Genomic DNA, 50401 nt, shown 5'->3' with positions numbered 1-50401 from the left:
TCCGGTCAGCACGCGCTCATCAAGAGCGGCCGAGGGACAGGCCCGTTGACGCCGCGGCAACCAGTTGCGATCCACCCGGACCGTAGCCAGGTGCCAATGCCTGACGATGAGCAGCCGAAGAGCGGTTCCTCCGCTCGAGGCGCTCGAAGAGCGCGTCGAGAAGGTGGCCTCGGCCACCGGAGAGGGAGGAACCATGGCCTTCGTCCACGCCCTGCGATGTCGTGAGTGCGGCCGCGCCTACGACGTCTCGCCCCGCTACGCCTGCGAGTGGTGCTTCGGCCCGCTCGAGGTCGCCTACGACGAGGACGCCGTCGCCGGCGCGGTGACCCGGGCCTCGATCGCCGCCGGGCCGCCCACCATCTGGCGGTACGCCGGCCTCCTGCCGGTCGACGAGCCCCCCGGCGGGATCCCCGTCGGCTGCACGCCGCTGCTGCGGGCCGACCGGCTCGCCGCCGAGCTCGGGCTCGGCGAGGTGTGGGTGAAGGACGACACGCGCAACCCCACCAACTCGTTCAAGGACCGGGTCGTGGCCGTCGCGGTGGCGAAGGCGCTCGAGTTCGGGTTGAAGACGATCGCCTGCGCCTCGACTGGCAACCTCGCCAACGCGGTGGCGTCGGCCGCGGCCCGGGTCGGCCTGCCGAGCTACGTGTTCGTTCCCGCCGACCTCGAGCCGGCGAAGATCGTCACCACCGCCGTGTACGGCACGAACCTCGTCGCGGTCGACGGCAGCTACGACGACGTGAACCGCCTCTGCGCCGAGCTCGCGGCCGAGCAGCCGTGGGCGTTCGTGAACGTCAACGTCCGCCCCTTCTACGCCGAGGGGTCGCGGACGCTCGCCTTCGAGACCGCCGAGCAGCTCGGCTGGCAGGCGCCCGACCACGTCGTGGTCCCGGTGGCCAGCGGCTCGCTGCTCACGAAGGTGCACCGCGGGTTCGAGGACCTGGTCCGGGTGGGGCTGCTCGAGGAGGCCGCGGTGCGGATCTCGGGAGCGCAGGCGGCCGGCTGCTCGCCCGTCGCCACCGCCTTCGCCGAGGGCAGCGACGCCATCCGCCCGCAGAAGCCGAACACCATCGCCAAGTCGCTCGCCATCGGCGACCCGGCCGACGGGTACTACGCCCTCGACACCGTGCGCCGCACCGGCGGCGCGCTGACGGCGGTCAGCGACGACGAGGTTCGGGCCGGGATCCGCCTCCTCGCCCGCACGGAGGGGATCTTCGGCGAGACGGCCGCGGGCGTGACCATCGCCTCGCTGCGGCGCCTCGCCGACGACGGCGTGGTGCGGCGCGACGAGCGGGTTGTCGTCTACGTGACCGGGCACGGCCTCAAGACGCTCGATGCGGTGAGCGGCGAGGTCGGCCCCGCGGCGACGATCGAGCCCACCCTCGCGGCCTTCCGGGCCGCCTTCCCGGGCGCCGCCGCGGAGGCCTGAGCGTGCCGGTGACAGTCCGGGTCCCCACCCAGCTGCGGTCCCTGACCGGCGGTGCCTCGGAGGTCGCCGTGGCCGGCGCCACCGTCGGCGCCGTCCTCCAGGCCCTCGACGCCGCCCACCCCGGCTTCGAGGAGCGCCTCTTCGACGACGGTGGTGGCCTGCGCCGGTTCGTGAACGTGTTCGTCGCCGACGAGGACATCCGCTTCCTCGACGGCGTCGCCACCCCGGTGCCGGAGGGGACCGTGGTGAGCATCGTGCCCGCCGTCGCCGGCGGTTGACCCGCCCTCACCACCGTAGGTAAGGTTGCCCTTACCTCCGAGGGCGGCCCGTTCGCCGCCAGCGGCAACGGAGCGGGGCCATGTCCACCGGCGAGATCACCCTCCTCGGCGCCCTAGCCGGCGTCACGATCTTCCTCGGGCTGCCGGTCGGCCGGGTCCGGGCCCTGCCGCCCATGCTCCGGGCCCTCCTCAACGCCGGCGCGGCCGGCGTGCTCGTGTTCCTCCTCGTCGAGACCGTGCACAACGGATTCGACCCGGTCCAGACCGCGGTGCGAGACGGCGCGTGGGGCGACGTCGTCCTCCGGTCGGCCCTGTTCGTCGCCGCCTTCGGGCTCGGGCTGCTCGGCCTCGTCTACTACGAGCGGCGCCTGAGCCGTCGCCGGGTGGTCCCGCCCCCGGGGCCCGGCGCCGCCAGGCTCGACGCCGTCGCCGCGCCGGTCGGCTCGCCGGCCGACCCCCGGTCGGCGACCCGGCGGCTCGTCGTGTTCATCGCGGCGGGGATCGGCCTGCACAACCTCGCCGAGGGCCTCGCCATCGGGCAGTCGGCGGCGGCCAACAAGGTCAGCCTGGCCGTCCTGCTCGTCATCGGCTTCGGGCTCCACAACGCCACCGAGGGCTTCGGCATCGTCGCGCCGCTGGCGGCCGAGGCGGACCGGCCGAGCTGGGGGTTCCTCGGGTGGCTGGGCCTGCTCGGCGGTGGGCCCACCTTCGTCGGCACCCTGATCGGCCAGAGCGTGACGAGCACCGAGCTCGAGGTCGCCTTCCTGGCCCTGGCGGCCGGGTCCATCCTCTACGTGATCGTCCAGCTGCTGAGCGTCGCCTTCCGGCTCGAGCACGACCCCCGACACGTCATGTGGGGCCTGTTCGTCGGCCTGGCGCTCGGGCTGTTCACGGACCTCGTGCTCGTCGCCGCCGGCGTCTGACCTACTCGAGGGGGACGACGAAGGTCAGGCGGGCCACGTCGGCCGGGACCGTCGCCTCGCCGGCGTCGCTGCGGACCCGGGTCCCCTCGGCGCCGCTCCCGAGCACCGACGCCTGGGACCCCGGCACGAGCCGCGCCGCCGCGAGCAGCCGCAGGGCCCGGTCGTCGAGCTCGATCTTCTCGCTGATCCGCGCCACCAGCACCGGCCCGGCCGGCGCCAGCGCCAGCGGCACCGTGGGGCCGGTGTCGACCCGATGCGCCGAGCCGGGGATCGGGTTGCCGTGCGGGCACGTGGCGGGGTCGCCGAGCAGCTCGACCAGCTTCTGCTCCACGTCGGCCGAGATGGCGTGCTCCCACCGGTCGGCCTCCCGGTGGACCTTCTCCCACTCGAGGCCGATCACGTCCACGAGGAGCCGCTCGGCCAGCCGGTGCCGCCGCACGATCGAGGTCGCGAGGGCCCGGCCCCGGGCCGTGAGCCGCAGGCTGCGGTCGTCGAGGAGCTCGGCGTAGCCGTGCTCGACGAGCCGGTTCACCTGCTCGGACACCGCGGCGGCGGACAGGCCGAGGCGCTCGACGATCCGGGCCCGGATCGGGGTGACCCCCTCCTCCTCGATCTCGAGGATGGTCTCGAGGTACTCCTCGGTGGCGTCGTGCATCTCGGCCACGGGCGCAGCGTAGGGCGCCCCGCCCGGGCCAGGGCCGGGCCCGGCATTTGCACTCTCGGGCGCTGAGTGCCAGAATTCTGTTAGCACTCGCACACGCCGAGTGCCAACGTTCGAAACTCGACCCCGACCCGCAAGGGGAAGCCAGATGCCCAAGCAAATCGCCTACGCCGAGAATGCCCGCCGTGCGCTCGAGGCCGGGATGAACAAGCTCGCCGACGCCGTCCGGGTCACCCTGGGGCCGAAGGGGCGCAACGTCGTCCTGGAGAAGAAGTGGGGCGCCCCGACGATCACCAACGACGGTGTCTCCATCGCCAAGGAGATCGAGCTCGAGGACCCGTACGAGAAGATCGGGGCCGAGCTGGTGAAGGAAGTGGCCAAGAAGACCGACGACGTGGCCGGCGACGGCACGACGACCGCGACGGTCCTGGCCTGGGCGCTGGTGCGGGAGGGGCTGCGCAACGTGGCCGCCGGCGCCAACCCGATGGTCCTCAAGCGGGGCATCGAGTCGGCGGTGGGTACCGCGGTGGACGCCATCGCGTCGTCGTCCCAGAAGGTGGAGACCGACAAGGCCCAGATCGCCAACGTCGCCGCCATCTCGGCCGCCGACGCCGAGATCGGCTCGATGATCGCCGAGGCCCTCGAGAAGGTCGGCACCGACGGCGTGATCACCGTCGAGGAGTCGCAGACCTTCGGGATGGAGCTGGACCTCGTCGAGGGCATGCGCTTCGACAAGGGCTACATCTCCCCGTACTTCGTGACCGACCCCGAGCGCATGGAGGCTGTCCTCGACGACGCCTACCTGCTCCTGGTCTCCTCGAAGATCTCGGCGGTGAAGGACCTGCTGCCCGTCCTCGAGAAGGTCATGCAGGGCGGCAAGCCGCTGGCCATCGTCGCCGAGGACGTCGAGGGCGAGGCCCTCGCCACCCTGGTCGTGAACAAGATCCGGGGCACGTTCAAGTCGGTGGCGGTGAAGGCCCCCGGCTTCGGTGAGCGCCGCAAGGCCATGCTCCAGGACATGGCGATCCTCACCGGCGGTCAGGTGGTCTCCGAGGAGGTCGGCCTGAAGCTCGAGAACATCGGCGTCGACCTGCTCGGCAAGGCCCGCAAGATCGTCGTCACCAAGGACGAGACCACGATCGTCGAGGGCGGCGGCAGCAAGGCCGACGTGCAGGGCCGCATCAACCAGATCAAGCAGGAGATCGAGAACACCGACTCCGACTACGACCGCGAGAAGCTCCAGGAGCGGCTCGCCAAGCTGTCGGGCGGGGTCGCGATCATCAAGGTCGGCGCAGCCACCGAGGTCGAGCTCAAGGAGAAGAAGCACCGCATCGAGGACGCGGTCCAGACCACGAAGGCCGCCGTCGAGGAGGGCGTCGTGGCCGGCGGCGGGGTGGCGCTGCTGCGGGCCCAGACCAAGGTGCTCGAGGCGGCCAAGAAGCTCGACGGTGACGAGGCCACGGGCGCCCGCGAGGTGGCCCGGGCCCTCGAGGAGCCGCTCAAGCAGATCGCCGTCAACGCCGGGTTCGAGGGCGGCGTCGTGGTCGAGAAGGTGAAGAACCTCACCGGTGACAACGGGCTCAACGCCGCCACCGGCGAGTACGAGGACTTGCGGAAGGCCGGCGTCATCGACGCCGCGAAGGTCACCCGCTCGGCGCTACAGAACGCGGCGTCGATCGCGGCCCTGTTCCTCACCACCGAGGCCGTCGTCGCCGACAAGCCCGAGGACAAGCCCGCGGCCCCGGCCATGCCCGGCGGCGGCATGGGGGACATGGACTTCTAATCTTCTGCCGAACAGGCGAGCACGACGACCGGGGCGCCCCGCACGGGGCGCCCCGATCGCGTCCGGCCCGGGTGTCACCGCTCCGACCGTCTCGGGTGCACACTGGGGTCGTGGAGGAAGGCCGCATCCGCTCGATCGTCCTGGCCAAGTGGTCGCCGTACGAGGCCGCGCTGCCCGACGTCCAGGTCCAGTTCCTCGATCGGGAGCCGTACCTCGACGCGGCCCGCCGCGACCAGCGGGTGCGCGAGGAGGTGGCCGCCGGCTGGTTCGGCGACTTCGACGAGGAGTTCCGCGACCCGGTGCTCGCCGACCCGGTCGCGGAGCGCGTGCTCGTGTGCCCGCCGATCATGCGCGACGTGGTCGCGCCCGAGCCGCCCCGCATCCAGCGGGCCTTCGTCGAGGGCGCCTTCTTGCGCCGCCTCTTCCGGCTGCTCGTCGACGGCGAGGGCTGGGAGGCCGACGCCCAGGTGCGCGCCGTGATGGCGCGTCACTTCCCGTTCCAGCTCGTCGCCGTCGAGGCCGTGGAGGGTCAGCCTCGAGGCGCCGCGTAGCATCGCGGCATGGCGCAGCACCCGACGACGGGGCCATGAGCGGCGAGCCGGTCGAGGCGTCGTCGGGCTGGGGCGTCCTCCACCTCTTCTACCGGGTCGACGCCCGCCGCGCCGAGGACGAGCCGAGCGGCGCCAAGCACGTCCTCGACGCGCTGGACCGCCTCACCGCCGACGGCACCCACCAGGCGCTGACCTTCGTCGTGCTCGGGCACAAGGCCGACCTCGGGGTCATGGCGCTCGGCCCCGACATGGCCCGTCTCGCCGCCTTCGAGCACGACCTGCAGCGGGCGCCCCTCACCCCGAGCTGGTCGTACGTCTCGCTCACCGAGCTGTCCGAGTACTCGGCCACCGAGGAGGACGAGCGGGCCCGGCTCGCCGCCGAGGAGGGCCTGACCGACCCGACCGCGGTCGAGGAGGGGCTGGCGGCCTGGCGGGAGCGCATCCACCACTACCGCGAGCAGCGGCTCCACCCCCGGCTCCCGGCCAAGCGGATGCTCTGCTTCTACCCGATGTCGAAGCGGCGGGACGGCGCCGACAACTGGTACCGGCTCGACTTCGCCGACCGCAAGCGCCTGATGGGCGGTCACGCCCGAGTCGGGCGCAGCTACGCCGGTCGGGTGCTCCAGCTCATCACCGGCTCCACCGGGATCGACGACTGGGAGTGGGGCGTCACGCTGCTCGCCGACGACCCCGCCGCGCTGAAGGAGATCGTGTACGAGATGCGCTTCGACGAGGTGTCGGCTCGCTACGCCGACTTCGGGCCCTTCGTCACCGGGCTGATCCTCGAGCCGGCGGAGGCGCTGCGGCGCGTGGGGCTCGAGGCCTGACCGACGACCGCGCCGCCGCCCTCGCCCGGCTGCGCGCCGCGGGGGCGGCGATCACCGCCGGGGTCGAGGCGCGGCTCGGCCCGTACCTGGTCGCACGCGCGGCGCGGATCCTCGACGCCTGGGGCTCGATGGCCGGGCCCGAGCGGTCCCGGGTCGACGAGCAGCTCGTGGCGGCGGCCGACGCAGCGACGCGTCGTGTCGTCCGTGAGCTCGGCACGCTGCTGGCCACCGACCCCGCGTCGCAGCGGGCCACGCCGCTCGAGGTCGTCCGGGGCGCCGCTCGTGAGCCCACCGCCGTGCTCGCCGCCATCGGCGTTCCCGCGGTGGTGCGCGACGAGTTCGAGGAACGCGCGCTCCCGGAGGACCGCTACGGCCTCGCCCCGCACGCGTTCGCCGATCTCGGCGACGAGGGGCTCGGGCCGCTCCAGCTCGCCTGGGGCCTGGCGAAGGCCTCGGCGCTGCGGGACGCGGCGACCGGAGCCGAGCCGTAGCGCCGGCTGGCGCCCGATCGCACCTCGCTAGGGTGCGCGTGTGAGCGACCCCGACGCGGTCTCGTCGGTGGACCTGCTCCGCTGGGCCGAGACCCTGTCGGGGATCGCGCGCACCGGCCTCGGGTTCACGCAGAGCCTCTACGAGCGCGAGCGCTTCCAGGAGGTGCTGAAGGTGGCGGCGGACATCCGCGCCGCGGCGCGCCAGGAGGCCGCGGCCGATGCCCTCTACGAGGAGTGGCTGGCGAGCGTCGGCGAGGGCGTCGCCGGGTACGTCACCCCGAAGGTGGCGGTGGCGGCCGTGGTCGGCAACGACGCCGGCGAGATCCTCCTTACCCAACGCGCCGACTCCGGGGTGTGGCTGTACCCCGTCGGATGGGCGGACGTCGGCTACTCCCCCTCGGAGGTCGCGGTGAAGGAGGTGTACGAGGAGACCGGCATCGAGGTGGAGCCGGCGTCGCTCATCGCCGTGTTCGACGGGCTCCGCCTCGGGTTCGCTCGCCTGCCGCTCTACTCGCTCGTCTTCCACTGCCGGATGGTTGGAGGCACGCTGCGCGCCCATCCCCTCGAGACCCAGGCGGTCGGGTTCTTCGGACGCGACAACCTGCCGTGGCCGCTGGCCGGCGGCGCCCGATGGCTCGACACCGCGTTCGCCGCCCTCGCCGGCGAGGTGCGGCCGGCCGACTTCGACCCGCCCCGCACTCCGCCGTGGCGGACCGACTGAGTCAGCCCTGCGCCGCCTCCAGCTCGCTCATGGTGAAGAGCGGACGGCCCTCCACCCCGATGGCCGCCAGCGCCGCCGCCCCACCCGCTTCCCGGTCGATGACGCAGAGCGCGTGCTCGACGACCGCGCCCCGGTCCCGCAGGTCGAAGCACGACCGCACCACCTGGCCGCCCGAGGTCACCACGTCCTCGACGACCGTCAGGCGCCGACCCACCACCTCGCCCCCCTCTGCGAGCCGGCAGGTCCCGTAGGTCTTCGCCTCCTTGCGGACGAAGAGGGCCGGGAGGCCCGTGACCTGAGACAGCTGCACCGCCAGCGGCACGCCGCCGAGCTCGAGGCCCGCGAGCGCGTCGGTGTCGTGCGGCACGAGGGGCGCGAGCGCCTCGGCGACGGCGGCCAGCAGCGGCGGGTCGCTCTCGAAGCGGTACTTGTCGAAGTACTGGTCGCTGGTCGCGCCCGACCGCAGCGTGAACTGACCGGTCAGGTGCGACACCGCGTAGATCGCGCGCGCGAGGTCGTCCCGGTCCATCACGGCCCCCGGCCCAGCTCCTCGAGCAGCATCCCGACCAGCGACGTGGCCCGACGCGATCGCTCCCACTCGTCGCCGATGCGCTCGTGGTCGACCAGCCCCGCCGACGCCGGCGCGGTGCCGAGGCGGTCGCGCGCCGCTGCCGCGAGCACCGCCGGCTCGATCTCCTCGCCGTCGGCGGGGAAGCACTCGAGACCGTCCCACAATGACGACAGGGCCCGACCTGTCCCGCCGAGCGGCAGCGCGTCGGCGGGGGAGCCGGCGCGCAGCGCGGTCACCGCCACGTCCCACAGGTCGTAGTGCGACACGTGCCGGGGCGGCTCGTAGCCGGCCACCGGGTGCAGCCGCCACTCCAGGCGGGCGCCGCCGGGGCCGTCGTCGGTCAGCCAGGTCTGCGTCCCGTTCACGTAGCCGTCGATCGGCGGACCGAGCCGGTCGTCGAGGGCGAGGACCAGCGACGCCGAGATCGGCCAGACTGCCGCCGGCGAACGCGGGCTCACGCGGCCGCGGCGGCAGCGCGCTCGATCGGCCCGTAGCGCGTGAGCGGCTCGAAGAGGTCGACGACGGTCCGGTCGTCGTCGAGGATGCCGCGCGCCCGCGGCGGCGCCAGACGGGCCCGGGCGAAGCACCGCGCCACGACCGCCTTGCGCGCGTCGTCGCGGGCCAGCGACCACGTCGCCTCGTCGAGGAGCAGCGCGCCCTCCGCCAGGTCGGCGAGGAGGTGGGTGAGGCGGCGGCAGTGGAGCAGCTGGAGGTCGTTCGGCGCGCTCATCACGTGCGCGACCGCCTCGCGCGCCTCGACCAGCGTGCCCGCCACCGCGTCGACCGCGGGCGCGAGGACCGGCGCGGGATCGGCGCCGAGCAGCGCCCGATCGACCCGGGCCAGGAGCGCCTCGTGGGCGCCGTCGGTGCCCATCGCCCGGCGAACGTCGAGGCAGCAGATGTTCTCGGTCCCCTCCCAGATGGTGTGGCACTGGGCGTCGCGCAGCTGGCGGGCCATCGGCCAGTCCTCCATGTACCCGTTGCCGCCGAACACCTCGAGCGCCTGGCTGGCGGCACCGATCGCCTCGCGGGTGGCGCGGACCTTGGCCAGCGGCACCAGGATGCGGCGCAGCCGTCGCCCCTCGTCCTCCCCGACGGGCCCGCGCGTCGCCGCCGCGCACTCGTAGGTCAGGGCCGCCGCCGCCTCGAGGCCCACCAGCAGGTCGACCAGCGTCTCCCGGACCAGTGGGTACCGGTCGATCCGCTGGCCCCACTGCTCGCGCCGCGACGCGTAGATCGCCGCCTCCAGAAAGCTGCGCCGGTGGATGCCGAGTCCCATCACGGCGACGCCGAAGCGGCTGCCGTTGACCATCTCCATCATCGTGCTGAGCCCGCGAGTCGACGCCTCGCCGCCGTCGGTCCGAGCCGTCGGCGGGCGCGCCATCCAGGCCTGCGCCCCCTCGAGGGTCACCTCGGCGGTCGGCACCCCCGTGGTCCCGAGCTTCGGCTTCAGCCGCTTGATCCGGAACCCGTTCGCGGTGCCGTCGGGTCGCAGCCTCGGCACGATGAAGGTGGCGAGCCCTCTCGCGCCCGCCGGGGCGCCGTCCGGTCGGGCCAGCACGATGAACACCTCGGCGTCGACGTTCGAGCAGAAGTGCTTCTCGCCGTGCAGCCGCCACTCGCCGCCGTCGGGCACGGCCCGGGTCGTGTTGGCGCCCACGTCGCTGCCGCCCTGACGCTCGGTGAGGAACATGCCGCCCTCCCAGGCCGTCGCGGGGTCGACGCTCGTCAGGCGGGTCACCAGCTCGTCGCGCACGTCGTCCGGCGCGAAGCGCTCCACGATGTCTGCCGCGCCGGCCGTCATCCCCAGCCCGCAGTAGATGGCGGTCTCCGCCTGGCACACGAGGTAGGCCAGCGACGCCGTGAGCACCGCGGGGACCGGACGACCGGCGTGGGCCGCCAGGCCGGTGAACCCCGCGCGCACGAGGTCCTCCTTGCTCGCCAGCCACGTCGGATGATGCTCGACCGTGTCGACTTCCTGACCCCAGCGGTCGTAGCGGCGGAGCACCGGACCGTGCTTGTCGGTCACCTCGGCGCGCCGGGCCAGTTCGCCGCCGCACAGGACGCCGTACCGCGCCACGTGCTCCTCGGCGAACGCCCGGTCGTCGGCGTCGGGTAGCAGGCGGTCGAGCAGCGAGGCCAGGTTCGGGTCCAGCGCGTACCAGTCGAGACCGATCGCGCTCTCGTAGTTCGCGTAGTCGGGAAGCACGACCCGAGGGTACCGTGCCCCGCATCCGAGGATCGGAGGAGCGGTTGCGAAGGAGCGCGGCAGCCGGGGCCGTGGCGGTCCTCCTCGCAGCCTGCGGTGGCGGTGGACCCGGCAAGGCGCTGAGCCAGTCCCAGCTGATCGCCAAGGTCAACGCTGAGTGTCAGCACCTCCAACGGGCGAGCACCGACCTGGTGAACGCCCAAGACCCGACCGCGAAGGGCGCGCGCGTGGCGCGCTACCTGCACGCGGCGGCGTCCGAGCTGCGTGGCCGCGCCCAGGCCATCGGCGCGCTGAACCCGCCCGCCTCTCGCGTCGGCGAGATCCAGCGGTTCGCGTCGCTGCTCGGCCGCTACGCCGACCAGCTCGACGCGCTCGCCGACCGCACCCGGTCCGGCGAGGGCTACAACGACCTGCTCACCCGCAGCACCGGCCAGGTCAACGTGCTCAACGGCCTCTCCGACCAGGCCAACAGCATCGCCGCCGCCCTCGGCTTCACGGCCTGCGCCACCTGAGCGCGAGGTCACGGCGTGGCCGCGCCCGTGTCCCGGTGACGTCCCCAGAAGCCATCACCCGACGCCTGGAAGCGGCCAAACGCGACATCACGACGTCCCCGCGAAGGCGCGGACCGCCGGGATCGGACCCAGCTCGCGTGCACGGCTGGGGCCCCTGTGGTTCCTGGGACCGGTCACAGCCCGGGGCGAGCCCGACGCCAGCCGGGCGGCGGCAACGACGGGAGGTGCGACGACGCGACACCGCTGATCAAGCACACGACGGCGCACCGCGACGAGATGACCCTTGCGCTCGCGGCGAACCTCCACGAAGATGCTTTCGGCATGGCGACCGCCCGGCACGGTCGCCCTCGGTCGCCCGGGCCGGCTCCCGCGCCGAGCGGTCACTGCCCAGCCCCACCGCCGCGGGAACGGCCGGGCTAATGGGGCGCCCCGTTGAGCCGGACGTTGCCCAGCCGACTCCGGGGCGCCCCGCTTCCGCTTCGCGTGACGCGCTGGCCGGGCCGGGGTCCGACCCATAGCCTGCGTCCGTGCCTCACGAGCGGCTGAGCGCGCTCGACGCCAGCTTCCTCCACCTCGAGACGCTCGAGACGCCGATGCACCACGGCGCCCTCGCGGTCTTCGAAGGCGAGCCGTTCTTCGGGCCCGAGGGCCGCTTCCGGCTGGCCCGCGCGCGCGACCACGTCGCGGCGCGGCTCGAACGGATCCCGCGGTTCCGCCAGCGAGTGCAGACCGTGCCCCTCGGCGCCGGGCAGCCCATCTGGGTCGACGACGATCGCTTCGACATCTCCTACCACGTCCGGCTCACGGCGCTGCCGGCTCCGGGCGAGCGGACGCAGCTGCTCACCCTCTTCGAGCGGCTCCAAGCCCAGCTGCTGGACCGGAGCCGCCCCCTGTGGGAGCTGTGGTTCGTCGAGGGGCTCGACGGCGGCAACGTCGCCCTGGTCCAGAAGACCCATCACGCCCTCGTCGACGGGGTCTCCGGCGTCGACGTCGCCACCGTGCTCCTCGACGTCCACCGCGACGCCGCCGGCCCGGTGAGGCTGGCGCCGTGGCAACCAGAGCCCGCCCCCCGGCCGGCGCGACTCCTCCTCGACACCGTCCGCGAGCAGGTCGACCAGCTCGGCGAGCTCGCACGCGGCGCCCAGCAGGCCGCCGAAGACCCCAAGCCGCGAGCCGAGCGGGTGGCGCGGCTCGCCCGCGCCGTCGCCACGCTCGCCGACCACGGTCTCGTCGCCCCGCGCACCTCGCTGAACCGCGTCGTCGGGCGCGGCCGCCGCTTCGGCTCGGTGCGCCTGCCGCTCGACGAAGTCAAGGCGGTGCGGGCGGTCGAGGGCGGCACCGTGAACGACGTCATCCTCGCCGGCGTCGCCGGCGGGCTCGGGCGGCTCCTGGAATCCCGCGGCGAGCTCACCCCCGAGCTGACCCTCAAGGCCTTCTGCCCCGTGTCGGTGCGCGACGACGACGACCACCTCCGCCTCGGCAACCGGCTGTCGGCCATGTTCGTGCCGCTGGCGGTCGCCGAGCGCGACCCGCGGCGTCGCCTGGCCCAGGTCCGCGCCGTCACCGAGGACCTCAAGGCTCGCGAGCAAGCCGTCGGCGCGGCGGCGCTGTTCCACGTCACCGAGTACCTCGCCCCGACGCTGCTGGGGCTCGGCGCCCGCCTCGCCGAGCACCAGCCGTTCTGCAACCTGGTGTGCACGAACGTGCCCGGGCCCCAGGTCCCCCTCTACGCGATGGGCGCCCGCATGCTCGAGGCCTACCCGATGGTGCCGCTGGCCAAGAACCTCAACCTCGGCGTCGCCATCCTCTCGTACTGCGGGCACCTCCACATCGGCCTCCTCGCCGACCGCGACCTGTGGCCCGACCTCGAGGTCCTCGAGGCCGGCCTCGAGGAGGCCTTCGCCGAGCTCCACAAGGCGGTGACCGAGCGATGAGCCTGATGGGCCGGGACGCGTGGGAGCTGGCCGACGAGGTCCGGGCCGGCGCGCTGGCCGCCACCGAGCTGCTCGACGGCTGCCTCGCGGCCATCGCGGCGCGCAACCCCGCCCTGAACGCGGTGTGGTTCCTCGACGCCGACGGCGCGCGGGCCCAAGCCGACGCCGTCGACGCGTCGGTCCGCTCGGGCGGCGACCCCGGACCCCTCGCCGGCGTGCCGATGGGGGTCAAGGAGCTGGCGAGCGTGGCCGGCTGGCCCGAGACGCACGCCACCCTCGCGTACCGCGACGCCGTCGCCGGCGCCGACAGCACCGAGGTCGCCCGCCTGCGCGGCGCCGGTGCCGTGCTCGTCGGGCTCACCACCGCGTCGGAGTTCGGCGCCGTGAGCTTCACGAACACCCCGATCCACGGCGTCACCCGCAACCCGTGGAACCCGGAGCGCACCCCCGGCGGATCGTCGGGTGGCTCGGCGGCGGCGGTGGCGGCCGGGATCTTCCCCGCCTGCACCGGCAGCGACGGCGGCGGCTCCATCCGCATCCCCGCGTCGTACTGCGGCCTCCCCGGGATGAAGACCACCTACGGACGAACCGGGGCGGGGCCCGGCCCCTACTCGTTCTCCATGACGTCGGTGCCCGGCCCCATCGTGCGCTCGGTTCGCGACGCCGCCCGGTACCTCGACGTCATCGCGGGGCCGACCGTCACCGACCCGACGTCGCTGGCACGACCGCCGGGCTCGCTCGAGGACGCGGTGACGAGCGGCGACGCGCTGGCCGCGCTGCGCGGTCGGCGCGTCGGCTGGTCGTCGACCCTCGGGTACGCCAGCGCCGAGCCGGCCGTCGAGGCGGTCGCTCACGACGCCGCCGCGGTGCTCATCGAGGAGGCGGGCCTCGAGCTCGTCGACGTGCCGGCGGTGTTCCCGAAGCCGGGGACGTCCTGGACCGTGCTCTCCATGCTCGACGACCTCGCCACGCACTACGAGGTGATGCGCGACCACGCCGACGAGCTCACCGACGTCATGCGCGCCGCGCTCCTCTCCTACGAGCGGCTCCGCCCCGAGGTGGTCCTGAAGGCGATCCGCGGTCGGCGAGCGGCCGTCGCCGCCGCCGCCCGGGTCTTCGAGGCCGTGGACCTGCTCCTCACCCCGACGACGCCGACGCCCGCGTTCGAGGCCGAGGGTCGCCTGTACGGGACGGTGAACGGCAAGGAGGTGTCGCTGGCCGGGCTCTCGGCCGCGTTCACGATGCCCTTCAACCTGAGCGGCCAGCCCGCGTGCAGCATCCCCGCGGGGACGGTCGACGGCATGCCGGTCGGGCTCCAGGTCGTGGCCCGCCGACACGAGGACGAGCACTGCCTGGTGGCGGCGGCGCTCCTCGAACGCGTCCGGCCGTGGCCGAGGCACGCACCCACCGCCGCCGCGTCCTGACCGCGCCGGTCCGCACGGCGCACGCGTGACACGCCTCGCGGTGCCCTGGTCGTGGCCGCCCCGGCCAGCGTGGCGACGGGGTTCAGTAGAATGAGCGGGTGACCGACGTCGCGCGTCGGCCGGGCGACTCGCCGACGCGAGCGTCCAGGCCGCGCAAGCAGGAGCAGGAGCCGGCCTCCGAGGAGATCACCGAGGTCGCACCGGGGATCATCCGGATGCAGCTCCCGATCTGGATGCCTGGCCTCGGCCACGTCAACACCTACGGGCTGCTCGACGACCGCGGCCTCGCCGTCGTCGACCCCGGCCTGCCCGGCCCGACGTCCTGGCGGGCCCTGAAGGCCCGGCTCAAGGCGGCCGGCTTCCGCCTGCGCGACGTCCACACCGTGATCGTCACCCACTCCCACCCGGACCACTTCGGCGGGGCCGGTCGCCTCAAGCGGGAGGCCGGCGCCGAGCTGATCGCCCACCGGGCCTTCACCACCTGGTCGCTGGACGAGAGCCGGCGGCGTCGGCACCTGCCCAGCGAGGAGGCGGCGCGGGAAGCGGAGCGCGTCGCCGCCGCCGCGGCCCAAGCCTTGGACCTCGGCGAGGAGATCCCGACCGTCGCCGACCACGACGACGACTACGCCGGCGACCCGCTCCGCGACAACCCGACCGAGCAGACCCAGGCCCAGTCGGTCCCGTGGGGCGGGGAGACGCCCTGGGGTGGGAGCCGCCACACCGGGCCGCCGCTCCGGCGCCGCCTCGTCATCCGCGCCCTGCGCTGGCTGTTCGCGCCCCCGGCGCCGACGCGGCGGGTCGTCCACGGCCAGCGGCTCGAGCTGGCCGGGCGGGAGTGGGTGTCGATCCACACGCCCGGCCACACCATCGACCACCTCTGCCTGTACGACCCCGAGCACGGCGTGCTGATCAGCGGCGACCACGTGCTGCCCACCATCACGCCCCACATCTCCGGCGTGGGGAACGGCGCCGACGCGCTGAAGTCGTACATCCAGACCCTCGACCTCGTCGCCGCCCTCGACGGGGTCACGCTCGGGCTGCCGGCCCACGGCCATCCGTTCGACGACGTACCCGGTCGCGTCGACGCCATCAAGCGCCACCACGACGAGCGGATGCGCCTCTTGCGCGACGCCTCCAAGCAGCTCGGAGCCGCGACCGTCGTTGAGCTCTCCCACGAGATCTTCCCGCGCAAGCACTGGGGCGTGATGGCCGAGAGCGAGACGTTCGCCCACCTCGAGCACATGGTCCTCGAGGGCGGCGTCGAGCGTTGGCGAGACGAGGGGCGGCTGCTCTACCGGGCGTCGTAGACGGCGACGCGCACCACGGGTACCGTGCCGTCGTGACCGCCATCGACCCCACCCTCACCTGGCGGGTCGTCGAGGCCCGCCTCGCCGCCGAGACCGACGCCCGGCGCCGGGCCCTCCTCACCAACCTGCTCGCCCACATGCACGCCGAGGCGGCGGGCGACCTCGACGCGCTGCTCGCCACCCTCGCCCCCGACCCGCAGTACCACCAGTGGGGCGCGGTGCCCACCGACGCCGGGCCGAAGGGGCGCGCCGCCGTGACGTCGTTCTACCGCGACTACATCGCGTCCGGCGCCACGAACCTCGAGTACGACGTCGAGCGGCTCGTCGTCGACGACGACTGCATCGCCACCGACGGCGTGATGCGGATCGTGTACCCGGGTCGGGCCCTGCAGGCCGCCGGTCGCCCCGTCGACGACCCCGACGCGCACTACCTCTACGAGACGCGGATGGGCGTCTTCTACCCCTACGACAGCGAGGGTCGCATGCTCGGCGAGGACACCTACGTCGGCCGGGACGGCTTCGCGACCCTGCGTCGCCTCGACCCCGACGAGCTGCCGGCCGCGCTCCGCCCCGCGCCGACCGGGTAGCCCCCCTCGCGCGGTCGTGGTCCCGGCCCGAGATCGGCCGGCGAGGCGGTCACCGCGGACGTCGCCCGTCGCGGCCGTCACCGTGCTCGTCGCGCTGGTCGGCTGGGGTGCCGTGTCGTCGCCGGTGCCCGGCGCCGCGCCGGCCCGCCCGGCCCCGAAGCCGGTGACCGTGGCGAGCACCCAGACCCTCGTCGACGCCGCCCGGCAGCGCACCCTCGTCACCACCTTCACCTTCGTGCGAGCCGCGCACCGCGCCGGCCCGCTGCCGCTGCTCGTGTTCCTGCACGGCTACGACCAGACCCCCGCCGACTACCACGCCCTTCTCACCGCGTGGGCCTCGGCCGGGTACCTGGTGGCGGCGCCGACCTTCCCGCGCACCAGCCACGACGCCGCCGCGGGGCTCGACGCCTCCGACTACGCCAACGAGCCCGCCGACGTCCGCTTCGTGATCGACGAGACGCTCGCCGAGAGCGCGGCGCCGACCGGCACCCTCGCCGGCCGCGTCGACGCGACCCGCGTCGGGGTGGCCGGCCACTCGCTCGGCGCCGAGGTCGTCCTCGGACTCCTGAACCGTTGCTGTCGCGACCCCCGCCTGCGCGCCGCGGTGTCGCTCGCGGGCTCGGAGCAGTTCAACCCGGGTGTCCCGGCGTTCCCGCTCGGCGGCTACTTCGTCGACGGGCACGTCCCGCTGCTGCTCGTCCACGGCGACGCCGACACCGAGAACCCGTACGACCGCAGCGTCACCGCGTTTGCGGGCGCGACGCCACCCAAGTTCTTCGAGAGCCTCCACGGCGCCGGTCACCGTACGCCGTACCAGGCGTCACCCGCTGACGACGCCACCGCGCGCGTCGTCACGCGCACCACGGTCGACTTCCTCGACGTCTACCTCAAGGGCGACCCGCGGGCGCTCCCTCGCCTCGCCCGGGACGGCAGCGTCCGGGACGTCGCGTCGCTCCAAGCGGTCCCGAGCTGACGCGTCCGAGCCCGTCCCCTCGGGGCCGCTCGGACCGTCCGGGTACCCTGGCCTGCCGTGAGCGCCGACCGGGCGGACACCACGGCCGAGACCACCGACCTCCTGCAGGTCCTGATCCGGAACGCGTGCGTGAACGACGGGCGTGTCGAATCGGGGGCCGAGTTCCGCAGCGTGGACGCGCTCGAGGCCTACCTCGGCACCGCCGGGCTCGAGGTCGAGCGCTACGAGCCCCAGCCCGGACGGACCAGTCTCGTGACGCGCATCGAGGGCAGCGACCCCAAGGCGCCGAGCCTCCTGCTGATGGGCCACACCGACGTCGTGCCGGTGAACCCCGACGGCTGGAGCCGGGACCCGTTCGCGGCCGAGCTCGTCGACGGGTTCGTGTGGGGCCGCGGGGCCGTCGACATGCTGAACATCACCACGTCCCAGGCCGTGGCCGTGCGCCACCTGGCCCAGTCCGGGTTCACGCCGCGCGGGACCCTCATCTACCTGGCGGTGGCCGACGAGGAGGCGCTCGGCACCTGGGGCGCCAAGTGGCTGGTCGAGCACCAGCGCGACGTGGTCTACGCCGACTACGTGCTCACCGAATCCGGCGGCTACCAGATGCCCGCGGGCGACTCGGTGCGACTGCCGGTGCTCACGTCCGAGAAGGGGACCCTCTGGTCGAAGCTCCGGGTCCGGGGGACGCCCGGGCACGGCTCGCAGCCGTTCCGCACCGACAACGCCCTCGTCACCGCGGCCGAGGTCGTGCGGCGCCTCGCGGCCTACCAGCCCGAGGCGCACTTCGACGACGTGTGGCGTCGCTTCGTCGAGGGCATGGAGTACCCGCCCGAGCTGCGCCGGGCGCTCCTCGACCCCGCCGAGCTGCCCGGGGTCCTGTCCGAGCTGCCCCTCGGCATGTCCCGGATCGTGCACGCCTGCACCCACACCACGTTCGCGCCCACGGTGGCGCGGGGCGGAACGAAGACCAACGTCATCCCGGACCTCGTCGAGCTCGAGGTCGACATCCGAACCCTGCCCGGCCAGACCGGGGAAGAGGCGCTGGCCGAGCTGCGCGAGGCGCTCGGAGACCTCGCCGACCGGGTCGAAGTCGAATCGAACGACGACCCGTCGACGGCCTCGCCGATCGACACGCCGCTCTGGGACTCGCTCGCCCGCGTCACGGGCCGACTGGTGCCCGGGTCGGGGCTGGTGCCGTTCCTGATGGTCGGCGGCACCGACAACCGGTTCTTCCGCCGCGCCGGCTCGGTCGGGTACGGGTTCGCGCTGTTCTCGCGGCGGCTGTCGTTCGAGGATTACGCCACCATGTTCCACGGCAACGACGAGCGGGTCGACGTCCAGTCGCTCGGGCTGTCCGAGGCGCTGTGGGAGGCCGTGGCCCGCGACCTGCTCGACTGAATCCGGGCCGCTCGAGCGCAGCTCGCGCGACGGGCACGGCGGGCCGCCGGCCACCCGCCGCCGCGCCGTCGACGGGAGCGCCGCTGGTCAGCCGTCGTCGCGCTGCTCGCGGAGGAACCGCTCCACCTCGCGAGCCAGCTCGTCACCACTGGGCAGACGACCCCACGATTTGTCGGACACCCCGCCGTCGGCGGTCGCCTCGGAATCGAAGCGCTCCTCGAGCGTGGAGACGTAGTTGCGGACGTCGTCGTCACCCGACGCGACCTCGTCGACCTTCTCCCGCCAGGCCCGAGCCGTGCCCTCGAGGCGGGCCAGGTCGACCTGCAGGCCGGCCAGGCCGGCGAAGCGCTCGAGGAGGGCGAGCGTCGCCGGTGGGTTCGGGGGCGCCGCCAGGTAGTGCGGGACGGGGGCCCAGAGCGAGACCGACGGCAGCCCCTCCGACCGGCAGTAGTCGTTGAGCACCCCGACGATGCCCGTGGGGCCCTCGTACCGCGACTGGGCCAGGCCGAGGCGCGTGATGAGGTCGGTGTCGGTGGCGGTCCCGGTGACGCGCGCCGCGCGCGTGTGCGGCACGTCGGCCAGCAGGGCCCCGAACGTGACCACCATCTCGCAGCCGGTCTCCTGGGCGATCGTCGCGACCGCCCGACAGAACGAGCGCCATCGATAGCTCGGCTCGATCCCTCGCAGCACCACCAGGTCGCGCTCCTCGTACCCGACCGCGAAGAACAGGTTCTCGGGCCAGGTGATCTGGCGGGTGACGCCCTCGACCAGCGACACCTGCGGCCGCCGCGACTGGAAGTCGAAGTGCTCCTCGGGGTCGATCGAGGCGAACCGGGTGGCCCGGCCGTGCTGGGTGAGCCAGCCGGCAGCGCTCGAGGCCGCGTCGGCGGCGTCGTTCCATCCCTCGAACCCGGCCACGAGGAGCGGGCGCCGCAGCGCGCGCTCGGGCTGCTGCTCCCAGGTCAGGCCGTCCGCCATCCGGTCACGTTAGGTCGCCGCCGGCGGGCTCACGCGACCGCCCCCGCCTGGCGCAGCGTCAGGATGTCGTCGGCGTCGTAGCCGAGCTCGCCGAGGACCTCGTCGGTGTGCTCGCCCGTCCCGGGCGCGGGCCGGCGGATCTCGGTCATCTCGTCGTCGAACTGCATCGGCGCGCACGCCAGCCGCACCCCGGCGCGGGTCGGGTGCGACGCCAGGTAGCCGTTGGCGAGCACCTGCGGGTCGTCGACGACCTCGACCGGGGACGCCAACGCCGAGAAGATGGTGTCCTCGCCCTCCAGCCGGGTCCGCAGCTCGGCCAGGGGGAGCGAGCCGATCCGCTCGGCCAGGCGCTCGTGCAGCGCCACCCGGTTGGCCGCCCGGGCCGCGGTGTCGGCGAACCGCGGGTCGTCGACGAGGCCCTCCAGGCCGAGGCCGCGACACGTCGGCGCCCAGTGGCGGGTGTCGTCGAGCATGTTGAGCAGGAGCCACCGTCCGTCGCCGGTGCGGTACGGGCCGACGAGCGGGTTCGGCAGCACCCCCGAGCCTCCGAACGGCTCGGGGTTCGTCCCGCGGATGGCGGTGGCGGTGAGATCCACGCTGAGCTGCCACACCGCCGTGTTCAGCAAGGCGACGTCAACGACCATGCCCCGGCCCGAGCGCTCGCGCCGGAACAGCGCCGCGGCGACCGCCCCGGCCAGCATCGCGCCGCTCGGCGCGTCGCCCATCGCACCGCGCTGCATCACGAGCGGCCCGCCGGGCGGGGTCAGCACGTGACCGAGCCCACCCCGGGCCCAGAACGAGACCGCGTCGAAGCCACCGTGGTCGGCGTCCGGCCCCCGCTGCCCCTGACCGTGGCCGCGGGCGTAGATGAGCCGCGGGTTCACGGCCCAGCAGTCCTCGGGCTGGACCCGCAGCTTCACGCGCGCCGACGGCAGGAAGTTCGTGAGCAGCACGTCGGCGTCGGCGAGCAGCCGGTCGAACACGGCGCGTCCCTCGGGGACACGCAGGTCCACCGCCACGCCCCGCTTGTTGCGGTTGTACAGCTCCCACAGGAAGTTCACGTCGCCGGTGTCGGCCACGAGGCCCGCGCCCATGATGGCGCGCAGCGGGTCGCCGCTCGGACGCTCGATCTTCACGACCTCCGCGCCCCAGTCCCCGAGCACGGCGCCGCACGACGGCACGAAGCCGTGCTCGGCCAGCTCCACCACCCGCACCCCGTCGAGCACGCCCACCGGGCCTCCCCTCCGCGACGATCGCCGGCCGCCATGCTGGCAGGTGGCCTGCGACGCGGCGATGGAGCTCGTCGAAACCGCCCGGCTGGTGACCGTGCCGGGCTGATGGGTCCTGACCGGACCCGGCGACGCGGGGAAGGCCCTGATGCGAGGCGAGCTCCGTCCGAAGCACGGCCTCGACACCCCGGGGCGAGACGTGCCGCCCGCCGACCCGGCGACGCCGGTGTCGACGGCACACCTGGGGGTCGGCGTCACCGGCGCGGCCCGTGGCTCGACGTGCTGATGGCGGTGGCGGTCGGCGGCGGGGCTGGGGGCGCTCGGCCGCTACGAAGCTCTCCGTCGCGATGCCCGCCCGCGCGGGCGCCTTCCCGTGGGCCGTGTTCATCGTCAACGTGGTTGGCGCCTCGGACTCGGGCTCGTCACCACGTTGGCGCCCGAGCGCTGGGCGCCGACGCGCTGGGTCCGGTCGCGGCTGAGCGTCGGGGTGTGCGGCGGCCTCACCACGTTCTCGACGTGGATGGTGGACGCCGTCCGTCTCGCCGATCGAGGGCGGGTCGCGACCGACCGTGGAGCCGCGGCCGGAAACGCGAGCGTCCGGGTGGCGGGCGTCTGCGACACTGGCGGGATGTCCGAGTCCGAGGCCGTCCTCTCCGCGCGCGGCCTCGTCAAGCAGTTCCGACGGGTACGTGCCGTCGACGGCGTCGACCTCCGGGTCGGCGGCGGTGAGCGGGTCGCGCTCCTCGGGCCCAACGGGGCGGGGAAGACCACGACGCTGCTGATGGTGCTCGGGGTGATCACGCCGGACGCGGGCGAGGTGGAGGTCGTGGGCCGACGGCTGCCCGGCCAGCGGAGCGCGGCGATGGAGCAGGTCGGCTTCGCCGCCGGCTACCTGCCCCTGCCGGAGCGGCTGCGGGTCCGCGAGTTCCTCGAGCTGTTCGCCGACCTCTACGGCATCGTCGACGGGCGGCAGGCGGTGGCGCGGGGCCTCGAGCGGTTCCGGGTCGCGTCGCTCGGGACCGTCATGGGCAACGAGCTGTCGTCCGGGCAGCGGACCCTGATCGGGATCGTGAAGGCGACGCTCCACCAGCCCCGGCTGCTCGTGCTCGACGAGCCGACGGCGTCCCTCGACCCCGACGTCGCGCACCGGGTCCGCAGCGGGCTCGAGCGGCTCTGCGCCGAGGACGGCACCGCGCTGCTCGTCACGAGCCACAACATGCAGGAGGTCGAGCGCCTCTGCACGCGCGTCGTGTTCGTCGCCGGCGGCCGGGTGGTGGCCGACGGACCGCCGGACGCGGTCGCGGCCCGGTTCGGGCGCACCGACCTCGAAGGCGTGTTCCTGCACCTCGCCGAGGGCGGGACCGAGCCGATCAGCGACGCCCGGGCGGTGTCGTGATGCGAGCCCAGCGGGTCCGTGCCATCGCCCGTCGCCAGAGCTTCGTGCTGCGGCGCGCCCCGCAACGCTGGTTCGACGTCATCGTGTGGCCGGTCGTCGACGCCATCCTCTTCGGCGCCATCGGCGTGTACTTCGGGCGGCAGCACGGGACCGCCGCCGCCAGCGCCGCGTTCCTGCTCGCGGGGATCGTGCTCTTCCACGTGGTGTTTCAGGCCGAGATCAGCCTCGCCACCGGCTTCCTCGAGGAGACCTGGTCGCGCAACCTGCTGAACCTCATGGTGACGCCGCTGACGGAGCTCGAGTACGGGGCCGGCGTGGTCCTGTTCGGGCTGGCGCGCCTCGCGATCGGGGTCACGGTCGTCGCGCTGGTGGCGCTGGCCCTCTTCGCCTTCGACATCACGACGCTGGGCCTCGCGCTCGTCCCACTCGTGGTGATCCTGCTCGCCGTCGGCTGGTCGGTGGCGCTCGTGGTGATCGGGCTCATCCTGCGCGTCGGGCAGGGGGCCGAGATCCTCACCTGGGGCTTCATCGCCTTCCTGCTGCCGATGTCCGGCATCTTCTACCCCGTGAGCGCGCTCCCGGGTGCCCTGCAGCCCGTGGCGCAGGCCCTGCCTACAACCCACGTGTTCGCGGCCGCGCGGGCCGTCGTCGTCGGGCACCCGCTGCCGTGGGACCAGGTCGGCCTCGGCGCGGTCGGCGCGGTCGCGGTCGGCGTCGCCTCGGTGTGGTTCCTCACCCGGATGCTCGCCACGTTCCGGCGCCGCGGGTTCATCAGCCGCCACGTCTGATGGCCCGCGCCTCGGTCACCGAGTACCAGGTGGCGGCGTGCGACTCACCCTCCTAGCGCGGCGTCGTCGGAGGCGTCGGCGAGGGCCAGGCCCTGCTCGGCGAGGTTCGTGACGGTGGCGCCCATGTCGGCGAACCCGTCGCCGAGCGTCTTGCCCATCAGGAACCGGGCCTGGATCCCCTCCACGATGATCGCCAGCTTGTACATGGCGAAGACCACGTAGAACGTGAGGTGCTCGACGTCGCGTCCCGAGCGCTCGGCGTACCGGGTGACGATCTCGTCGCGGGAGAGGAAGCCGGGGATGTCCCCGACCCCCTGGGCCGACAGCGTGGCCAGGTGCTCGTCGCCGCCCCAGTACACGAGGAGGAGCCCCACGTCGGTGAGCGGGTCGCCGAGCGTCGACATCTCCCAGTCGAGCACCGCCGCGATCCGCCCCGGGTCGCCTTGGGCGAGCATCGTGTTGTCGAGCCGGTAGTCGCCGTGCACGACGGCCGGGGGACCGGAGCCGGGCAGCGCGGCGTCGAGCCGGCGACCGAGCTCGTCGAGCGCCGGCAGCTCGCGCGTCTTGTTGGCCTGCCACTGCTTGCCCCATCGCGCCACGTTGCGGGCCAAGAACCCGTCGGGCCGTCCGAAGTCGGCCAGGCCCACGGCCTCGTAGTCCACCGAGTGCAGCGCCGCCAGCACGTCGACCAGGGCCTCGGAGCAGGCGCGCGCCTCGGCGGGATCGAGGGTCGCCATCTCCTCCTTGGTCCGCAGGATGCGGCCCTCGACGCGCTCCATCACGTAGAAGGGCGCCCCGATCAGCGCGGCGTCGTCACCGAAGGCGAGGACCTGGGGGACCGGCACCTCGGTGCCGGCCAGGGCTGACAGCACCCGGAACTCGCGGCGCATGTCGTGCGCGGTCTCGACCACGTGCCCGAGCGGCGGCCGGCGGAGCACCCAGGAGCGGGCGCTGTCGCTGATCACGTAGGTGAGATTCGAGCGCCCCCCGGCGATGAGCTCGGCCTCGAGGGGCGCGCCGCTCGCGCCCTCGACGTGCGCGGCGAACCAGGGTCGGAGCGCGGCCACGTCGACACCCTCGGGCGGCACGCCGGGCGAGGTTAGTGATGACGGGCCCGCACGGGCGGCGGGGCGCGCCCGCGCTCAGGCGACGCGCGACTCGCGGGGCTTCACCGGCTGGCCGTCGCCCTTCGGGTAGCGGGCGACGCGCCCGACCGGCATGTCGACCCGGTACCCGGCCGCGGCGCGCTCCTCCTCGGACTCGCCGCCCCAGTAGCCGTACTCGCGGTGCTCGCGGGCCCACTCGCGGCACGGCCCGAGGGCCGGGCAGGCCTCGCAGACCGCACGCGCCCGCTGCTCGCGCAGCACCCGGGTCTCGGGGCGCTCGCCGGCCGGGGCGAAGAAGAGGTTCGTCTGGCCGGTGCAGGCAGCCTCGGCGGTCCACGTCAGCGGGCCGGTGAAGATGAGGTTCGACACCGTGTCGAGGGCCAAGGCCGTCCTTTGCCAGGGGGCAGGCGCAGTGCCGGGGAGCCGACCCGGGGGGAGGTCGGCTCCCAGCGGCGTCTGCCCCTTCATCGTGCCCGAGGCCCGGCAATCTGTCCAACAGTCTCTACTGATCATTACCATCGAGTACAGCGATGCTACGGTGGCGGCGTGGAGCTCCGGCACCTCGACACCGTCCTCGCCATCGCCGAGCAGGGGTCCTTCACCGCCGCCGCCGACGCCCTGGCCACCGTCCAGTCGAACGTCTCGGAGCAGGTCCGCCAGCTCGAGGCCGAGCTCGGTGCCCAGCTGCTGACCCGCGGCCGCCGCGGCGCCACCCCGACCGAGTGCGGCGAGCGCGTCATCGACCGCGCCCGCCGGGTCCGGCGCGAGCTCGAGGCGCTTCGGGCCGACCTCTCGATGCTGCAGGGCCTCGAGGCCGGCCACGCCAGCTTCGGCACCGTCGGCACCGCGAGCCGCTGGATCGTGCCCCGCCTCGTCACCGAGCTCCGGGCCCGGGCCCCCGGCGTCCGCCTGCGCGTGAACGAGGGCGCGTCCGAGCGCCTCGTCACCGAGGTGCTCGCCGGCGAGCTGGCCCAGGCCGTCGTCACCGAGCCGGTCCACGAGCGCCGCCTGGTCGCCGAGACGCTCCTCGAGGAGGCCCTGGTCGGGGTGGTCCCGGTCGACGCGCCGCTCCCCTCGGGCCCCGTCCTCCTCGACGCCCTCGCCACCTACGGGCTCGTCCTGCCGCCGCGCGTCAACCCGCTGCGGGACGAGGTCGAGCACGCCGCGGCCGCGCGCGGCCTGACGCTGCCGGTCACGGTCGAGGTCGAGGGCATCCGGCTCATCGCCGACCTCGTCGCGGCCGGCGCCGGCGCCTCGGTGCTCCCCGAGACGGCGGTCCCGACCGAGCTGATCGGCGTGCGCACGGTGCCGCTCGCCGACGTGCCGCCGCGTCGCCTGGCTCTCGTCAGCGCGCGCGACTCGGCGCTCTCGCTCGCCGACCGGGCCGTGCGCGACTGCGTCCGAGGGCTCGTCGCGGCGAGCCCCGTCCACATCCGCTCCATGGTGGTCGGGGCCCCGCCGCTCGTCGGGACCGCTCGGTAACATCCCCGCGACGACGGGAGCGGTGATGGCCGAGCAGCGGGACGATGAGTACTGGGCCGCCGCCGGGCGCGGCGAACCGCCGTGGCGGCCCAGCGCCCGCGAGGTCGTCGCCATCGTCATCCTCGTCCTCGTGCTCGTGTTCGCGCTCGTGAACACCGAGACGACCAGCATCGACTTCGTCTTCGCCCAGGTGACCACCCCGGTCTTCTTCGTCATCGCCTTCCCCGCGCTGCTCGGGTTCATCGCCGGCCTCATCGTGCAGCGCCGTCGCCTCCGGCAGCGTCGGAGCTGACGCCTTCACGACCCGACGACCCGGGTGCCGGCGACCGTGCGGGCCGGCGCCGCCCCGACCAGCTCGAGCCGATCGATCCCGGGCCGCCCACCGCCGTCCTCGAGGAGGAGGCGGGCGCCGCCCGGCCAGGCGAGCTCGGTCGCGCCGTCCGTCGCGCCGACCTCACGGCCGCCGAGCAGGCGGCCGAAGAAGGCCAGGGCCTCACGCCGGGACGGGGTGCGCAGCACCACGCGCCGCAGCAGCGCCGGCACGACGGCGCGCGGTGGCGGGGCCGGCCACCAGGCCGGGTCGGCGAGGGGCCCGTCGCGGGCCACGAGCGCGAAGCGGGCCGCGAAGTCGCCCGGCTCGGCCGCCTGGGCCAGCTGCACCACCGTGCCGAACGCCTCCGCCGGCACCACGAAGGCCTCGAGCCACGTCGGATCGGAGCGGTCGACGCCGACCGGGCTGCGGCCGCTCGCGCGGAGCGCCCCGAGCGCCTCGTCGAGGTCGTCCACCTTGAACGTCAGGTGATGGGGTCCGTCGCCGTGGCGGGCGAGGAACCGGGCCAGGAAGTCCCGGCCGGCGACGTCCCACGGCTCGAGCAGCTCGACCGTCATCCCCCGGTCGGCGTCGCCCACCCGGAGCTGCACGGGGCGGAACCCGGGGAACTGGCCGCCGGACAGCACCGTGGCGCCGAGCTCGCCGACCAGGGTGGCGATCGCAGCCGACGCATCGACGGTGGCGAGCGCGACGTGGTCGAGGTCCACGCCCGGTCAGGGCGGCCCGGCGGCAGCGGCGGCCTGGGGTCGGCGGCCGGCGCGCGTCGTCGCGCGGGCGACCACGTACCCGATGCCGAAGACGGCGAAGCCGGCCAGGGCGTCGACGAAGTAGTGGTTGGCGGTGAGGACGATGGCGGTCACGGTGACGACCGGGTAGACGGCGGCCAGGACCTGGGCCCAGCGGCGGCGCAGCCGGGGGACCAGCGCGCAGGCGCACCACAGCGCCCAGGCGCAGTGGACGCTCGGCATCGCCGCGAACTGGTTCGACACCTTGTTCACGGCGCCGGAGCTGAACGACCAGAACGCGGGGTCCTTCTCCAGGGTGTCGACGAACCCGTAGTGCTCCGGGAGCAGCCGCGGCGGCATGAGCGGGTAGAAGATGAACCCGATCAGGGCCAGGCCGGTCGCGACCGCGAGGGTGTTCCGCCAGAGCGGGTAGTCGTCCCGCCACCGGTGGAACAGGTAGATCAGCACGCCGGCGGTGACCACGAAGTGCAGCGACCCGTAGAAGTAGTTGCACATGATGATGAGGGGACGGAACCCGAGGGCCCAGTGCTGGAGCTGGTGCTCGGCGTTGATCCCGACCGCGCGCTGGAAGCCGATGATCTGCAGGGCGTGGTGGCGGGCCGTGGCCGTGGTGCCCTCGTTGAGGTTCCGGATGGCCGAGTACACGGCGTAGTAGACGGCGACGAACGCCACCTCCGCCCACCAGTACAGGACGGCGCCGTTGGCGAGGACCCGGGCGCCGGGGAGCCGCCGGTGGAGCCGCCGCGGGCGGCCCGCCGCGGCCGACCGCGTCGCTCGGGTGGCGGGCCGGGCGACGGTCACGCCTTCCCTCCGACCGGGACGTGCCGTCGCTGGCCGATGGCGAACGCGGGGGCGCCGCCGAGGCTGGCGATGAGGTTCATGGCGTACCAGAGCAGCCCGACCGTGACCGCCGCGCCCGTCTCGGCGCCGAGCGGGTGGAACAGCAGCGCCAGCATGCCCTCCCGCAGCCCGAAGCCGCCCACCGAGATCGGCAGCACCTGGGCCATGGCGACCGCGGGCACGTACGCGAGGACGGCCGCGTTCGGGATCGTCAGCCCGACGGTGTGCACCGCGCAGTAGACCGCGGCCACGACCGCCACCTGGTGGGCGACGGCGGCGACGAGCACCTCCGTCGCCCGGCGGGGGGTGCGGCGGAGCCGGTCGACGCCCACGTGGACCATGCCCACGTACCGCATCCAGTTCTCGTGGTTCGTGAACCGGCCGGCCAGGTTCGGATGGCCGGCGAGCACGAGGATCAGGCCGAGGACGCCGATCGTGCCGGCCCCGCACGTCAGCGCGATCCAGGCGTTCGGCTCCCCGACCAGGTCGGGGCGGGCGAGGAACCCGAGGAGGATCAGCAGGGGCAACGACACGAAACCGGTCAGCCGCTCGATCACCACCGACGCCAGGGCCGTGTCCCGGGCGCCGACGTCGCCGGCGACGCGGCTCACGCGCAGCACGTCACCGCCGATCGTGGACGGCAGCACGTTGCCGACGAACTGGCCCGCGAAGTAGTGGGAGGTGAGTCGGCGCAGCGGCACGAAGGCGTCGAACGCCTCGAGGACCTTCTGCCAGCGCCAGGCCGCCAAGACGATGCTGGCCGCCATCAGCAGGATCCCGGCCACCAGGAACGCCACCGCGCCGGGCAGGCTCCGGTGGCCCGGGACGAGGTCCTCGAAGTCGATCTTGCTCACCAGCACGGCCAGGAGCGCAGCGCTCACGACCAGCCGCAGCGCCCGCATCCAGCCCGCACGGGGGCGCGGCGGAGCGGCGTCGGGGAGCGCCATCCCCGTACATTACGAGGAGGCGGCTGGTCGGCTCCGAAGCGTCGGGAGGCGGGGATGCGCATCGAGATGGACGACGGCGTCGGGCTGGCCGTCGAGGTCGCCGGCGACGGGGCCCCGCTCCTGCTGGTCCACGGCTTCGGTGGCGCCAAGGAGGACTTCGCCGACCAGGTGCCGGGCCTCGCCGAGCACGCCACCGCGGTCGTCTTCGACCACCGCGGCCACGGCGAGAGCGACCATCCGCACGGGGAGGCCGCCTACTCGCTCGACCGCCTGGTCGCCGACACCGCCGCCGTCGCCGACGCGCTCGGTCTGCGCCGCTTCCGCCTGCTCGGGCACTCGATGGGGGGCATGGTCGCCCGGCGCCTCGCCCTCGCCGACCCCGGACGCGTCGACGCCCTCGTGCTCATGGACACCTCGCCGGGACCCCCGCCCGGCGTCGACGTCGCCACCGTCGACGCCGGCGTCGAGATCGCCCGCACCCAGGGGATGGCGGCGTTGAAGGCGGCCCAGGACGAGATGGACCCGCTCGGCACACCCGCGTACCGGCGGCTGCTCGCGGAGCGGCCCGGCTACCGCGAGTTCTGCGACCGCAAGTGGGCGGCGCTGAGCCGCGACATGTGGATGGCGCTGGCGGCCGAGATCGTCCGCCAGCCGAACCAGCTCGACGCCCTGCGCACGCTCGGCTGCCCCACCCTCGTGCTCGTCGGCGAGCAGGACGCCACGTTCCTGGCCGCGTCGCGCGCTATGGCCGACGCCATCCCCCGCGCGCGCCTCGTCGTGATCCCCGACGCCGGGCACTCGCCGCAGGTCGAGAACCCGTCGGCGTGGTTCGACGCCGTCGACGGCTTCGTGCGCGACCACGCGCGGGCCGCGTGACGGAGCCCGACGCCGGGCGCCTGGCCGCGCTGACCCTCCGCCACCACGACGTCGACACCGTCTTCACCCTGAACGGCGGCCACCTCTGGCCCCTCTACTACGGCTGCGCCGACGCCGGCATCCGCCTCGTCGACACCCGCCACGAGCAGACGGCCGCCTTCGCTGCCGAGGGCTGGGCGAAGGTGACCCGGCGGGTCGGCGCCGCCGCGCTCACCGCCGGGCCGGGCGTCACGAACGGGATCAGCGCCATCACGACCGCGTCGCTGAACGGCACCCCGATGACGGTCATCGGCGGGCGGGCGCCCCTGCGTCGCTGGGGCTCCGGCTCGCTCCAGGAGCTCGACCACGTCCCGATCGTGGCTCCGATCACCAAGCACGCCGCCACCGCGCTGGCGTCGGACCAGGTTCCCGGATCGCTCGACGCCGCGCTCCGAGCCGCCCGCACCCCGCACCGCGGCCCGACCTTCCTCGACGTGCCCCTCGACTGCTGGGGTCCGAGCGGCGCGCCGGTCCCGGGCCGGCCGGAGCCCGACGCCCTGCGCGGGCCCGAGCCCGACCCCGACGCGCTGGCTGCGATCGCCCGCTTGATCGGCTCGGCCCGCCGGCCGGTCCTCATGGCCGGCGCCGACCTGTACTGGGCCGGCGCCGAGGCCGAGACGGCCCGCGTCGCCGCCGAGTTCCGCGTCCCGGTGTTCGCCAACGACCTCGCCCGAGGCCTGGTCCCCGCCGACCACGAGCTCGCCTTCTCGCGCGCGCGAGCGCTCGCCTTCGAGGGCGCCGACGTCGTCGTGGTCGCCGGGACCCCGCTCGACTTCCGCCTCGGCTTCGGGGCCTTCGGCGCCGCCGCCGTCGTCCACCTCGGCGACGCGCCCCAGACGGTGGCGTCGCACGTCCCGCTGGCGGCGTCCTGCGTCGGCGACCTCCGACGGACGATGGCCGGCCTCGCCGACCGGGCCGCGGCGAACGGCGCCGGCGGGGCCCGCGCCGAGCGCGACGACTGGATCGCCGTTCTCCGCGACGACGAGCAGGCCCGACGGGCCGCCGACGAGGCGCGCCTGTCGGCAGCCGGGACCCCGATCGACCCGGTGCGCGTCTACGGCGAGCTGCGGCCGCGCCTCGCCCGCGACGCCATCGTGATCGGCGACGGCGGCGACTTCGTGTCCTACGCGGGCCGGTACGTCGACACGTTCACCCCCGGGTGCTTCCTGGGCCCTGGCCCCTACGGGTGCCTCGGCGCCGGCATGGGCTACGCGCTCGCGGCGGCGCTCGCCCACCCCGCTCGGCAGGTCGTCGCCCTCTTCGGCGACGGCGCCCTCGGGTTCACGCTCGGCGACCTCGACACCCTCGCCCGCCACGACGCCAACGTGACGGCGGTCGTCGGCAACAACGGCATCTGGGGCCTGGAGAAGCACCCGATGGACCTGCTCTACGGCCGGGACCTCGTGGCCGACCTGGCCCCCGAGACCCGCTACGACCTGGTCGCGGCCGCGCTCGGCGTGGCCGGCGAGCTGGTGCGGGACCCCGAGGAGCTCGGTCCCGCCCTCGACCGGGCGTTCGCCCACGCCGGACCGGCGCTCGTCAACGTGCTGACCGACCCGGCTGACGCCTACCCGCGTCGCAGCAACCTGGCCTGACCCGCCTCAGCCCGAGGCCGGGCAGGCCTTCCAGCCGCCGTGCTCCTCGCGCACCGGGAGGGAGAAGCTCCGGCCGGACCGCCCGTCCGAGTACGTGACCGTGAAGTCCACCGTCGCCGTGCTCCCGGACCGGTCGACGCCGAGCGGGTTGGCGCTGATGGAGTGGACGCCGCCGCCGACCCGGCTCCGGACGGCCTGGATGACGCCCTCGGCCGACGCGGCGTCCGCGGAGCACAGGTGGACGCCGGCGGCGGTGGCCCGGTCGTGGGTGACGTCGTCGAGGAAGTGTCGAGCCGCGTTGTAGGGCGGCAGCGTGCGGGTGATGAACAGGACCGTGCCGGCGACGGCCATGGCCACGGTGAGGCTCAGGACGGCGAGCAGCGCCACGCGCCACCCCCGCCGCCGCGCCGGCGGCGGCGCGCCGGCGGCGGCCGCCGGCGGGGGCACGATCCACGGGTCGGCGGGAGCGGACGGCTGGTCGGGCAGGGTCCGTCCCGGCCCGTCCTCGCCGGGGCCGACCATCAGGCCCCGGCGACCTTCTCGAGGAAGTGGGCTCGGTCGACCACGACGCGGGTGAGGCGTCCCGCGGCCACGAGCCCGTGCGCGTCCGACACCGCGACGCGGAACGTGAGCCGGCGGCTCTCGATCGTCTCGAGCGTGGCCTCGGCCCGGACCGTGCCACCGACCGCGGTCGGTGCCAGGTGGTCGAGCTGCACCCGGTAGCCGACGGTCGTCATGCCGTCGGCGAGCTCGTGCTCGATCGCGCGCACCGCCGCCTCCTCGGCCAGGCCGATCACGCGCGGCGTGGCCAGCACCGGGACGTCCCCGCTCCGCCACGTCACCGCGGTGTCCTGCTCTCCCACCGCCAGCGTCGCGCAGGCGCTGAGGCCGGGACGCAACGGCATCCGAATACCCTAGACGTCTCGTGATCGATCCCGACGTGTGCTCCCGGACGCTCGGCGCCGCGCTGCGGTCCGGCGGTGACTTCGCCGAGGTGTTCGCGGAGGACCGCTCGGTCTCGTCGGCCCGGTTCGACGACGGCCGGGTCGAGGACGTCGTCTCCGGCCGACAGCGCGGGGCCGGCGTGCGAGTCGTGCGCGGCGAATCGACGGGGTACGCCCACACCGCCGACCTCTCCGAGCCGGGGCTCCGCCACGCCGCCGAGGCCGCGGCGGCCGCGTCGCGCGGCGAACCCGGCGAGGCCCGGGTCGTCGCGCTCGAGCGGCAGTCGGTGCCGCGCCCGCACGAGGTGACGGTCCCCCCCGAGTCGGTGGACAAGGCCCGCAAGGTCGAGCTGCTCGAGCGCGCCGACGCCGCCGCGCGAGCACGCGGGTCCGCCATCGGGCAGGTGAGCGCGGCCTACGCCGACGGGCGCCGGCGGATCCTGGTGGCCAACTCCGACGGGCTGCTCGTCGAGGACGAGCAGGTCCGCACCCGCTTCTCGGTCAGCTGCGTGGCGACCGGCGACACCGGCCTCCGAACCGGCACCGAGGCTCCCGGCCGCACCGTCGGCTTCGAGTTCTTCGACGAGTTCGCGCCCGAGCAGGTGGCGACGACCGCGGCCGACCGGGCGCTCACGATGCTGCGGGCCCGGCCCGCCCCCTCCGGTCCGCTGCCGGTCGTCCTGCGCCGAGGCGCCGGCGGGGTGCTGTTCCACGAGGCGTGCGGGCACGGCCTGGAAGCCGACCTCGTCGACCGGGACGCGTCGGTGTTCCGCGGCCGGGTCGGCGAGGCGGTGGCCTCCCCGCTCGTCACGCTCGTCGACGACGGGACCTACGCCCGCGAGTGGGGCACGTACGCGGTCGACGACGAAGGCGCGCCGGCTCGTCGCACCACGCTGATCGAGGACGGCGTGCTCACGGACTTCCTCTGGGACCGCCTCCGGGCCGACAAGCAGCGGCGGGGCAGCACCGGCAACGGGCGGCGCGAGACCTACCAGCACCTGCCGATGGTCCGCATGACGAACACCTACGTGCTGAGCGGGGCCGACGACCCCGACGCGATCATCGCCGACACCCCGTTCGGGCTGTACTGCGTCGCGCTCGGCGGCGGGCAGGTCGACCCGGCCACGGGCGACTTCGTCTTCGGCGTGACGGAGGCCTACCTCATCGAGGGCGGACGCGTCACCGAGCCGGTGCGAGCCGCGCAGCTCATCGGCAACGGGCCCGAGGTGCTGCGCCGGATCGACGCCGTCGGCCGCGACTTCGACACCTGGGCCGGCACGTGCGGCAAGAACGGACAGGGCGTCCCGGTCTCGTCGGGTCAGCCCACGCTGCGGGTCGCCGAGCTCACCGTCGGCGGCACCGCGCGTGCCTGACGCCGCGCCGCTCGCAGCGGCGCGGCGCCTGGCCGGGCGGGTCGAGCCCGGCGAGGAGGTCGAGGCCTACGTGGTCCGGTCCCGCGAGACCGACGTGGCGGTGCTGCGGGGCGAGGTCGAGTCGCTCACCGTCGCCGAGCAGGCCGGTGTCGGCGTTCGGGTCCTGCGCGACGGCCGGCAGGGCTACGCGTCCGCCGGCACGCTCGACCCCGTGGTGCTCGACGAGACGCTCGCCGAGGCCCGCGACAACGCTCGCTTCGCCGCTCCCGACCCCTGGCAGGGCCTCCCCACCCCGGCCGAGGCCGCCGCCGTGACCCCGGTCGCGCTCGACCTCTGGCGTGAGGAGCTGGCGGCGGTGCCGACGGCCGCGAAGGTCGACCTGGCGCTCGCGCTCGAGCGCGCGACCGGCGCGGCCGACCACCGGATCCGCGGCGTGGAGGCCGCCACCTACCACGACGCCGCCGTCGAGGCGGCCGTGGCCAGCTCCGTCGGCGTCGAGGCCGCGACGCGACGGACGGCGTGCTCCTGCTCCGTCGCCGCGCTCGCGGCCGATGGCGACGAGACCCGTACCGGCTACGGGTTCTCGATCGGGCGCACGACGACCGACCTCGACGTCGACGCCGCCGCACGCGACGCCGTCGACCGGGGGGTCCGGCTCCTCGGCGCCACCCAACCTCGCTCGCAACGCCTCCCGGTGGTCCTCGACCCGCTCGTGACCGCCTCGCTCCTCGGTGTCGTCGCCGCCGCGCTCTCCGGCGAGGCGGTCCTGAAGGGCCGGTCGATGCTGGTCGGTCGCGAGGGCTCGGCGGTGGCCTCGTCGACGGTCACGCTCGTGGACGACCCGACCGACCCCGCGGCCCGGGGCGCGTCGACCCACGACGCCGAGGGAGTGCCGACCCGGGCGACGGTGCTGGTCGCCGACGGCCAGCTGCGCGGCTTCCTCCACAACGTGTACACGGGTCGGCGCTCCGGTGACGGCACGACGGGCTCCGCCGTGCGCGGCGTCGGCGCGCCGCCCGGCGTCGGGGCGCGGGCCCTGGCGCTCGCCCCGGGGACACGCGCGCCGGACGAGATCATCGGCTCGCTTCCGGTCGGGCTCTACGTCCAGACGGTGAGCGGCCTGCACTCGGGCACGAGCCCCGTGAGCGGCGACTTCTCGGTCGGGGCGGTCGGGCTCATGATCCGCGACGGCGCGCTCGCCGAGCCGGTGCGAGAGGTCACGGTGGCGTCGACGTTGCAGCGCATCCTCCTCGACGTGACCGAGGTCGGCGGCGACCTCACGTGGCTGCCCGGGTCGACGGCCGGCGTCACGCTCCTCGTCGGCGAGATGCAGGTCAGCGGGGCCTGACCCCGCGCCGTTCGAGCACGGCGTCGAGGGCCGCCAGGGACGCCAGCGGGTCCGTGCCGAAGAGCACGGGCTCGAGGCCGAGCGCGGCGGCGGCGGCGACGTTCTCGGCGTTGTCGTCGACGAACACCGTCGCGCCGGGGTCCACCTCGAGCAGCGCGCAGGTGTGCTCGAAGATGGCCCGGTCGGGCTTGCGCATCCCCACCGCGCTCGAGTCCACGACGAGCGGGAAGAGGTCGTCGACGGGGAACGTGGCTCGCCAGGCGGCGCCGAACTCGCGCACGTTGTTCGTGAGCAGCGCCAGCCGCAGCCCGTCGTCCCGCAGGGCCCGCACCCGGTGCACGACGGGCCAGTAGACCGCCACCGCCGACGAGGCGGTGAAGGCCCGGTAGGCGTCGACGTCGAGGGGGCGCCCGAGCACCTCCGGGGCCCGCCGTGCCAGCCCCTGCACGTACTCGGCCAGCGACAGCTCGCCGGTCTCGAGGCGGTGGAAGTCGGGGACCGGCGCGCCGTCGCCCCGCGTCGTCGGCCCGAACATGAGCTCGTGGACGGCGCCCGACGGGTAGCCCATGGCATCCTCGAAGCGGTCGAGATCGTCGAGGAGCCGCACCGAGATCACGCCGCCGTAGTCGAAGATCACGGCCTCGACCGCCGCCCCTCGGGCGACCGGGGTCGGGCCGCTCACGACGCGGCGGCCCCCGTCGAGGACGGCCCACCCGGGGCAGGGGCCGACGGCTCGGCGTCCTTCGAGGGCGTCGGCTCGGTCGCCGTCGAGCGGTCTCCGCGGTCCCCGGTCTTCTCGCCGCCGCTGTCGCGACCCCGCTCGCCGTCCTTGTCGCCGTCCTTGCCCCCGTCCGTGGTGCCGTCGCGGCGCCCGCGTCCCGAGGAGGCCGACCGGCTGTCGGTCTTGTAGAACCCGGAGCCCTTCAGGACGATCCCCGCCGGGGTCATCACCTTCACGAGCTGCCCGCCGCAGCCGTGGTCGTGGACCTGCAGGGCGTCGTCCCGGATCGACTGCCAGAGCTCGAACTCCTCGCCGCACTCGCCGCAGCGGTACCGATACGTGGGCATCGCCCCTCCGCTCGCTCCGGCTCCGGGACCGACGCCGACGGCGCTGGCACTCGGAACCGTTGACTGCTAAGGGTAACGCCGGTGGGGCCCTCCGTCATCCCAACACTCCCCCGGGCCCCCGTCGGCGAGCGAGACTCACTGCGTGCTGGTGGTCCTGGCCCTCATCCCGGTGGCGTACCTCCTCGGCACGTTCCCGAGCGCGTCGCTCGTCGCCCGAAGCGGGGGCCGCGACATCCTGCGCGAGGGCTCCGGCAACCCGGGAGCGTCGAACACCTTCCGGCTCCTCGGCTGGAAGGCCGGCCTGCTCGTCCTGGTCCTCGACGTCGGCAAGGGCGCGGCGGCAGCCGGCGGCGGCCTGGCCCTGGACGGCCATCGCGGTGCCTTCATCCTGGGCGTCGCCGCGGTGGTCGGCCACGTGTTCCCCGTCACGCGCCGGCTGCGTGGGGGCCGCGGCGTCGCCACCGCCGGCGGCGTCATGGCGGTCGTCTTCCCCTTCGAGACTGTCGCGGTCGCGCTGGCGTGGGTCGTCATCGCCCGCGGGTTGAAGAAGGCCTCGATCGCCTCCGTGGTCTGCGCGCTCGCGATCCCGGCGATCGTCGCTCTGCGCGACGGCTCCGCCCTCGACCTGGCCGTCACCGGTGGCCTCGCCGCGCTCGTCGTCGCCCGCCACCTCGCCAACCTCCGCCGCCTCGTGAAGGGTGAGGAGCACGGGCTCGGGCGCGCCGACGACGACGGGAGCGTCGCGGCGTGACGACGCCGGTGCGGAAGGTCGTCATCCCGGCCGCGGGGCTCGGCACTCGGTTCCTGCCGGTCACCAAGAACCAGCCGAAGGAGATGCTGCCCGTCGTCGACAAGCCGTCGATCCAGTACGTGGTCGAGGAGGCGGTCCGGGCCGGCCTCCGGGACGTGCTGGTGATCACCGGACGGGGGAAGGGCGCCATCGAGGACCACTTCGACCGCAACGTCGAGCTCGAGACCTACCTCGAGGCGCGGCACAAGGACGAGATGCTCCGCGAGGTCCAGGCCACGAGCAACCTGGCCGAGCTCCACTACATCCGCCAGCGCGACGCCCTCGGGCTCGGGCACGCGGTCTCGGTCGCGCGCGATCACGTCGGCAACGAGTCGTTCGCGGTGATGCTCGGCGACGACATCATGGTGGACGACGCCCAGCTGCTGCGGCGCATGCTCGCGGTGCAAGCCGCGCGCGGCGGCGCGGTGCTCGCCCTCATGGAGGTCAGCCCCGCCGAGATCTCGGCCTACGGGTCCGCCGCGGTGGAACCGATCGAGCCCGGGCTGGCCCGCGTGCACGGCCTCGTCGAGAAGCCGGCGCCCGCCGAGGCGCCGTCGAACTTGGCCGTGATCGGCCGCTACGTGTTCCCGCCGGCCATCTTCGACGCGCTGGCGAGGACGAAGCCCGGGGTCGGCGGCGAGCTCCAGCTGACCGACGCGGTGGCGAACCTGCTCGACCGGGAGCCGGTGCACGGCGTCGTCTTCTCCGAGGGCCGGTACGACATCGGCCAGCGGCTCGACTACCTGCGCGCCAACATCGAGCTGGCGCTGGCTCGCCCCGACCTGGGGCCGGACCTCGGTGCCCTCCTCGCCGACCTCGTCCGCCGTCGGAACCTGGGATGAGCCTCGTCCCGCTCGACGTGGTCCAGCGCGAGGTGCTGGCGGCGGTGACCCCCCTCGCGCCCATGACCGTCGACCTCGACGGCGCCCTCGGGCTCGCCCTCGCCGAGGAGGTCCGCAGCGACGCCGCGGTGCCGCCGTTCGCGAACACGGCGATGGACGGCTACGCCGTGCGGGCGGCGGACACCGCGGCCGCGGGCCCCGACGCACCGGTCCGGCTCCAGGTGGTCGGCGAGCTGCCGGCCGGCCGGGCTCCCGAGCGGGCCGTCGCGGACGGCGAGGCCATCCGGATCATGACCGGCGCGCCCATGCCACCGGGCGCCGACGCGGTGGTGATGGTGGAGCGGACCGCGCCCGACGGTTCCGACGGCGTGCTGATCGGCGCGGCCGCGGCCTCCGGCGATCACGTCCGACCCGCGGGCGGTGACCTCGCCGCCGGCGCCGTCGTCTTCGGGCCGGGCACCGTGCTCGGCGCCGCGCACCTCGGCGTGCTGGCGAGCGTGGGGGTCGCCCGCGTCCCCGTCGTCCGGCGACCCCGGGTGGCGGTCCTCTCGACCGGTGACGAGCTCGTCGACGCCGGGGCGGCGGGGAGCTTGGCGCCGGGCCAGATCCGCGACTCGAACCGGCCCATGCTGGTGGCCCTGACCCGCGAGGCGGGCTGCGAGGCCGTGGACCTCGGGGTCGTCGCCGACGACGAGGCCCGCATCGTCGCCACGCTGCAGGAGGCGACCGACAGCTGCGACGCGGTGCTGACGAGCGGCGGCGTGTCCGTCGGCGACTACGACTACGTGAAGGCTGCGCTGGCGCGACTCGGCACGCTCGTGGCGCGCCAGGTCGCGATCAAGCCCGCCAAGCCGCTCGCCTTCGGCCTGGTGTCCGGGGTGCCGGTGTTCGGGCTCCCGGGCAACCCCGTCTCCTCGCTCGTGAGCTTCGAGTGCTTCGCCCGCCCCGCGCTCCTGCAGCGGATGGGCCACCCCCACCGCTTCCGGCCCGAGGTCAGCGCGCGGGCCGAGCACCGATTCGCGCGCCGACCCGACGGCAAGCTGCACCTCGACCGGGTGCGGCTCCGGGCCACCGACGACGGCTACGCCGCGGCGCGGACCGGTGATCAGGCCAGCAACGTCCTGTCGGCCACGGCGGCGGCGAACGGCCTGGCGCTGGTGCCCGACGGTGACGGCGTGCCCGCCGGCGGCTCGCTGCAGGTCCTCCGCCTGGACGGTGTCGCCGACCACTGACGGCCCGACGAAAGGAGGGGGTCGGCTCCGGCCCGCCCCAAGAAGGCCGGAGCCCGCGCCATCAGGCGCCGTTCAGCCCGATCGGCACCCGCGGGGGGTCCGGGCTCCACGATGAACCCGGACCGCCACCGCCGATGGCGTCTCGACCCCGCCGTTGCTGACCCCGCCCGACTCGCAGACCGGCAGCAGCCCGCCAACCCCAACGAGCAGCTGCCGCGGCGCGCCGGGTTGCCCGACGTGCTCGAGAGCGGTACCCGCGCGAGCGGCCAAGCCGGCGGTCCGGGTGTCAGCGACCGCGGGGAGCCCCACCCCTGTCCCACGGTGCCGCGAAGCCCGAGCCACCAGCCTGGTCCCTCTCTCGATCCAGCAACGACGACGACCGGCCCCCAGATGCTGGGGCCGGTTTCGCCTGGCTCCCCGCCGGCCCTCAGCGACCAGTTACGGCCGGCGGATCGTCGCCTCCCCGAGAGGTGGCTCGGTTGTCCTCCGTCCCGTCACTCTGTGTGACTGGACGGGCACTATGACAGCAGAGAGTGGTCGCCGTGTCAAGGGCCAGTCCTGACCCACCCGACGTACCCTGTGCCGATGGCGGTTTCACTGCGGGACTCGTTCGGACGCCGGGCCCAGGACCTGCGGATCTCGATCACGGACCGCTGCAACTTCCGCTGCACCTACTGCATGCCGGCCGACGGGATGGAGTGGCTCGACCGGGACGAGCTCCTGACCTACGAGGAGCAAGCCCGCGTGGCGCGGATCTGCGTCGAGCGGTTCGGGTTCGAGGCCGTGCGGGTGACCGGCGGGGAGCCCACCGTCCGAGCCCACCTGCCCCGGCTCTTCGAGCTGCTGGCGCCGCTCGGCGTGGACCTCGCCATGACCACGAACGGGGTTCGCCTCCCCGAGCTCGCGGCCGACCTCGCCGCCGCCGGGCTGCGCCGCGTGAACGTCTCGCTCGACTCGCTGTGCCCCGAGACCTTCCGGGCCCTGACCCGCCGCGACGAGCTCGACCGGGTGCTCGCCGGAATCGACGCCGCCCTCGACGCCGGACTCGACCCGGTGAAGCTGAACTGCGTCGTCATCCGCGGCGTCAACGACGCCGAGGTCGTCGACCTCGCCGCCTTCGGACGCGCGCGCGGCGTCGGGGTCCGGTTCATCGAGTTCATGCCGCTCGACGCTCAGGGCGAGTGGTCGATGGACCAAGTGGTGCCCGCCCAGGAGATCCTCGACCGCATCGACCGCGTGTTCCCCCTCGAGGTCGACGCGGATACTGGGGGCCACGTCGAGCCCGCGGCCCGGCACCGCTACGCCGACGGGTGCGGTGACGTCGGCGTCATCGCCAGCGTCTCCGAGCCGTTCTGCGGGGACTGCGACCGGGTGCGGATCACCGCCGAGGGTCGGTTCCGCACCTGCCTCTTCGCCCTCGACGAGATGGACCTGCGCGCCATCCTGCGCGGCCCGGAAGACGCGGCGGCCGTCGACGACGCCGTCGCCGCTGCGGTCGCGAGCGCGGTCGGCGCCAAGTGGGCCGGTCACCGGATCGGCCGCGTCGACTTCGTGCGCCCTGCCCGCACGATGAGCCAGATCGGCGGGTAGTCCGATTCCACCAGGAGCGTGACCGCGCTCGTTGTCGTCGTGGCGGCCGCCCTCGTCGACGGCGTCACCACCGGCTTCCAGGACGGCGCCAACGCCGCCGGCCCGCGCCGCCGCCCGTACACTGGAGCGGCGTGACCGCCTCCGAGTTCACCCACCTGGACCCGCTCGGGCGGGCCCGGATGGTCGACGTCACGGCCAAGGAGCCGAGTCACCGCCGGGCCGTCGCCCGCTGCCAGGTCCACATGCACCCCGACACGGCCTCGAAGATCGCGTCCGGCGCCATCACGAAGGGCGACGTGCTGGCCGTGGCCCGGGTGGCGGGGATCCAGGCCGCCAAGCAGACCCCGGCCCTGCTCCCGCTCTGCCATCCGCTGCTGGTCGGGGCGATCTACGTCAACTTCCGCATCGAGGAGGCCCACGTCGAGGTGGAGGCCCAGGTCGACACCGTCGACCGCACCGGGGTCGAGATGGAGGCCCTCACCGCCGCCGCCGTGGCTGCCCTGACCATCTACGACATGTGCAAATCGGTTGACCGGGGGATGACGATCGAGCGGCTCGCCTTGTGGGAGAAGACCGGCGGCCGATCTGGTCACTGGCGGCGCGCAGATGACCACTCAGGGGAGATCTGAACTTTCTCGCGTTTTCGTCCCCAAGAGTTGCCCCCGGCCTCGCCGCCCTGACTAACCTCCCTTCCAACCACGGCGGAGTCCCTTCGGGTCCGCCGTGTTGCGTTGAGGCGGAGCGAGGGGTAGCAGGGAAGCCGTGGCGGTCGTCGTCATCCTGGTTCTGGCCATCCTCTGGGCGGCGGTTCTCCTCCCACCGATCTTGCGGGCTCGCGCCGAAGGCGGCGGCTCCGGCGTCAGCGGCGGCGTCGCCGAGGTCATGTCGATGTTCACATCCGCGGTCGACCGCGTCCGCGGCAGCGAACCTGACCTGGCGCCGGTCCAGCCGCTCATGGGCCCGGTGGGCCCGATGGGCGGCCTCGGGTCGATGCGTCCCCCTGGCGGCATGACCCCGGCCCAGCGTCGACGCCGCGACGTGCTCGTCGGCCTGCTGTGCGCGGCGGGGATCACGCTCGTCATGGCCCTGTTCAGTGGGGGCACGATCGTGTTCGTCGCCCTCCACCTCATCACCGACGTGCTGCTCGGCGGGTACGTGTACCTGCTGCTGCAGCTCAAGGCCCGCGACCACGAGCGCCGGAGCAAGGTGCGCCCCCTGCACACCGCCACTCGCCGGCTGCGGACGCTTCCGGCCCTCACCGACACGAGCCCCGGCAGCGAGCCCGCGCTCGCGCTCCGCCGCACCGCGACGTCCTGACCGAACCGGTGGAGCCGGACCGCCCGCGGGAGCTCCGCGAGGCCGGCGCCGCCGCCAGCGCAGTCCTCGAGGCCCGCCACGAGGCGCGTGAGCTGACCCTTCCGCTCTGCCGGCGGGCGACCCGCGACTGCGCGCTGGCCATCCGGGCCGTCCACCGGCGCGGGCTCGACGAGGCGCGGGGCCACATCGCCGCCGCCAGCACAGCCCTCGCGGAGGCGGCCGCGGCCACGGCCGCGCACCCCGCAGTCCGGGAGGCCGGCTACCTCCACGACGCCCAGAAGGAGTTCGCCGAGGCCAACCTGACGCTGGCCTTCGTCGCCCATCAGCCCATCCCCGACGCCGACGCCTTGCGCGTCGAGCCGCCGGCCTACCTGAACGGGCTGGCCGAGGCGGCCAGCGAGCTGCGGCGGGCCGTCCTCGACCGCCTCCGCGACGACGACACCGAGGAGGCCGAGTCGCTCTTCGCCAGCATGGAGGCGGCGTACGAGCTCCTCGTCAGCATCGACTACCCCGACGCGCTGACCGGCGGGCTCCGACGGTCGACCGACGCGCTGCGCGCGGTGCTGGAGCGCACGCGCGGAGACATCACCAACGCCGTCGTGCTCGGACGCTTCGACGCCCACCTCGACGCGCGGACGAGCCGTGCGCCGACCGGGCGCTGAACCCGGGTCACCCCGCGGTGGCGGCCTCGCAACGCCAGACGAGCTGAGCCCGCGGGCCTCGCTGGTACGCTGACCGACCGCCCGGGGGTGTAGCTCAGCCCGGTAGAGCGCTTCGTTCGCAACGAAGAAGTCACGGGTTCAAGTCCCGTCACCTCCACCCACCTCCGCCCGGACGGCGCGTCGCGCACCGTGGTCGGAATCGGGTCGACCCCGACGGCGGGCGCGCCGGTCGGCCCCGCCGACGGTGACGCCAGACGCCGTCCCCCGTATCGTTGTGCAGATCGTCCGTCGGCGGCCGTGTCCCGGGGCGCGGGTCGTACGGATGCGGGTCGTGCGGATGCGGGTCGCGTGGATGTGGTGCAGGTGGAGAGGACGACTGCGGGCAGCTCGGGGCGGCGGCAGCGGCGCCGACGTCGCCACCGCCGACGCCTGCTGCTCGTCGGCGCGGGTGTCGTGCTCCTCGTCGCCGGCCTGGCGAGCTTCGTCGTGGCGCGGTCGGGGACGCTGGACTCCGGCGTCAGCGCGACGGCGCGACCGCGCGCCCACCGGTCGGCGCCGATCCCGACGACCGCGGCAACGGCACCTCCGAGCACCACGACGACGATTCCGCCGCCCCCGGCGGTGGCTCCTCGCGTGGACCACGTGGTCACGACCGACCCCGTCGTGTTCGTCACCATCGACGACGGCTGGCACCCGCTTCCCGACGTCCTCGCCTTCCTGCAGGCCCGCCACGCGCCGGTGACCGCGTTCCTCATCGCGCCGATCGCCCAGCGCGACGCCGACTTCTACCGTCAGGTCATCCAGCTCGGTGGCACGGTCGAGAACCACACGATGCACCACGCCGACCTGGCTCGGCTCTCCCTGAGTCAGCAGGCCGGCGTCGAGCTCTGTCCGGCCGCGGACCTGATCGGTGCGACGTTCGGTCGCCGTCCGCTGCTCGCCCGCCCTCCGGGCGGGGCCGAGAACCAGTTCACCGATCGGGCCGTCGGCTACTGCGGGATGTACGCGACCGTGCGGTGGGACGCCAAGTTCAGCGACCATCAGCTCAGCTTCGCCCGCCCGGGCGGCCCGCGACCGGGCGACATCGTGCTGATGCACTGGGGCCCGGGGCTGCTCCAGGACCTCCGGACGCTGTTCCCGCTCCTGGACGCCGCCGGCCTGCACCCGGCGCCCCTGCAGGACTACATCGGGCCGACGGCGACGCACACGGGCACCACGCCGTCAGTCCCGACGGTCGGCGCCGGGTCCGAGTGAGGCGAGCCTGGTCCTGGCGCGCTGACGCTGCCGACCGCCTCCGACCGCGGCGCCGCGCGCGTCACGGCCGGCGCGCGATCCGGCCTCACGAGGACGGCGTGGTCGGCGTTCGCTTGGGGAGCCTCGAGAGCTGACTCCCGTTGGGATAGCGGGCCGAGCAGAAGGAGCCGACCTGCTGGAACGCCGGCGCGGACGAGGAGTACCCGAGCTTCGCGAGACCCTTGACCTCGCAGTCCTGGGCGGGCCGCGACGGGACCGAGTCGCAGAGCGCCGCGATTCGGAAGATGACGCCAGCGAACTGGGCGTCACGCTTGTGCCACACGAATCGGAATCGGCCCGGATTGCTGAGGCCGAGAGCGCGTTCGCACGCCGTCACGCGGGCGTTCGACGTGACGACCACGCCCGTCGGCGCCGCGGTCGATCCGCCCCCGCTGTCGGTCCAACGTCCGATCAGGAACCCGAGGCCGACGAGCAGGACGGCGCCAAGCGCCGCCCATACGCTCCTTCGAAGGATCGGGCTCTGCACACTCACTGCCATAGCGCCTGGGCATGATGGCAGGTTCGGGTGCTGGACGACAGATCGCGCGCCAGCGGCGGCGGTGACGACGGCGCGCGGCTCGTCGTTCGGCGCGCTCAGCCGAGAGGGGGCGAGCCGCGGATCTCCGCCCGCTGGTGGTCGCCGGTGGCGCTGTGGGTGGCCCGCCCACGCCGGCGTTCGCGTCGCGCGGTCACGACGCTTCGTGGCGACCCCGGTTGTGCTCGACGGTTTGCTTGAATGGGCGCTGCGGGCAGATCGGTCAACGGGTAGCCATCGGGGTCGTGACGGAGCGGCGCAGGTCTGGGCGGAGTTCGGCGCGCGGCCGCTCGCGGCCGGGCCGGCGACGCGCGCTGGTCGTCATCGGGGTCTTCGCGCTCGCGGCCGTGCTCGCCGCGGCCAGCTTCGCGGCCGTGTCGTCCGGCGCGGGCTCGAGCCGCCACGACGTCGGGTCGCGCGCGGCGCCGAACGTGGACCCGACGCCGGCGACAGACCCACCGACCACCGCGCCGCCGCCGCCGACGAACCTGCCCCCGTGGCCGGACCGGGCACCGGTCGTGGCCAGCGGGCCCCGGGACCGGTCTTCGGTCGCGCTCACGTTCGATTCGAACCTCACCGACGCCATGATCCAGGAGCTGAACTCCGGCAGGGTGGCGTCGTTCGCCAACGTCGCGGTGCTCGACGAGCTCGACCGGCTGCAAGTCCCGGCGACGATCTTCCTGGCCGGGAAGTGGATGGAACGGTACCCGGACCTCACCCGACGCATCGCCGCCGACCCGCTCTTCGAGGTCGCCAGCCACTCCTACTCGCACCGCGCCTTCCACCAGCCCTGCTACGGACTCGGGACGCTGCCGGCCGCCCAGATGGCGGACGACGTCCGGCACTCAGAGGCCCTGCTCCGGCTGTTCTCGACCCGCGCGACCCCCTACTTCCGGTTCCCCGGCGGCTGCTACGACGACGCCGCGCTGCGGGCCGTCGCCCCGACGGGCGTCACGGTGGTCCAGTACGACGTGGCGAGCGGCGACGCCTTCGGGACGTCGGTGCGCGCCATCGTCAGCAACACCCTCGCCAGCAGCAGGAACGGGTCGATCATCGTGATGCACATCACCGGCGGCAACACGGCCCCGCTCACGGCCCAAGCTGTCCCCTTCGTCGTCAACGGCCTGCGCCAGCGCGGGTTCCGGCTCGTGAAGCTCTCCGACCTGCTCGCCCCGGCCGGGGGCTGACGGGGCCCGGCGCCTCCGGCCTCAGGTCAGGCCGAAGAGCTCGTCGGCGAGGTAGAGCGCGCCGGCGACGCTGATCACCACCGTGACCGCCCACGCCCCTGCCCGGAGGGCGGGGCCGATCGGGCGGCCCCGCATCACGCGGCCGTCACCGGCGACGAGCACCAGGCACGCCAACCCGACGGGCGCCCCGACGCCGCCGGCGATGCTGGCGTCGAACAGCAGCCGGATGGGGGAGACGTCGAGCGTCGTGACCGCGACCGCGGCGGCCATGGCCAGCCCGAGCACCGCGTAGAAGCGGGGGGCGCGGGCCACGGGCTCGGACAGGCCGCGCCGCCACCCGTACTCGGCGCCGACGACGTACGCCGCGGTGCTCATGAGCACCGGGACCGCCACGAGCGCCGAGGCGAGCAGGCCGAAGCCGAACACGGTGCTCGCGGCGGTGCCGGCCAGCGGGGCGAGGGCCCGCGCCGCGTCTTGGGCCGTCTGCACGGGATGGTGGTGGACCCCGAGCGTGGCGCCGGTCGCCACGAGGATGAACCACATGATGAGGACCGCGAAGACGATGCCGACGGTGGCGTCGGTCTCGGTCAGCCGCAGCGACCCGCGGGGCCGCCGCTCCTCGGCCAGCTGTGCCGATTGCCAGACGTAGACGTAGCTCGTGATCGTCGTGCCGAGCAGCGCCAACGCGCCGGCGACGTAGTCGTGCGTGAGCGAGAACGTCGGCACCGCGCTGTGGTACAGCACCGAGCTCCACGCGACGTGGGTGAGACCGGCCGAGACGGCGTACGCGAGCAAGGCCATCGCCCCGTACTTCAGGGCGCGCTGGATCGCCGGGTAGGTGCCGACGAAGAGCAGCCCGACGATCACGATCCCCAGCGGCGCCACGAGCCAGCGCGCCGGCGCCCCGGTGAGCAGCTCGATCGACGAGGCGCCGGCCTCGAGGTCGGCGGCGAGGGTGAGCACGGTCACGACCACGATCGACGCCAGCAGCAGGTGCTGCACCGGCCAGCCGAACCGCTGACGGGCGGCGCCCTGGAGGTCGGTCTGCCCGAGGAGGCCGAGGCGGGACGCGATGACCTGGACCACGATCAGCATCGGCGCGACGAGGAGCGTCAGCCACGCCAAGCCGAACACGGTGGTGGCGCCGACGACGGCGATCGCGGCGACGGTCGTGGGATCGATGTCCGACGCGCCGGACACGAGTCCGGGCCCGATCGCCCGCAGGTGGTCGCGGGGGCGGTGCGGTGCTCGTGCCGCTCGCGGCCCGGAGGTGGCGGCGGCCTGCCGCGATGCCCGTCGCGCGCGCGGCCTGCTTCGCTTCCGGCTCGGTGAACGCCGCACGGACCTGCCCGATCGCACGCGCCTGGGCGGCGATCATCGCACGAACGCGGCCGCCGGTGTCACGACGTCGGCCCGGGGGGGAGTGCTCGACGCCGTCGCGGCGTGCTCAGCGGCCGCTCGACGCGCCGGGCGTGCCCGGGATGGGGAGCGGCCGCCCGGCCCCGAGCGCCGCGAAGACCTTGGCCAGGTCGGACGCGGCGATCTCGCCGCTGAGCCGACCGGCGACGGCGCCGTGGGCGTCCACGAACACGAGGAACGGGTAGGCGGGGAGCCCGTACGCGGTGGCGGCCGTTGCGTGGCTGGTGTCTACGAGCACCGGGAACGGCCAGTGCTCGCGGGCCAGCCACGCCGACGGCGGGTAGTTCGGCGCCGCGGGGTCGGTGCCGGTCGCGACGCCGACCACGGGGACCGGGATCTGGCCGCTGCGGGCCAGGGCGACCATGCGCGGCACCTCGGCCTGGCAGTGCGGGCACCAGTGGGCCACGAAGACGACCGCGAACGGCTGACCGGTGTCGGTCACGGTCAGGGGGGCGCCGCTGAAGGTGACGCCGACGAGCGTCGGCGCCGCTCGGCCCACCGCCGGGTCCGAGCCCGAATCGGGAAGGGTCGGGAGCGGCGCGCCCTGCACGGTGACCCGCGACGCGATCTCGACGGTGCCCCCGGCGTGGCCGTGACCGGAGCTGCTGGTGCTGCCGCCGCCGCCCGCGCTGACCACCGCGGCGACGATACCGGCCGCCACGACGACGACGCCGACCGCGCCCCACAGCCAGGCCCGGCTGCGGCCGCCGCTCACGAGGATCCCGCCCCTGCCGCTCGGTGCCAGGCCCGGTCGGTGGCCAGCAGCGCCGCGACGAGCGCGAACGCGCTCAGCGCCATGAACGCGAGCGTCACGAAGCCAAGCTCCTCGAAGTACGGGACGGCGCACGGCGCCCCGACCGAACAGGACGAGGTCGACGCGATCGACGGCACTCGCTCGACGAGCCAGTGGTAGGTCGCCAGGGGGACCCCGACCGCGACGAGCGGAGCCGCGCACCACCACGAGGTGGCGTCCCGGCGGAGGACGCCCACGGCGAGGACCACCACGAGCGGGTACATGCAGATGCGCTGGTACCAGCAGAGCTCGCACGGAACGAATCCGACGACCTCGGAGTAGTAGAGGCTGCCGCCGGTGGCGGTGAGGGCGACGAGGAGGGCCAGGCCCCGGGCCTGCGGCCCGACGAACTGCACCAGCCCGCGGCGGATCCGACGGCCGCCGGGGACCATCCCGGCCAGCGCGACGCACGCGGACGCGACGACCACGCCGTCGGCCACGAGCGTGAGCGCGGTGAAGAAGGCGTTCGCGGCGGCGGCGCGGTGCACGAGGGGCTCAGTGGTGGGCTCGCCTCGCCGAGGACGGCGGACGAGGCCGAGCGGCGCGGGCCCGCGGCCGGTCGAGGCGGCACAAGGTGACCAGTATCGTCTCGGGGCCCGCCGCGTCGGACGCGGCGCCGTGGTCAGCCCGCCGCGGCGCGGTCGCGCAGGACGCGGACCAGCTCGCGGTTCCCGACCCCGCGCCGGGCGTCGAGCTCGAGGCCCAACTCGTGACCCGCGAAGACGAGCCGCAGTCGGGTCGCCGTCAGCGCGGCCGACGCCGTCGCCGTGACCTCGGATCGATCCCAGGCGCCGATCAGCGCGCCGACGCCGTCACCTTCGGCGCGGAAGCCGTAGAGCCGGGTGGGGGTGACGGCGAGCCAGGCTCGCGACGGCCAGCCCGGGTCGTTGCCCGGTCCGCCCGCCCCCCGGGCGACCACCCAGCCCGCGGCCACGACCCGCTCCGGCACGCGGGCCTGGACCCTCGCTCGGTGCTCAGCGGCTTGGCGATCCCCCCGAAGCACGTCGTCTCCTCACGGACCGCCGATCAGGGGGCCGCTGGGGCCGGCTCGGACTCGGCGCGCTCGAGGATCGTCGAGAGGAGCGCCGACAGCTGCGCCCGCTCGTCCTCGGTGAGCGCGTCGAAGAGCGTCACGGTCGTGAAGATCCGCTCGTCGAGCGCCGTTCGCACGGCGCGACCCGCCGGCGTCAGGGTGAGCAGCTTCACCCGGCGGTCCTCGGGGTGGGCCTCGCGGGTGACGAAGCCCCCGGACTCGAGGCGGTCCACGATGCTCGTGACGTTCGAGCGGTCGAGCCCGAGCTGCTCGGCGAGGGCGCCGGTGGCGAGCGGCTGCTCGAGCCGCCAGAGGGCCCGGCTCTGCAGGAACGACAGGCCGAACTCGCCGGCGAGCTCGGCCGCGTGCGACCGCAGCCGCCGCACCACCCCGAAGCAGAGCTCGGCCAGCTGGCGCCGGGAGCGGTCGGCTCGAGGGCCCGACAGGTAGTTATCGATCACCGCAAGGGTAGAGTACCTTCGTTCGCCCGGCGAGGAGCAAAAGCGAGGCCCGGTGCCCCTGGAGTCGACAATCGAGGTCCGAGACCTCCGGAAGCGCTACGACGGCCTCGAGGCCGTGCGCGGGGTGACCTTCGACGTCGCGCCGGGCGAGACGTTCGGGTTCCTCGGGCCGAACGGGGCCGGGAAGTCCACCACCATCTCGATGCTCTGCACCCTCATCACGCCGTCCGGCGGCTCGGCCCGGGTGGCCGGCTTCGACGTGACCGGCAACCCCCTCGGGGTCCGGCGCCGCATCGGCCTCGTGTTCCAGGACCCGACGCTCGACGAGTACCTGACCGCCCTCGAGAACCTCCAGTTCCACGCCCAGCTCTACCGGATGCCGCGCGAGCGCGCCGCCGAGCGGATCCCGGCGGTCCTCGAGATGGTCGGCCTCTGGGAGCGCCGGAGCGGGCTGGTCCGCACCTTCTCGGGTGGGATGAAGCGCCGCCTCGAGATCGCCCGGGGCCTCCTCCACTCCCCCCGCGTGCTGTTCCTGGACGAGCCGACGGTGGGGCTCGACCCCCAGACCCGGGTGAACATCTGGGACTACATCCAGGCGCTGCGGGACCGCGAAGCGATCACGATCTTCCTCACGACCCACTACATGGACGAAGCCGAGTACTGCGACCGCATCGCGATCATCGACAACGGCGAGATCGTGGTGATGGACACGCCCGACGCGCTCAAGGCGGCCGTCGGGAAGGACCGCATCGAGCTGCGCACCGAGGACGACGACCAGGCGCGCCGTGAGCTCGGCGAGGCCTTCGGGATCGAGGCCACGCCGACGAGCGAGGGGCTGACGTTCCACGTCGCCGAGGGGGAGGAGTTCGTCCCCCGCCTGTTCGCGGCCCTGGACGTCGGCATCAAGGCGGTGAGCATCGCCCGGCCCACCCTCGACGACGTGTTCATGCGCCACACCGGGCGCACGATCCGAGACGCCGAGTCCTCGGCGACCGACCGGCTCATGATGAACCCGATGGTGCGAGCCAGGAGAGGCCGATGACGACGACCACCACCAGCACCTCCATGCCCGCGGTCGCGCCGGTGGTCGACCTCCATGAGGGCGCGGCCTGGTACGACGACCTTCGGGCGGCGCGCGTCGTGTGGAAGCGGGAGATCATCCGCTTCGGCCGCAACCGAATCCGAATCCTCACCTCGCTGGCTCAGCCGATCCTCTTCCTCTTCGTGCTCGGCACCGGCTTGGCCCCGGTGGTGAAGGTCCCCGGCGGCTTCGACTTCCGCACCTTCATGTTCCCGGGCGTGATCGCCATGACGATCCTGTTCACCGCCATCTTCTCGGCGGTGTCGATCGTGTGGGACCGAGAGTTCGGTTTCCTGCGCGAGATGCTCGTGGCGCCGGTTCGTCGCGGCGCGATCATGGTGGGCAAGTGCGCCGGCGGCGCCACCGTCGCCACGATGCAGGGCATCATCATCCTGGTCCTCGCCGGCCTCGTGCACGTCCCGTACTCGCCGGTGCTGTTCATCGAGCTGCTCGGCATGATGGTGATCACCGCCACGATGCTCACTGCCTTCGGGCTCTTCC

55 protein-coding genes, 1 tRNA gene and 2 riboswitches (1 of these 58 only partly in view) are annotated in these 50401 nt (G+C 74.2%); of the genes, 35 read left to right on the top strand and 21 right to left on the bottom strand.

Translation table 11 applies throughout. From position 1 onward, the window contains the following. Positions 1-13: 13 nt before the first annotated feature. Positions 14-113: riboswitch (SAM riboswitch) on the top strand. A gap of 80 nt (positions 114-193) precedes the next feature. The 3 genes from thrC to VG869_08250 all read left to right on the top strand — a co-directional run bounded on the left by thrC (position 194) and on the right by VG869_08250 (position 2630). Continuing rightward, entirely contained in the window at positions 194-1429 is a 1236-nt protein-coding gene (thrC, locus tag VG869_08260) for a threonine synthase (GenBank protein ID HEV3451184.1), read from the top strand. Positions 1430-1431: 2 nt separating this feature from the next. Beyond that, the gene (locus VG869_08255) at positions 1432-1707 is read left to right on the top strand and encodes a ubiquitin-like small modifier protein 1 (GenBank protein ID HEV3451183.1); all 276 of its coding nucleotides are present in this window, start codon (positions 1432-1434) and stop codon (positions 1705-1707) included. Between the two features lie 80 nt (positions 1708-1787). Further along, positions 1788-2630: a ZIP family metal transporter gene (locus VG869_08250; protein ID HEV3451182.1), complete on the top strand. Its 843-nt coding sequence runs from the start codon at positions 1788-1790 to the stop codon at positions 2628-2630. Between the two features lies 1 nt (position 2631). Here VG869_08250 and VG869_08245 read toward each other — a convergent pair whose 3' ends face one another. After that, complete coding sequence (locus VG869_08245) at positions 2632-3285, bottom strand: metal-dependent transcriptional regulator (GenBank protein ID HEV3451181.1); 654 nt, start codon at positions 3283-3285, stop codon at positions 2632-2634. A gap of 154 nt (positions 3286-3439) precedes the next feature. Between VG869_08245 and groL the strand changes: the two genes are divergently transcribed. The 5 genes from groL to VG869_08220 all read left to right on the top strand — a co-directional run bounded on the left by groL (position 3440) and on the right by VG869_08220 (position 7664). Continuing rightward, entirely contained in the window at positions 3440-5074 is a 1635-nt protein-coding gene (groL, locus tag VG869_08240; protein ID HEV3451180.1) for a chaperonin GroEL, read from the top strand. Positions 5075-5184: 110 nt separating this feature from the next. Further along, positions 5185-5625, top strand: coding sequence for a hypothetical protein (locus VG869_08235; protein HEV3451179.1), 441 nt, complete (start codon positions 5185-5187; stop codon positions 5623-5625). 35 nt (positions 5626-5660) lie between these two features. Continuing rightward, complete coding sequence (locus VG869_08230; protein ID HEV3451178.1) at positions 5661-6452, top strand: chlorite dismutase family protein; 792 nt, start codon at positions 5661-5663, stop codon at positions 6450-6452. Positions 6453-6580: 128 nt separating this feature from the next. Further along, positions 6581-6943 carry a hypothetical protein gene (locus tag VG869_08225; GenBank protein ID HEV3451177.1) on the top strand — a complete coding sequence of 121 codons (363 nt, stop codon included), beginning with the start codon at positions 6581-6583 and terminating at the stop codon, positions 6941-6943. A gap of 40 nt (positions 6944-6983) precedes the next feature. Beyond that, positions 6984-7664 carry an NUDIX hydrolase N-terminal domain-containing protein gene (locus VG869_08220; protein HEV3451176.1) on the top strand — a complete coding sequence of 227 codons (681 nt, stop codon included), beginning with the start codon at positions 6984-6986 and terminating at the stop codon, positions 7662-7664. A gap of 1 nt (position 7665) precedes the next feature. On the opposite strand, the gene VG869_08215 is transcribed toward VG869_08220, so the two are convergent. Genes VG869_08215 through VG869_08205 form a run of 3 tightly spaced genes read right to left on the bottom strand, consistent with a single transcriptional unit; the run spans position 7666 to position 10444 of the window. Then, positions 7666-8193, bottom strand: coding sequence for an orotate phosphoribosyltransferase (locus tag VG869_08215; GenBank protein ID HEV3451175.1), 528 nt, complete (start codon positions 8191-8193; stop codon positions 7666-7668). Continuing rightward, positions 8193-8693 (bottom strand): hypothetical protein, encoded by a 501-nt coding sequence (locus tag VG869_08210; protein HEV3451174.1) that lies wholly within the window; start codon positions 8691-8693, stop codon positions 8193-8195. Before VG869_08210 ends, VG869_08215 begins: the two co-directional genes overlap by 1 nt. Then, positions 8690-10444: an acyl-CoA dehydrogenase family protein gene (locus VG869_08205; protein ID HEV3451173.1), complete on the bottom strand. Its 1755-nt coding sequence runs from the start codon at positions 10442-10444 to the stop codon at positions 8690-8692. Before VG869_08205 ends, VG869_08210 begins: the two co-directional genes overlap by 4 nt. Before the next feature lie 71 nt (positions 10445-10515). Between VG869_08205 and VG869_08200 the strand changes: the two genes are divergently transcribed. The 7 genes from VG869_08200 (at position 10516) to VG869_08170 (ending at position 18579) form a co-directional block, all read left to right on the top strand. Further along, complete coding sequence (locus tag VG869_08200) at positions 10516-10956, top strand: hypothetical protein (protein ID HEV3451172.1); 441 nt, start codon at positions 10516-10518, stop codon at positions 10954-10956. Positions 10957-11483: 527 nt separating this feature from the next. Then, complete coding sequence (locus VG869_08195; protein ID HEV3451171.1) at positions 11484-12890, top strand: wax ester/triacylglycerol synthase family O-acyltransferase; 1407 nt, start codon at positions 11484-11486, stop codon at positions 12888-12890. Between the two features lie 5 nt (positions 12891-12895). Continuing rightward, complete coding sequence (locus VG869_08190) at positions 12896-14314, top strand: amidase (protein ID HEV3451170.1); 1419 nt, start codon at positions 12896-12898, stop codon at positions 14312-14314. Positions 14315-14412: 98 nt separating this feature from the next. Continuing rightward, on the top strand, positions 14413-15621 hold the full coding sequence (locus VG869_08185; GenBank protein ID HEV3451169.1) for an MBL fold metallo-hydrolase: 1209 nt from the start codon (positions 14413-14415) through the stop codon (positions 15619-15621). 32 nt (positions 15622-15653) lie between these two features. Then, the gene (locus VG869_08180; GenBank protein HEV3451168.1) at positions 15654-16208 is read left to right on the top strand and encodes a nuclear transport factor 2 family protein; all 555 of its coding nucleotides are present in this window, start codon (positions 15654-15656) and stop codon (positions 16206-16208) included. A gap of 82 nt (positions 16209-16290) precedes the next feature. Then, the gene (locus tag VG869_08175; GenBank protein HEV3451167.1) at positions 16291-17181 is read left to right on the top strand and encodes a hypothetical protein; all 891 of its coding nucleotides are present in this window, start codon (positions 16291-16293) and stop codon (positions 17179-17181) included. A 57-nt stretch (positions 17182-17238) separates the two neighbouring features. Continuing rightward, positions 17239-18579 carry a M20/M25/M40 family metallo-hydrolase gene (locus tag VG869_08170; protein ID HEV3451166.1) on the top strand — a complete coding sequence of 447 codons (1341 nt, stop codon included), beginning with the start codon at positions 17239-17241 and terminating at the stop codon, positions 18577-18579. Positions 18580-18666: 87 nt separating this feature from the next. Here the strand turns inward: VG869_08170 and VG869_08165 are convergent, their stop codons facing one another. Further along, positions 18667-19557 (bottom strand): PAC2 family protein, encoded by an 891-nt coding sequence (locus VG869_08165; GenBank protein HEV3451165.1) that lies wholly within the window; start codon positions 19555-19557, stop codon positions 18667-18669. 29 nt (positions 19558-19586) lie between these two features. Beyond that, positions 19587-20789 carry a CoA transferase gene (locus VG869_08160; protein HEV3451164.1) on the bottom strand — a complete coding sequence of 401 codons (1203 nt, stop codon included), beginning with the start codon at positions 20787-20789 and terminating at the stop codon, positions 19587-19589. A gap of 48 nt (positions 20790-20837) precedes the next feature. Next, positions 20838-20911, top strand: a riboswitch (Fluoride riboswitch). A gap of 503 nt (positions 20912-21414) precedes the next feature. Between VG869_08160 and VG869_08155 the strand changes: the two genes are divergently transcribed. Together VG869_08155 and VG869_08150 are read left to right on the top strand one after the other, a co-directional pair. Beyond that, positions 21415-22182 carry an ABC transporter ATP-binding protein gene (locus VG869_08155; GenBank protein ID HEV3451163.1) on the top strand — a complete coding sequence of 256 codons (768 nt, stop codon included), beginning with the start codon at positions 21415-21417 and terminating at the stop codon, positions 22180-22182. Then, complete coding sequence (locus tag VG869_08150) at positions 22182-22970, top strand: ABC transporter permease (protein ID HEV3451162.1); 789 nt, start codon at positions 22182-22184, stop codon at positions 22968-22970. Before VG869_08155 ends, VG869_08150 begins: the two co-directional genes overlap by 1 nt. Positions 22971-23014: 44 nt before the next feature. Here VG869_08150 and VG869_08145 read toward each other — a convergent pair whose 3' ends face one another. Both VG869_08145 and VG869_08140 read right to left on the bottom strand, forming a co-directional pair. Beyond that, complete coding sequence (locus VG869_08145) at positions 23015-24058, bottom strand: phosphotransferase family protein (protein ID HEV3451161.1); 1044 nt, start codon at positions 24056-24058, stop codon at positions 23015-23017. Between the two features lie 54 nt (positions 24059-24112). Then, positions 24113-24460 (bottom strand): WhiB family transcriptional regulator, encoded by a 348-nt coding sequence (locus tag VG869_08140; protein HEV3451160.1) that lies wholly within the window; start codon positions 24458-24460, stop codon positions 24113-24115. Between the two features lie 162 nt (positions 24461-24622). On the opposite strand from VG869_08140, the gene VG869_08135 reads away from it, so the two are divergent. Both VG869_08135 and VG869_08130 read left to right on the top strand, forming a co-directional pair. After that, positions 24623-25558: a LysR substrate-binding domain-containing protein gene (locus VG869_08135; GenBank protein ID HEV3451159.1), complete on the top strand. Its 936-nt coding sequence runs from the start codon at positions 24623-24625 to the stop codon at positions 25556-25558. A 25-nt stretch (positions 25559-25583) separates the two neighbouring features. After that, positions 25584-25850, top strand: coding sequence for a LapA family protein (locus tag VG869_08130; GenBank protein HEV3451158.1), 267 nt, complete (start codon positions 25584-25586; stop codon positions 25848-25850). A 5-nt stretch (positions 25851-25855) separates the two neighbouring features. Here the strand turns inward: VG869_08130 and VG869_08125 are convergent, their stop codons facing one another. The 3 genes from VG869_08125 to VG869_08115 are packed head-to-tail and all read right to left on the bottom strand — an operon-like array spanning position 25856 to position 28422. Continuing rightward, a complete protein-coding gene (locus VG869_08125) occupies positions 25856-26596 on the bottom strand; it encodes a VOC family protein (GenBank protein ID HEV3451157.1) in 741 nt (246 codons plus the stop codon). Positions 26597-26602: 6 nt separating this feature from the next. After that, entirely contained in the window at positions 26603-27436 is an 834-nt protein-coding gene (locus tag VG869_08120; GenBank protein ID HEV3451156.1) for a phosphatase PAP2 family protein, read from the bottom strand. Next, on the bottom strand, positions 27433-28422 hold the full coding sequence (locus tag VG869_08115; protein ID HEV3451155.1) for a lysylphosphatidylglycerol synthase transmembrane domain-containing protein: 990 nt from the start codon (positions 28420-28422) through the stop codon (positions 27433-27435). The genes VG869_08120 and VG869_08115 overlap by 4 nt, the downstream gene beginning before the upstream one ends. Positions 28423-28476: 54 nt before the next feature. Here VG869_08115 and VG869_08110 point away from each other — a divergent pair, with 54 nt between their 5' ends. Both VG869_08110 and VG869_08105 read left to right on the top strand, forming a co-directional pair. Next, positions 28477-29298 carry an alpha/beta hydrolase gene (locus VG869_08110; protein ID HEV3451154.1) on the top strand — a complete coding sequence of 274 codons (822 nt, stop codon included), beginning with the start codon at positions 28477-28479 and terminating at the stop codon, positions 29296-29298. Beyond that, positions 29295-30932: an acetolactate synthase gene (locus tag VG869_08105; GenBank protein HEV3451153.1), complete on the top strand. Its 1638-nt coding sequence runs from the start codon at positions 29295-29297 to the stop codon at positions 30930-30932. The genes VG869_08110 and VG869_08105 overlap by 4 nt, the downstream gene beginning before the upstream one ends. A 6-nt stretch (positions 30933-30938) precedes the next feature. Here VG869_08105 and VG869_08100 read toward each other — a convergent pair whose 3' ends face one another. Further along, a complete protein-coding gene (locus VG869_08100) occupies positions 30939-31454 on the bottom strand; it encodes a hypothetical protein (protein ID HEV3451152.1) in 516 nt (171 codons plus the stop codon). Further along, entirely contained in the window at positions 31454-31837 is a 384-nt protein-coding gene (locus VG869_08095) for a hotdog domain-containing protein (protein ID HEV3451151.1), read from the bottom strand. Before VG869_08095 ends, VG869_08100 begins: the two co-directional genes overlap by 1 nt. A gap of 20 nt (positions 31838-31857) precedes the next feature. On the opposite strand from VG869_08095, the gene VG869_08090 reads away from it, so the two are divergent. Beyond that, on the top strand, positions 31858-33249 hold the full coding sequence (locus VG869_08090; GenBank protein HEV3451150.1) for a TldD/PmbA family protein: 1392 nt from the start codon (positions 31858-31860) through the stop codon (positions 33247-33249). After that, complete coding sequence (locus VG869_08085; protein ID HEV3451149.1) at positions 33242-34597, top strand: TldD/PmbA family protein; 1356 nt, start codon at positions 33242-33244, stop codon at positions 34595-34597. The genes VG869_08090 and VG869_08085 overlap by 8 nt, the downstream gene beginning before the upstream one ends. Here the strand turns inward: VG869_08085 and VG869_08080 are convergent. After that, entirely contained in the window at positions 34584-35279 is a 696-nt protein-coding gene (locus VG869_08080; GenBank protein HEV3451148.1) for an HAD family phosphatase, read from the bottom strand. The genes VG869_08085 and VG869_08080 overlap by 14 nt on opposite strands. Continuing rightward, positions 35276-35665, bottom strand: a complete 390-nt coding sequence (locus VG869_08075) for an FmdB family zinc ribbon protein (protein ID HEV3451147.1) — start codon at positions 35663-35665, stop codon at positions 35276-35278. The genes VG869_08080 and VG869_08075 overlap by 4 nt, the downstream gene beginning before the upstream one ends. A gap of 142 nt (positions 35666-35807) precedes the next feature. Between VG869_08075 and VG869_08070 the strand changes: the two genes are divergently transcribed. From VG869_08070 to VG869_08030, 9 genes are all read left to right on the top strand, one after another. Continuing rightward, positions 35808-36416: a glycerol-3-phosphate acyltransferase gene (locus VG869_08070; GenBank protein ID HEV3451146.1), complete on the top strand. Its 609-nt coding sequence runs from the start codon at positions 35808-35810 to the stop codon at positions 36414-36416. Further along, positions 36413-37297: a UTP--glucose-1-phosphate uridylyltransferase GalU gene (gene galU, locus VG869_08065; GenBank protein ID HEV3451145.1), complete on the top strand. Its 885-nt coding sequence runs from the start codon at positions 36413-36415 to the stop codon at positions 37295-37297. The genes VG869_08070 and galU overlap by 4 nt, the downstream gene beginning before the upstream one ends. After that, positions 37294-38529, top strand: coding sequence for a gephyrin-like molybdotransferase Glp (gene glp / locus VG869_08060; GenBank protein ID HEV3451144.1), 1236 nt, complete (start codon positions 37294-37296; stop codon positions 38527-38529). Before galU ends, glp begins: the two co-directional genes overlap by 4 nt. Before the next feature lie 585 nt (positions 38530-39114). Then, complete coding sequence (gene moaA, locus VG869_08055) at positions 39115-40119, top strand: GTP 3',8-cyclase MoaA (GenBank protein HEV3451143.1); 1005 nt, start codon at positions 39115-39117, stop codon at positions 40117-40119. 131 nt (positions 40120-40250) lie between these two features. Then, positions 40251-40748, top strand: a complete 498-nt coding sequence (gene moaC / locus VG869_08050; protein ID HEV3451142.1) for a cyclic pyranopterin monophosphate synthase MoaC — start codon at positions 40251-40253, stop codon at positions 40746-40748. A gap of 133 nt (positions 40749-40881) precedes the next feature. After that, the gene (locus VG869_08045; GenBank protein ID HEV3451141.1) at positions 40882-41436 is read left to right on the top strand and encodes a hypothetical protein; all 555 of its coding nucleotides are present in this window, start codon (positions 40882-40884) and stop codon (positions 41434-41436) included. Positions 41437-41444: 8 nt separating this feature from the next. Further along, a complete protein-coding gene (locus VG869_08040; protein ID HEV3451140.1) occupies positions 41445-42098 on the top strand; it encodes a haloacid dehalogenase in 654 nt (217 codons plus the stop codon). An 83-nt stretch (positions 42099-42181) separates the two neighbouring features. Next, positions 42182-42255, top strand: a tRNA-Ala gene (locus tag VG869_08035). Between the two features lie 200 nt (positions 42256-42455). After that, on the top strand, positions 42456-43352 hold the full coding sequence (locus VG869_08030) for a polysaccharide deacetylase family protein (protein ID HEV3451139.1): 897 nt from the start codon (positions 42456-42458) through the stop codon (positions 43350-43352). Between the two features lie 85 nt (positions 43353-43437). Here the strand turns inward: VG869_08030 and VG869_08025 are convergent, their stop codons facing one another. Beyond that, positions 43438-43674, bottom strand: coding sequence for a hypothetical protein (locus VG869_08025; GenBank protein HEV3451138.1), 237 nt, complete (start codon positions 43672-43674; stop codon positions 43438-43440). A gap of 497 nt (positions 43675-44171) precedes the next feature. Here VG869_08025 and VG869_08020 point away from each other — a divergent pair, with 497 nt between their 5' ends. Beyond that, positions 44172-45113, top strand: a complete 942-nt coding sequence (locus tag VG869_08020) for a polysaccharide deacetylase family protein (GenBank protein ID HEV3451137.1) — start codon at positions 44172-44174, stop codon at positions 45111-45113. A 21-nt stretch (positions 45114-45134) separates the two neighbouring features. Here the strand turns inward: VG869_08020 and VG869_08015 are convergent, their stop codons facing one another. The 5 genes from VG869_08015 to VG869_07995 form a co-directional block, all read right to left on the bottom strand. After that, a complete protein-coding gene (locus VG869_08015) occupies positions 45135-46313 on the bottom strand; it encodes a divalent metal cation transporter (GenBank protein ID HEV3451136.1) in 1179 nt (392 codons plus the stop codon). A 247-nt stretch (positions 46314-46560) separates the two neighbouring features. After that, entirely contained in the window at positions 46561-47247 is a 687-nt protein-coding gene (locus VG869_08010; protein HEV3451135.1) for a TlpA disulfide reductase family protein, read from the bottom strand. Further along, the gene (locus VG869_08005; GenBank protein HEV3451134.1) at positions 47244-47813 is read right to left on the bottom strand and encodes a disulfide bond formation protein B; all 570 of its coding nucleotides are present in this window, start codon (positions 47811-47813) and stop codon (positions 47244-47246) included. Before VG869_08005 ends, VG869_08010 begins: the two co-directional genes overlap by 4 nt. Before the next feature lie 134 nt (positions 47814-47947). Further along, a complete protein-coding gene (locus tag VG869_08000) occupies positions 47948-48274 on the bottom strand; it encodes a hypothetical protein (GenBank protein ID HEV3451133.1) in 327 nt (108 codons plus the stop codon). Positions 48275-48351: 77 nt separating this feature from the next. After that, entirely contained in the window at positions 48352-48819 is a 468-nt protein-coding gene (locus VG869_07995) for a MarR family transcriptional regulator (protein ID HEV3451132.1), read from the bottom strand. Positions 48820-48871: 52 nt separating this feature from the next. Here VG869_07995 and VG869_07990 point away from each other — a divergent pair, with 52 nt between their 5' ends. Both VG869_07990 and VG869_07985 read left to right on the top strand, forming a co-directional pair. Next, positions 48872-49861 (top strand): ATP-binding cassette domain-containing protein, encoded by a 990-nt coding sequence (locus tag VG869_07990; protein ID HEV3451131.1) that lies wholly within the window; start codon positions 48872-48874, stop codon positions 49859-49861. Then, a protein-coding gene (locus VG869_07985; protein ID HEV3451130.1) for an ABC transporter permease crosses the window boundary here: on the top strand, positions 49858-50401 show its 5' portion. It continues 338 nt past the right edge of the window; the window shows 544 of its 882 coding nt (coding positions 1-544); its start codon is at positions 49858-49860; its stop codon lies beyond the right edge, outside the window. The genes VG869_07990 and VG869_07985 overlap by 4 nt, the downstream gene beginning before the upstream one ends.

The organism is Acidimicrobiia bacterium (assembly GCA_035948415.1).
Lineage (GTDB): Bacteria > Actinomycetota > Acidimicrobiia > IMCC26256 > PALSA-555 > PALSA-555.
The sequence above is the reverse complement of the archived record's forward strand: the minus strand, read 5'-3'. Positions and strand labels throughout refer to the sequence as shown.

Excerpts from the sequence above, each read along its gene's own strand:
- thrC (HEV3451184.1), top strand. The coding sequence starts at position 194 with ATGGCCTTCGTCCACGCCCTGCGATGTCGTGAGTGCGGCCGCGCCTAC.
- VG869_08250 (HEV3451182.1), top strand. The coding sequence starts at position 1,788 with ATGTCCACCGGCGAGATCACCCTCCTCGGCGCCCTAGCCGGCGTCACG.
- VG869_08245 (HEV3451181.1), bottom strand. The coding sequence starts at position 3,285 with ATGCACGACGCCACCGAGGAGTACCTCGAGACCATCCTCGAGATCGAG.
- groL (HEV3451180.1), top strand. The coding sequence starts at position 3,440 with ATGCCCAAGCAAATCGCCTACGCCGAGAATGCCCGCCGTGCGCTCGAG.
- VG869_08230 (HEV3451178.1), top strand. The coding sequence starts at position 5,661 with ATGAGCGGCGAGCCGGTCGAGGCGTCGTCGGGCTGGGGCGTCCTCCAC.
- VG869_08225 (HEV3451177.1), top strand. The coding sequence starts at position 6,581 with ATGGCCGGGCCCGAGCGGTCCCGGGTCGACGAGCAGCTCGTGGCGGCG.
- VG869_08215 (HEV3451175.1), bottom strand. The coding sequence starts at position 8,193 with ATGGACCGGGACGACCTCGCGCGCGCGATCTACGCGGTGTCGCACCTG.
- VG869_08190 (HEV3451170.1), top strand. The coding sequence starts at position 12,896 with ATGGGCCGGGACGCGTGGGAGCTGGCCGACGAGGTCCGGGCCGGCGCG.
- VG869_08165 (HEV3451165.1), bottom strand. The coding sequence starts at position 19,557 with ATGGCGGACGGCCTGACCTGGGAGCAGCAGCCCGAGCGCGCGCTGCGG.
- VG869_08155 (HEV3451163.1), top strand. The coding sequence starts at position 21,415 with ATGTCCGAGTCCGAGGCCGTCCTCTCCGCGCGCGGCCTCGTCAAGCAG.
- VG869_08150 (HEV3451162.1), top strand. The coding sequence starts at position 22,182 with ATGCGAGCCCAGCGGGTCCGTGCCATCGCCCGTCGCCAGAGCTTCGTG.
- VG869_08130 (HEV3451158.1), top strand. The coding sequence starts at position 25,584 with ATGGCCGAGCAGCGGGACGATGAGTACTGGGCCGCCGCCGGGCGCGGC.
- VG869_08115 (HEV3451155.1), bottom strand. The coding sequence starts at position 28,422 with ATGGCGCTCCCCGACGCCGCTCCGCCGCGCCCCCGTGCGGGCTGGATG.
- VG869_08110 (HEV3451154.1), top strand. The coding sequence starts at position 28,477 with ATGCGCATCGAGATGGACGACGGCGTCGGGCTGGCCGTCGAGGTCGCC.
- VG869_08100 (HEV3451152.1), bottom strand. The coding sequence starts at position 31,454 with ATGGTCGGCCCCGGCGAGGACGGGCCGGGACGGACCCTGCCCGACCAG.
- VG869_08095 (HEV3451151.1), bottom strand. The coding sequence starts at position 31,837 with ATGCCGTTGCGTCCCGGCCTCAGCGCCTGCGCGACGCTGGCGGTGGGA.
- VG869_08075 (HEV3451147.1), bottom strand. The coding sequence starts at position 35,665 with ATGCCCACGTATCGGTACCGCTGCGGCGAGTGCGGCGAGGAGTTCGAG.
- glp (HEV3451144.1), top strand. The coding sequence starts at position 37,294 with ATGAGCCTCGTCCCGCTCGACGTGGTCCAGCGCGAGGTGCTGGCGGCG.
- moaA (HEV3451143.1), top strand. The coding sequence starts at position 39,115 with ATGGCGGTTTCACTGCGGGACTCGTTCGGACGCCGGGCCCAGGACCTG.